The 57,671-nt window shown below is 35.8% G+C and carries 34 protein-coding genes (1 of these 34 running past the window's edge); all 34 read left to right on the forward strand.

Features of this window, described 5'->3' with window-relative positions; genetic code table 11:
* On the forward strand, window positions 1-249 hold a 249-nt coding region (locus AST99_RS18685), incomplete at its 5' end, for a hypothetical protein (protein ID WP_198151390.1).
* 49 nt (window positions 250-298) lie between these two features.
* On the forward strand, window positions 299-1,651 hold the full coding sequence (locus tag AST99_RS03340; protein WP_198151392.1) for a hypothetical protein: 1,353 nt from the start codon (window positions 299-301) through the stop codon (window positions 1,649-1,651).
* 39 nt (window positions 1,652-1,690) lie between these two features.
* Window positions 1,691-5,218: a FixG Ig-like domain-containing protein gene (locus AST99_RS03345; RefSeq protein WP_057779139.1), complete on the forward strand. Its 3,528-nt coding sequence runs from the start codon at window positions 1,691-1,693 to the stop codon at window positions 5,216-5,218.
* Window positions 5,219-5,399: 181 nt separating this feature from the next.
* Complete coding sequence (locus tag AST99_RS03350) at window positions 5,400-6,758, forward strand: family 43 glycosylhydrolase (protein WP_083495583.1); 1,359 nt, start codon at window positions 5,400-5,402, stop codon at window positions 6,756-6,758.
* 52 nt (window positions 6,759-6,810) lie between these two features.
* Entirely contained in the window at window positions 6,811-8,445 is a 1,635-nt protein-coding gene (locus AST99_RS03355) for a GH39 family glycosyl hydrolase (RefSeq protein ID WP_057779143.1), read from the forward strand.
* A 316-nt stretch (window positions 8,446-8,761) separates the two neighbouring features.
* Window positions 8,762-9,970 carry a glycoside hydrolase family 88 protein gene (locus AST99_RS03360; protein ID WP_057779144.1) on the forward strand — a complete coding sequence of 403 codons (1,209 nt, stop codon included), beginning with the start codon at window positions 8,762-8,764 and terminating at the stop codon, window positions 9,968-9,970.
* A 10-nt stretch (window positions 9,971-9,980) separates the two neighbouring features.
* Window positions 9,981-10,850, forward strand: a complete 870-nt coding sequence (locus tag AST99_RS03365) for a hypothetical protein (RefSeq protein WP_157486290.1) — start codon at window positions 9,981-9,983, stop codon at window positions 10,848-10,850.
* Between the two features lie 170 nt (window positions 10,851-11,020).
* The gene (locus AST99_RS03370) at window positions 11,021-12,586 is read left to right on the forward strand and encodes a sodium:solute symporter family transporter (RefSeq protein WP_083495584.1); all 1,566 of its coding nucleotides are present in this window, start codon (window positions 11,021-11,023) and stop codon (window positions 12,584-12,586) included.
* Between the two features lie 35 nt (window positions 12,587-12,621).
* Window positions 12,622-14,004, forward strand: a complete 1,383-nt coding sequence (locus AST99_RS03375) for an FAD-dependent oxidoreductase (RefSeq protein ID WP_057779150.1) — start codon at window positions 12,622-12,624, stop codon at window positions 14,002-14,004.
* Between the two features lie 56 nt (window positions 14,005-14,060).
* Complete coding sequence (locus tag AST99_RS03380) at window positions 14,061-16,553, forward strand: heparinase II/III family protein (RefSeq protein WP_057779152.1); 2,493 nt, start codon at window positions 14,061-14,063, stop codon at window positions 16,551-16,553.
* Between the two features lie 24 nt (window positions 16,554-16,577).
* Window positions 16,578-18,590: an SGNH/GDSL hydrolase family protein gene (locus tag AST99_RS03385; protein WP_198151396.1), complete on the forward strand. Its 2,013-nt coding sequence runs from the start codon at window positions 16,578-16,580 to the stop codon at window positions 18,588-18,590.
* Between the two features lie 231 nt (window positions 18,591-18,821).
* Complete coding sequence (locus AST99_RS03390; protein WP_057779157.1) at window positions 18,822-20,237, forward strand: right-handed parallel beta-helix repeat-containing protein; 1,416 nt, start codon at window positions 18,822-18,824, stop codon at window positions 20,235-20,237.
* Between the two features lie 305 nt (window positions 20,238-20,542).
* Complete coding sequence (locus AST99_RS03395) at window positions 20,543-22,390, forward strand: arylsulfatase (protein WP_057779159.1); 1,848 nt, start codon at window positions 20,543-20,545, stop codon at window positions 22,388-22,390.
* A gap of 2 nt (window positions 22,391-22,392) precedes the next feature.
* Window positions 22,393-23,955 (forward strand): sulfatase family protein, encoded by a 1,563-nt coding sequence (locus AST99_RS03400; RefSeq protein ID WP_057779161.1) that lies wholly within the window; start codon window positions 22,393-22,395, stop codon window positions 23,953-23,955.
* Between the two features lie 128 nt (window positions 23,956-24,083).
* Complete coding sequence (locus AST99_RS03405) at window positions 24,084-24,908, forward strand: 3-keto-disaccharide hydrolase (protein ID WP_057779163.1); 825 nt, start codon at window positions 24,084-24,086, stop codon at window positions 24,906-24,908.
* A 527-nt stretch (window positions 24,909-25,435) separates the two neighbouring features.
* Entirely contained in the window at window positions 25,436-26,671 is a 1,236-nt protein-coding gene (locus AST99_RS03410; protein ID WP_083495586.1) for a glycoside hydrolase family 88 protein, read from the forward strand.
* A gap of 1,095 nt (window positions 26,672-27,766) precedes the next feature.
* Entirely contained in the window at window positions 27,767-31,024 is a 3,258-nt protein-coding gene (locus AST99_RS03415; RefSeq protein WP_069727792.1) for a SusC/RagA family TonB-linked outer membrane protein, read from the forward strand.
* A 23-nt stretch (window positions 31,025-31,047) separates the two neighbouring features.
* Entirely contained in the window at window positions 31,048-32,931 is a 1,884-nt protein-coding gene (locus AST99_RS03420; protein WP_057779211.1) for a RagB/SusD family nutrient uptake outer membrane protein, read from the forward strand.
* A gap of 656 nt (window positions 32,932-33,587) precedes the next feature.
* Complete coding sequence (locus tag AST99_RS03425) at window positions 33,588-34,694, forward strand: glycoside hydrolase family protein (protein WP_057779165.1); 1,107 nt, start codon at window positions 33,588-33,590, stop codon at window positions 34,692-34,694.
* 50 nt (window positions 34,695-34,744) lie between these two features.
* Complete coding sequence (locus tag AST99_RS03430; protein ID WP_057779166.1) at window positions 34,745-36,070, forward strand: sugar porter family MFS transporter; 1,326 nt, start codon at window positions 34,745-34,747, stop codon at window positions 36,068-36,070.
* A gap of 22 nt (window positions 36,071-36,092) precedes the next feature.
* On the forward strand, window positions 36,093-36,914 hold the full coding sequence (locus AST99_RS03435; protein WP_057779168.1) for an alpha/beta hydrolase: 822 nt from the start codon (window positions 36,093-36,095) through the stop codon (window positions 36,912-36,914).
* Between the two features lie 5 nt (window positions 36,915-36,919).
* Window positions 36,920-38,401 (forward strand): sulfatase-like hydrolase/transferase, encoded by a 1,482-nt coding sequence (locus AST99_RS03440; RefSeq protein WP_198151398.1) that lies wholly within the window; start codon window positions 36,920-36,922, stop codon window positions 38,399-38,401.
* A 182-nt stretch (window positions 38,402-38,583) separates the two neighbouring features.
* Window positions 38,584-40,026 (forward strand): glycoside hydrolase family 30 protein, encoded by a 1,443-nt coding sequence (locus AST99_RS03445; protein ID WP_057779170.1) that lies wholly within the window; start codon window positions 38,584-38,586, stop codon window positions 40,024-40,026.
* A gap of 203 nt (window positions 40,027-40,229) precedes the next feature.
* A complete protein-coding gene (locus tag AST99_RS03450) occupies window positions 40,230-41,909 on the forward strand; it encodes a sulfatase family protein (RefSeq protein ID WP_083495587.1) in 1,680 nt (559 codons plus the stop codon).
* Window positions 41,910-41,941: 32 nt separating this feature from the next.
* Window positions 41,942-44,614 carry an endo-acting ulvan lysase-like protein gene (locus AST99_RS03455; protein ID WP_057779172.1) on the forward strand — a complete coding sequence of 891 codons (2,673 nt, stop codon included), beginning with the start codon at window positions 41,942-41,944 and terminating at the stop codon, window positions 44,612-44,614.
* Between the two features lie 60 nt (window positions 44,615-44,674).
* Window positions 44,675-47,035: a PDZ domain-containing protein gene (locus AST99_RS03460; protein ID WP_057779174.1), complete on the forward strand. Its 2,361-nt coding sequence runs from the start codon at window positions 44,675-44,677 to the stop codon at window positions 47,033-47,035.
* A gap of 21 nt (window positions 47,036-47,056) precedes the next feature.
* Entirely contained in the window at window positions 47,057-48,430 is a 1,374-nt protein-coding gene (locus AST99_RS03465; protein ID WP_198151400.1) for an alpha-L-fucosidase, read from the forward strand.
* Between the two features lie 202 nt (window positions 48,431-48,632).
* On the forward strand, window positions 48,633-48,833 hold the full coding sequence (locus AST99_RS03470; RefSeq protein WP_103191477.1) for a hypothetical protein: 201 nt from the start codon (window positions 48,633-48,635) through the stop codon (window positions 48,831-48,833).
* 39 nt (window positions 48,834-48,872) lie between these two features.
* Window positions 48,873-49,907: a GDSL-type esterase/lipase family protein gene (locus AST99_RS18830; protein ID WP_232301573.1), complete on the forward strand. Its 1,035-nt coding sequence runs from the start codon at window positions 48,873-48,875 to the stop codon at window positions 49,905-49,907.
* Window positions 49,908-50,166: 259 nt separating this feature from the next.
* Window positions 50,167-52,719 (forward strand): beta-glucosidase, encoded by a 2,553-nt coding sequence (locus AST99_RS03480; protein WP_057779178.1) that lies wholly within the window; start codon window positions 50,167-50,169, stop codon window positions 52,717-52,719.
* A 109-nt stretch (window positions 52,720-52,828) separates the two neighbouring features.
* Window positions 52,829-53,902, forward strand: coding sequence for an SGNH/GDSL hydrolase family protein (locus tag AST99_RS03485; protein ID WP_083495588.1), 1,074 nt, complete (start codon window positions 52,829-52,831; stop codon window positions 53,900-53,902).
* A gap of 105 nt (window positions 53,903-54,007) precedes the next feature.
* Window positions 54,008-54,808 carry an SGNH/GDSL hydrolase family protein gene (locus AST99_RS03490; RefSeq protein ID WP_057779182.1) on the forward strand — a complete coding sequence of 267 codons (801 nt, stop codon included), beginning with the start codon at window positions 54,008-54,010 and terminating at the stop codon, window positions 54,806-54,808.
* A 326-nt stretch (window positions 54,809-55,134) separates the two neighbouring features.
* Window positions 55,135-57,090: a hypothetical protein gene (locus AST99_RS03495; protein WP_057779184.1), complete on the forward strand. Its 1,956-nt coding sequence runs from the start codon at window positions 55,135-55,137 to the stop codon at window positions 57,088-57,090.
* A gap of 46 nt (window positions 57,091-57,136) precedes the next feature.
* Window positions 57,137-57,671: the 5' end (the start) of an endo-acting ulvan lysase-like protein gene (locus tag AST99_RS18690; RefSeq protein ID WP_069727793.1), read on the forward strand. Its footprint extends 2,237 nt past the window's final position; the window shows 535 of its 2,772 coding nt (coding positions 1-535); it begins with the start codon at window positions 57,137-57,139; its stop codon lies beyond the right edge, outside the window.

Genomic DNA, 57,671 nt, shown 5'->3' on the forward strand with positions numbered 1-57,671 from the left:
CTTCAAGGATCTAGCCAAGGAGTAGAACAAGGCTTGCAAATAAAAGTAGGTGGCGAGAAGAACAATATCCGACTGCTACATGGAAATCTTCCAAATCAAAATGATTTTAAAGGCTTCGATTTTGAACTTAATAATCAGACGGAATATCCAGTGTATTTATCCAATAAAAGTTCTGGAGTAACAGGAGAATCTCAAGGGCCAATTACCAATTTAGGCACAGACAATACCATAAAATTTATCAAAAAATAAAGTGTATATCACCTATAGTTAAAGGTGAATACTTCAAAATTTAAAATACATGACAATCATTTCTAGACTAATCGCGTTATTTATTTTTTTAGTTACGACAGCTAGTCAAGCTTCAGATATTCATATTAGTAGTCTCAGTGAATTAGCGAAATATGCTGGCGAATCTGGGCATGTTATTACTATGGAGCCGGGCGTATATAAACTAACTGATTATCTGATTTCAGATTCTATTAGTGCCCGTCGCAATCGTAAGGTGTTTCAATATATTACATTCAGCGGAAGCAATAATGTGTTCAATCTTAAAGGTGTGGAAATTGAGTTGGATACTAAAATTAGAACGTTATTAAATCCACCAATTCATTCTGATGAGTTTTTGGTTACGGGTTCAAATAATGAATTTGTTGGGTTAACCATACGATGTGTTGGAAATGGCACTTCGCCAGGAGGTACGGTACTTCAAGTGGCCGGAGAATCTAATGTGCTTAAAGATATTACGTTGCATGTTGCAGGCTCTTACCCTTATGGTTATGGCGATTTATTTGGAAAAGGTAAGCAAGCAGAAACTACAATAAAACACAGAAAGCATAGCGGCCTTTTAGTTACAGGAAATGAAACGAAATTGTATAGATGTAAAGTGTATAGTCGTTCTTTTGGACATTGTTTTTTTATTCAACAACATCCTAAAAATGTTTATTTCGAAGATTGTTATGCGGAAGGTGAAGTGCGCACAACCGATGCTGTGTTAGCCGAAACCTCAGGGCCTGCATTTGATGTGAATTTTAAAACCTGGACTCAAAACCGAGAAGGAGAATATGTTGTCACACCTGGCTATATGAAATCGCTTTGCGAAGATGGATTTAGAACATATGGTATATGCGAAAACATAACATTTAAAAATTGCACTGCCAAAAATACCCGTGGAGGATTTGAATTGCGTTTTAATAGTGCACGTTTAGAGGATTGTACAACTATAGGTACAGAACGTGCTTATTGGATTGGAGATAATACCACTATAATAAACTCTAAAGGCGATGCCAATTATGGCCCTTTATTGTTTGTTGAGGGGAGTCATGTTGATGTTGAATTACGTGTAGATTCTACAGAATCTGATCGATTAGTACATTCATTAATTACTGTTTTAGGAGCAGATAATAAAGTCGTGCTTAAAACTACAAATGATAAAAAGAAACAACACGAATTGCCAATTTTAATCGGGTATACACCACCGTTACATGGCGAATCTATGTCGCCGTATAGCGAAGCTGAAACTACAGGCCTAGAGCTTATAAATGAAACAGGAATGCCTCTAAAAATAGGCAAACAGGCCAAAGATGGCGTTATAAAAACCAACGGAAATATTATAGAAAATAATGGGGTTAACGTGAAAGTGAGCGAACTCTAATTTTGAGCTGTTTGGTATTAGAAAATAAAAGATAAAAGCATGAAAATAGAAATGTACAGGAGCTATATTATGAAGTGTGTGTTAGTGTTAACCATGATTATGTTCGCAGAATCTGGTTTTGCACAACACGTAAATCACATTGGAAGTTCCGATTTTTTAGATTGGAACGGCATCTCTAAAGTAAAGAAAGCGGTGGCTACAGTAAAGTCTAAAGATACTATATCTTATACGTATTCGAATCAAAATAGAGTGTATTTTCCTGGAATTAGTAGACCCTTTCAAGGTGATGCAGCCGATTGGACGCGCTATAGCGGACTCACTTTGGATGTGTTTTTTAAGGAAGAGACAACGGCACAAATCAGTGCGATTTTTAAAGTAGACTCTTTAGATTATGGCGATTTAAATCCTGTGAGTAAGGCTAAAGTTGAAGTGACGGGAAAAGGGTGGCATTCAGTATATATTCCTTGGAATCTGTTCGACGTAGATGCTGGTCAGCGAACCGCAACACTTTTTGCTGTAAAACATGTATTACTTTCTATAGATTCAGATACAAACCGAAACTATCAAATTAAAAATATTCAACTGACAAAAGGTAAAACTACTTTTTTAGAAGCTGAAATTCAAGGAAAATCTGCTAAGGCTGGGACAACAGTTTCTTATGAATTTAAAATAGGAAATACTACAAATCAACCCCAAGCCGTACAACTTGTTATTGAAACTGTGGGCTGGGAATCCATGAAAGCACATATTGAACAGAGTCAGTTGCAATTGGCTCCTGGAGAAGTAAAAACGGGTACATTAACGGTTGATATTCCTGAACATCTACCAGAAGGTATTCGTGAAAATCAAGTCATTAAAGCTATTGCGAACGGCGCAGGAGAATCTGTGGCTACACTTGAGTTTATAACAGCAGTGAGTATTCCGTTTCCAAATATTGTATTTACCGAATCGGGATGGGATAACGTAAGAGCAAAGACTGATAAATACGATTGGGCAAAGGAAGGGCTTCAAGATTATATTAAAAAAGCAGAACGTTGGACTGTGCCAGATGGTGCCGATTTTTCAGAAGACACGGAACGTCTGCTTGGGCAAGCTGTTTTTAGAACCGACGGCCGCGAGATTTATAGTTGTGCGATAGCCTATCAGTTAACCGGAAATGAAGCATACGCCGCAAAATGTATAACATTATTACGCCGATTAACCGATCCAAAAACAGGATACCCAGCCACTTTAGTGGGTGGTAGTAATTCATTTGTGGGGGAAGGTAAATTTTGGCAAGCCGTGGGTAGAATGTACGATTTAATAAGAACGAGTCCGCAGCTTACAGATCAAGATAGACAAAGAACAGAACACACCTTCAGACTTTTTGTAACACAAACGCTAAAAGGAAATACAAAAGGCGCGATTAGTAATTGGAATGTGGCAGAAATAACAGCTGCATTTTATTGTGCCATGAATTTACAAGATTGGCATCTTATTAATCAACTTTTAGAAGGGCCAACAGGAATTTATAAACATTTAGAGCATGGTATTATGAGCGATGGCTGGTGGTACGAATGTGCGGTGGGGTATAACAATTGGGTAGCAACAGAGTTTTCTGAAATCGCTCTAGCCTTACAACCTTGGGGTATTAATTTTAAAGATCGCACATTTCCTATTGGTACTACCAAACACTTTTCATTATTGTCTAGCAGACGACAAGGAGGTATCATGGGTATGGAATTCGAAAAATGGGGAAAGATAGAACGCAATAATGTAAGTATAAAAGACATGTGGGATGCTTCAATTCCGTTTATGGATTTCCGTGGTGTTCTTCTAGCTGTAAATGATGCTGTAGAAGATAAACTTTCTGGGAAATCTTACGAGTTAGCCTATTATTTATATAGAGACCCAGAATATGCTGCAATAATAAATCGGGATGAGAAGCGTGATTTATTATATGGTGTACCAGATCTTCCAGATGTGACTTCAGAAAAAATGAGCGTGTCGGCATATGCCGATAATATGGGAATCGTGCAATTGCGTTCTCAAACAGAAAATAGGCCGCAGAGTGAACAAATTCAAGCTGCCATGCATTACGGATCTCATGGTGGTTATCATGGGCATTTCGACAGAACGAATTTAGTACATATGAGCCGTTACGGGCGTAGTTTTTATGGGACTTTAATGTTTTGGTATGGCTACGGCAGTTATTTATATAAGTTTTGGAAACAAACCTCTGTAAATAAAAATATGGTGGTGGTCGATCAGAAAATGCAACAGCCGGTAGAGAATTCGAGACTGTTATTTCATTCAGGGGACATGATGCAAGCCACGGTATTAGAAACGGATTCTAAATGGAGTCATCCGCCGTATGGAGGCATTCCAAATTCGAAACAAACCTTTGCAGAGAAAATGTGGGAAGAGGGTCGTACTATTGAATTACCTGAAAATCAACCTGAATTTGGTGAAGTTTCCGAATTTACAGAACCTGTATTACAGCGTCGTGCAATGATTGTATTAGACGATTATATTGTGATGGCAGATTATTTAAAAGGAGATAAAGAACACGAATTCGATTGGATGTTCCAAGCAAAAGGATTTAAAGGCATCACAGCAGATCAGGTTGAATTTTCGCATCATACCAATCAGATGAATGCAAATCCTATTGGAAGTGCGCAATTTATTACCGATTGTAATTGGTACGATGTATCGGGAACGTCGCGTACTCAATTTGAAATGTGTTGGGGTGAGGGTTGCGATAATGAAGGTATACGTTTACCAAATAGCATCGATGGGCCGTTAAAAATAGACGTCTTTAATGCGTGGCCAAAACAAAGTGAAGTGATGATCGGGACGTCTACCGAAGGATTCTACGTGAATAAGCAATTGTGGTATACGGCTAGAGCTGATAATCAAGAAATTCTGAATGATAGCACAGGCGCTTGGATTTTAGGAAGCAAACCTATAAAATTAAATATCACAGGTAAAAAACAATTGGTGCTCACTACTAAAATACCAGGAAAAATTAGGAATAATACTATCTTTTGGGGAGATGCTAAGGTTATTCTTAAGGATGGGTCTGAAGTATATGTTTCTGATTTACCTGTTACATATGATAATATGTTAATGCCAGAACAAAAGGGTAAAGATTATTATGGTGGTCCAATTAAAATTGCTGGAGAATCAATGGAACATTCAGCACCTGGAATGCCAATACATTATAAGTCTGAAGCCAAAATTACTATTGATTTAAGCGGACTAAATGCAGTGCGATTTGAGGCTAAAATAGGTGGGGATTTTCCATTAGGCGACGAAACGTCACGTTTAAAATCTATGGCGGTAAGAACGAAAGGGAAATCGGCTAGATACCTCGCGGTAATCGAACCTTACGAAAATCAATCTGTAATAGAATCGGTAGAAGCTAAAAATGAAAATGAACTTATAGTAACTTTAATCGATGGACGTGTACAACATTTAACGCTTCAAGCTTTGGAACATGATACCAATAAAGTTCAGGTTACGGTCGAAGAATTTAAGAATGGCACTCTATTAAGAAGTGAGACCACTGTTCACGATAAAAAATAAATTGAGTTATAATAATTTGAAAGGCAAATTCATAGTAGACAATCTAATAGTTTTAAATGGGCTATAATTTAGGGCATATGGATTATAGTTTATATGAAAAAATCTCTCAAATTTTTATACTTGTATCTCCTAAGATCTTTTAGGATATGACATATGATACGGTTTAAAAAAAAAAATACTTATGAAAATAAAATGGACAATATTAGTATGCATCATTAATATGGGGTTTGGGTTTGCTCAAAATCCAATATTCACTAATGTATTTACCGCAGATCCATCACCACATGTTTGGCCAGACGATCCCAACACGCTTTGGGTTTACACCAGTCATGACGAGCCAGGTTCTAATAATCATTATGGAATGACGGGTTACCACGCCTTTTCTTCAACAGATTTGGTAAACTGGACAGATCACGGACGCATTTTACATTTAGAGAATGTAGATTGGGCAGAGAGTCATGCTTGGGCTATGGATGCCGCCTTTTATCGCGGACAATATTATTTAATTTATTGTATGAAAGAAGCCGGAATCGGACTCTTTAGAACAGGAATCGCACGAAGCGATTCACCTCAAGGACCGTTTACAGATTTAGGTTATGTAAAAGGCGTGGAATTTGGCCAAGACCCCGCGTTATTTATTGATGATGATGGAACGCCATATTTATATTGGGGACATGATCGTAAGTGTTTTGCGGCCGAATTGAACGAAGATTTAATGTCGATTAAACCAGAAACCTATGTCGATTTAACACCGCAATTAACACATGTGTTTGAAGGGCCTTGGGTACACAAACGCAAAGGAAAATATTATTTAACTTATCCAGGTTTAACACCAAGACGCTGGCCAGAAAAAATGTTCTATGCTGTAGCTGATAAACCTCTAGGGCCCTACGAGTTTAAAGATGTATTTATAGACGATTTTGAAGGTCAGAGTGGTACAAATCACGGCGGAACTGTAACTTTTAAAGGTAAAGATATTATGTTTTATCACAGTGCCTGGATGTCTGGTGGTTTAAGCGAAACCCGTTCCTCTATGGCCGATTATTTAAAGTATGATAAAAATGGAGATATCATTCCAATTGTACCCTCAAAAGAAGGTTTAGGGAATGCAAAACGGACGAGAACAACCTTGCTTTTAGAGGCTGAAAACGGATTTGCTGCAGGTGGCGAATTGTATAACGTCTTTGTCGACACTTATATAAAAGGGTATAGCGGTAAAGGCTACGTTACAAATTTTGATAATCCGTACGACCATGTCTCTATTTTAGCTCAAGTTGCTAAACCAGCCAAGTATCGATTTATCGTAAGTTATGCCTCTCCAGATGGCGATTCTAATCACGATATTTTAATCAATAGTCATATTTATCGCGAGTTTAAATTTCCGCAGACTAAAACATTTAAAGAAATAGATTTTGGTTTGGTCGATTTAAAAGCAGGAGATAATCTGGTGCGCATTTTCAAAAAAGATTGGAAACCATCAAAAGGAGATATCGCGATAGATTATATAAAATTAGTTCAAGTGTTTGAAGACGAGCAATAACGTTCTGTTTTCAAAAGAAATAAAATAAACTAAAAATTAAAACGAATAAAGCATGAAAAGGATATTAATACTCGTCTTACTCTTAGCGCAAGCGGGAGTAGGTTTTTCCCAAAATGTCTCGGTGAACGCAAATACACAAGGTGAAAAATTTGAACATCTTTGGAGCAAAAGTGTAGGTGCCGGTCGGGCAAATGAAGCATTACGGGCAGGGTGGTTAGAACAATTGGAAAAGGTGCAAGAAGAATGTGGTTTTGAAACCGTACGTTTTCACGGTTTGTTTCACGACGACATGTTTCCCATTGTGGAAGTGGATGGCAAAGAAGTGTATAACTGGCAATATATCGATGAGGTTTTCGATCGTTTATTAGATTTAAATGTGCGTCCGTTTGTAGAGTTGGCTTACTTTCCTAAAAGTATGGCAGCCGAAGATTCTAAAACCATCTTTTGGTGGAAAGCGAATATAACGCCTGGTCCAGAGTATCAAAAAAAATGGTATAATTTAGTTGAGGCTTTTACGCAACACGTGGTAGATCGCTACGGTATAGATGAAGTTCGTGGCTGGTATTTTGAAGTCTGGAACGAACCTAACTTGTATGGTTTGTTTTGGGATGCCACAAAAACTCAGTATTTCGAATTGTATAAAGCTTCTGTTCAAGCCGTGCGTTCTGTCGATAGTCAGTTAAAAGTAGGAGGACCTTCTACTAGTAATTTTGTGGCCGACGATCGTCATGAAGGAGAAATAACAGATACAAAAGGGTCTACCAAAACATTTACAGCAGAGAATATAAACGATTTACAGTGGAAAGGGGTTTGGATAGAAGATTTCTTAGCGTATTGCGCAAAGGAAAAATTGCCGGTAGATTTTATTTCTACACATCCGTATCCAACAGATTATCCTTTAGACCCTCGAACCGGAAAAGGGAAAGACTTTTCTAGAAATGTGCATTCAACGGTGGTCGATATTAAATGGTTAAACGAGGTGATTAAAACCAGTGCGTATCCAAATGCAGAAATTCATTTAACCGAGTGGAATACGAGTCCGAATAGTCGCGATGCGATGCACGATTTCTTACCACCAGCAGCTTATATTGTACGTACAAATTTAGAGAGTATTGGTTTAACCAACTCCTTAGCATTTTGGACGTTTACCGATGTTTTTGAAGAAAAAGGAGGCGGACACAGTATCTTCCACGGCGGATTTGGAATGATAAACTTTCAGGGTTTGGTTAAGCCTTCATATCATGCCTACCGTATGTTGCATCATTTAGGTGATGAAAAATTATTTAAAAATGATTACTTATTTGTCAGTAAAAAATCAAGTAATGGTAAAGTGGTGGCTTTAGCTTATAATTATCCAGAAGATCATTATAAAGCCGTGCCAGCAAGTATTAAAAAGATTGATAAATACGAGCGCGGAGAAACACGTCAGTTAACTATGGAATTAACCAATTTAAAACCAGGAACTCAATTTAAGTTGGAAACTTTAGATAAAGATCATGGTAATATTTACAATTCTTGGGAAAATATGGGGAAACCAGAACCTCCAACACGAGAGCAAATTAAAGTGTTGAAAAAAGCTGCCGAAGCTCTAAATACTGAAATTATTACAGTTGGTGACAATGGTAAATTCAATATCAATCGTGTTATGAGTCCGTGGAGTGTGGTTTTGATTGAACAAATAAATTAAAGGGAACTATTACGAATAAAAATATCTAAATTGTTGACTTTTAAACCCACTTAGCGGTAAGTGATTTATAATAAAATGATAGGGTGAATCAAAGTAGTAAAAGGCTATTTTGATTCACTTTTTTTTATTTTATTTCTAAATGGGTAGGCTTGCCAAATTTAAATTCTACATCTGTTACATTATAATAACACTATTAAAGTCCGTGAAAATGCGTTCGTAATGCTTGTAATGACTTATAAGTGCTATTATTTGAATGATAATTTATACACTTCTCATTTTAGTCTTTATAATTTTAAGGAAGCTAAAATGTTTCAATATGAAAGTTTATAATACGAGTTTATTAATTGTGCTAATTCTTTTTACATTAACGAGTTGCCGTGATCAAAAAAAAATAGCGACAACTTCAGAGGTCGATCAGGTGTTACAAGCCAACACTGAAAAGATAAGTAAAGTGGTTAATCACATAAAAGTTAGAGATAGTTTTCCAAGAACTATTCTTAAGGAAGATACCGAATGGGATTTGGTTGGTGTGCGTGATTGGTGTAGTGGGTTTTGGCCGGGTGTCTTGTGGTATGGTTATGAGTTTTCTGGAGATGAAAGTTTAAAACAAGCTGCTCAAGAATTTACAGAACCAATTAAAACCATTGCATATACACCTGCTACAGATCATGATATCGGATTTCAAGTGTATTGTAGTTTTGGCAATGGGTATCGCTTAACAGGAAATGAAGCCTATAAAAAAGTGATGCTAGCTGCTGCCGACACTTTAGCAACTTTATACAATCCTAAAGTAGGCAGTATTCAATCGTGGTTAGGAAAACCAGAGTATCCTCACAATACCATTATCGATAATATGATGAATTTAGAGTTGCTGTTTTGGGCAGCTAAAAACGGAGGTTCAAAATCATTGTATGATATAGCCGAAAGTCATGCCGAAGTGACCATGAAGAACTTGGTAAGACCCGATTATTCAACCTATCACTTAGGGTCTTTTGATGACGAAACAGGAGAATTCTTAAGAGGAGTGGCACACCAAGGCTATGCAGACGATTCCATGTGGGCACGCGGACAAACTTGGGGAATTTACGGTTTTGCTTTTTCGTATAGAGAAACAGGGCGTGAAGATTTTTTAGACACCTCGATAAAATTAGCAGATAAATATTTAGAACGCTTGCCTGAAGACGGTGTGCCGTTTTGGGATTTCGACGATCCTAAAATCCCCAACGCACCAAAAGATGCTTCGGCAGCAGCAGTTGCGGCTTGTGGGATGCTCGAATTGTCTACGCTAGTTAAGGACGAAAAATTAAAAGAAAAATATTTCAATCAGGCGAAACGCTTTATCAAAGCACTGTCTTCAGAGCATTATTTAAGTGGCGATACTAACCAGTCTTTGTTACTGCATTCTACTGGACATCATCCCAGAAATTCAGAAATAGATGCCTCTATTATTTATGCCGATTATTATTATATGGAGGCCTTATTGCGTTTAAAGAAAATAGAAAATACAACGGTTATAAATCCTTAAAATTTAAAATATGCGACACTTTAAAATTTGCTTAATGTTATGTCTAATGCTTTGTCTGCCGACTTACTTTTACGCACAAACAGTGCCTTACAGTATTGGCCGAATTGTGGTGAGTTCAGATGGTAATGAACACGATCATGACGATTGGGCAGCAACCCCGTTTACATTGGCTTTATTAGCGGCTCGTAATTTACAAGATCAATTAACGGTGTATACGTTTAGCGATCATATTTGGGGGAGTAATCATGATAAAAGTGATGGAAAAGACCAAATGCTTAAAAGTGCATTAGAAGGTAAAGACATCTACAATTTTAAGAATTCTAATTTTATTGAAGCGGTAGCAGATTCTACAAGTGCTATGCTTGCTATTACTAAAGAAATTAATAAATCGAGTAAAACCGATCCTTTAACCATCATTGCTGCAGGACCAATGCATGTAGTTGGAAGTGCTATCTCAAAAGCAAAAACTTCAAAATTAAAATATGTTCGCCTTATTTCTCATTCAAGTTGGAATGATAATCATTCAGATAGACCAAATGATTGGGAACAGCACTCGGGGTGGACATGGAAAGAGATTCAAAGCGAGTTTAAACCTAAAGGATTGACTTTGGACAGAATTGTGGATCAGAATGGCGGAAAAGATTATGAAGGTATGAAAGCGTCCAAGGCCTTATTCGATTGGATTAAAACATCTCCGATTCGCAATCATTCCGAAGCAACAAAAAAGCAATTAGACTGGTTGTATGAACGCCAACTTACTTGTGTTAAAAAAGGAGATTTTGATCCTTCTGATGCCGGAATGATAATCTATTTACTTACGGGAAAACAAAAAACTAGCCCTAATGATGCGAAGGCAATCATTGAAGCTGGTGTTAAATAGTAAAATCATAGACTCTGGTTATTATATTTAGTAATAGATGAAATTCTAATATTACAAGTAAGGTATAGTGCTTTGTAATTGGTTAAAAACAAGTGTTTTATGTTGTTTGTTTATAGATTATGTGTGGTTGAATATTATAAACAGTTAATACCTTTAAACTAAGGCGGATAATGAATAAAATTATAAAATACAGTATATATACTTTGCTAAGCATGGGATCGGTATTGATGTATTCTCAAAATGATAGTGCTATTGCGTCAAGTCATTTTTCAACCATGAATTGGATTGTTTTAATTGTGTTTTTATTGGGAACGACACTGATTGGTGAATTGGTTAAAAATAAAGACAAAGGTTTAGATGCCTTTTTTAAAGGCAGTAATAATCTACCATGGTGGGCGGTTTCCTTATCGTTAATTGCAACCAAAACTAGTGTAGCCACGTTTATTGCAGTCCCAGCATTTGTATTTTCATTAAATGGCAATTTAACCTATTTACAAATGACGATTGGCTTTGCTTTAGGAAACATATTGTTTGTCTTTGTTCTCCTGAAAGAATATTATGAAGACGGTGTTTTTAGTCCGTACGATTTTATTCAGAATCGCTTAGGTGTAAAAGTAAGCCAGTTATCGCGTACCTTTTTTATGATTGGTGCGACTATGAGTCAGGGTGTACGTTTGCTAGGAACGGCTTTGGTGTTAAGTGTAATTACGGGACAAAGTACGGTGGTTTGTATCGCTATTATTGCCTTATTTGCTGTGGTTTGGTCGTATATTGGCGGAATTACCACCGTGGTTTGGACAGATGCGATTCAATTTATGATTTTCATCTTTGGAGCCTGTTTTGCGTTATTTTATGCCATTGGCGATATTCCTGGTGGCTTTGGAGAAATGATGAGTATAGCTGATGAAAAAGCCAAGTTGGCCATTCTAGATTTGTCCTTAGATCCTCATAAAACCTATACGTTGTGGGTTGGGATTTTAGGATGTACTTTTTTCGAATTTGGGTCTAATGCCGTCGATCAAGTCGTGACCCAACGTGCTTTGTGTTGTAAGAATTTAAAGGAAGCGCGTAAAGCAGTAGCCTTTTCTGTCATTGGCGTGGCAACCACTTGGATTATGGCTTTTGTAGGTATTGCATTAGTTGCTTATTATCATATTAATCCCTTGTCAGAGATTATAAGTGCTTCAATCAGTTCGGAACCCGATAGAATTTTTCCGTATTATGTGGTAAATGAATTACCCAATGGTATTTCTGGCCTCATTATCGCTGCCATGTTTGCTGCAGGAATTTCAACATTAGATTCGGCCTTAACCGCATTATCGCAAACCAGTGTGATGGGGGTTGGTTCTTTAGTATTTCCAAATTTAAAAACAATGGACGAGACTAAAGTGGTTAAAATATCGAAAATAGCAATCGTGGTTTGGGGAGTAATCTTAGCTGTGCTAGCCTATGGTTTTAGCTTTTTCCAAGATGGTGGCTTACTGGCCTTAGGGTTTAAAGTCCCGGGTTATGCCTACGGAACTTTAATAGGAATTGCTTTTTTAGCTTTAATGCGAAAAGGAAGTGTTAACGGAATCATGTCTGGCGCTTTAATAGCTATTGTGGCCATTGCAGGTATGCATTACGAAGGCATCAGTTTCTTTTGGTGGTTCCCCGTAGGTGCTTTAATTGTAATTATTGTCGCTTTAATTCAATCAAAATTTAGTTCAAAAACAAATCAAAAATCTATGGTTTAAGCGTCGTCTTGAACAAGCATATAAAAACTTAAAAAATGAAAACATTCAATACAAAATTAATAGAAGGATATGATGTTATAGTCGTAGGGGGCGGAGTTTCCGGAAGTCATGCAGCTATAGCCTCAGCGAAAACGGGTGCAAAAACGCTTCTGATAGAACAATTTGGTTTTCTAGGAGGTTCGCTTACAGCCATGGGTGTTGGTCCGATGATGACCTTCCACAATCGTGCTGGTCGACAATTAGTATTTGGTACGCCAAATGAAATGGTGAGCAGATTGGTAGCCAAAGGTGCCAGTCCAGGACATATTTTAGATGGAACAGGATATTGTTCTACAGTAACACCATTCGATGCCGAAATGCTAAAAGTGACCTTAGAAGATATGGTTATTGAAGCCGGAGCAGAAATTTTATATCATACACGATTGATTGATATTTCTAAAGAAGGACGACAAATTACATCGGTTTTTATTCATAATCGCGGTGGCATTCAAGAAATTCCAGCCAAAGTATTTGTAGATGCTAGTGGTGATAGTGAGATTGTAAAATTATCAGGAGTGCCGTTTACCGAAGGTCGGGTGGAAGATAATAAATCGCAGCCTATGACCACCAATATCAAAGTCGGCAATGTCAATACCGCAAAGCTTCGTGAGTATATGATTAATAATTGGGATCAGTTTGATGCCGAAGAGCGTTCTGCCGATAAGGCCGAAATATTAAAGAAAACGAAACGGATTTCTACTTGGGGATTCTACGATTTATGGAATGCAGCCAAGGCAAAAGGGGAAGTGACGGTGCCAAGAGATAACGTTTTGTTTTTTGAAACCAATACAGAAGGAGAGTTTATTTTTAATACTTCAAGAGTGCTTGGATTCGACCCGTTAAATCCGTTCGAATTAAGTAAAGCTGAAACTTTAGGCCGTAAACAATGTGTGGAAATTTTTAATTTCCTGAGAAAATATGCACCTGGTTTTGAAGAAGCCACGTTTGTAAGCACGGCACCACATATTGGAATTCGTGAGTCGCGTCACCCGCATGCCAAATACGTTTTATCGGCAGAAGATTTAGTGAATGAAGTTCGTTTTAAAGAACCCATTGCAGTTGGTGGGTATCCATTAGACATTCATTCTCCAGATGGAGGAGATACAGATACAGTTCATTTAAAAGATGAAGGTGCGTATTATATTCCTAAAGATTCATTGCTAACTAATGAGATAGATAATTTAGTGCTTTCTGGTCGTGCCATCGGTGCAGATCACCATGCTAGTGCTGGATTACGAGTCACGCCGATTGCCATGGCTATTGGTCAAGGTGCTGGAACTATGGCAGGATTATCTGCTGTTAGTAAAGTATTTCCAAATGATTTAGACTATGCGAAACTTGAACAAGAACTAAAAGCCAATGGTGCGTATTTAGGATAAAAACCTCTTAGATTAAAAGCAACAAAATAAAATCGAAAATACTTGAAATTCTTATTATGAAACATATAAAGTTCGTTCTCCTTATTTGGTTAATTAGTCTCAGTGGCTATGCCCATAATAGCATAAAAAATACATGGTTAAATAGTGGTCAGCAGTCTAAAGCAGCAAAAGCAAGTGATAGTATTACTTATAATTTTACAATAACAAATACGACTTCAGAGTCTCAAGATTTTAAAATTAGAATTGAAGCCCCTCAAACCTTGGCTTGTCAAGTAAGCTTGAAAGATTCACTTATTACCATAAGAGGTAAAGCGCATTATAAAGGTGCATTTCAAATGATAGTTAGCGACCGGATTCCAGTTGGTGGACAAGAAACTAGTGTGTTAATAGTGGAAAATGTCAGTAATAATCAAACAGCACAGTTATCATTTATTACAGTACGTTATAGACCGCATCCCTTTCTATTTGTAACCGATGCCATTTTGGGAAAAGCCAAAAATAAGGTAAAAACTACAGTTTGGGCCAAGGAAAATTTAGATAAGCTTATTGCATTTGCAGATGCCTATGAGGTTCCAGAATTGAAGGTTGTAGATAAGGCAAGAAATACACTCCGATGGAAAAGTTTGGCTTACAATGCGGCAGATTCAGAAAAGGCATTTCAAGTGCTTTTAGCTTATAAATTTGCGGGGAATAAAACCTATTTAGAAAAAGTGGTTCAACTGGTTAAAGATGTTACAGATCCTGAAAAAGGTTATTTGTCTATTGGAGCAGCAACGACGGGTGTACAAGTGCATGAAGGTAATTTCTTTATGTATTTGGCCGCCGTTTGCGATATTCTTTACGGCGAGAATATTTTTTCCGAACAAGAGCGTCAAAATATAGAACAGACCATGCGCTATTATTTAGAACAAGACCGTTCTCATATGAGTCCGATTGGGATTATGAATCATCAGGCTAGTGCAAATATTGGATCTGTAGTGACTTCACTTTTTTTGCAAGATATGTCAACTTTAAATCACTTTGTTGAAAGTGATGGCGGTTTGTTCGATCAAATGGCTAAAGGGATTATGCCCGATGGCTGGTGGTTTGAAGGCACGCCAGGGTATTGCTATCTAGTAACCGAACGATTTAGTTTGGTGGCTCAAGCCTATGAGAATTATGGTTGGAATTTGTACGATAGACGTTTACCTGCACGCTATAAAAGTAAAGATTTCGAGAATGCTAAAGATGGATTTACAGGCATGAAGTTCGATATTTGGGGACCAACGGGATCGAGTACACGAGGTTTAGAGGACATGGTAATGGCGTATATCCCGATGATGGATGAAAATGCCAATTTAATTCCAAATAACGATGGCACTTTAGCCAAACCCGGTGATTTTTATGAATTGGCATACCGGCATTATCAAGAAGACGATTTGGCTTGGGTCTTGAACCATTCTGAACGTGACAGTTGGTTAGCTTTGTTATATGGCGTTGCCGAATTACCAGAGGTTGAAGACCCACGAACGGCATCAGATTATGTATCTAATGTTGGTTTAGTCGCCTTACGCTCGCAACCTGAAAGTAATCAGCCAGAAGATCAAATTCAAGCCTATTTTAAATTTGGAACACATGGTGGCTGGCACGGACATTTAGACCGCACGGGAATGGTTGCTTTAAACCGTTACGGTCATAAATATTTTGGAACTGAAATGGTCTGGTTCGGATATGGACATGCGGGGTATAAAGAATCTGTGCAAGCCTCAGCAACGCATAATATGGTGGTGGTCGATGGTTTACAACAAGAAGCCGTGCCTTCCGAGCAAACTTTATTTTATAAAGGTGATATCATGCAGGCTACGATAGTAGAAACGCAAGCAAGGTGGCGACGCATCCCAATTTTCAATAGAGAAGTATTTCCGCCTTGGAACGATTTTGATTATGCTCCCGATTTTGAACCCATTTTACAACGACGCCTCTCTGTAGTAACCGATGATTATGTAATTATAGCAGACTATATGAAATTGTCGCAAAAACACGATTACGATTGGCTATTGCATCCTGTTGGCTTTCAGTCTATATCAGGCGCAAAGTCAAAAGGAGCGGTTCAAGATCAGTTGAGTGACGATTCCAATTCTCAGTATAAATACTTTAAAGACGCCCAATGGTATACGTCTAAAAATACTAAAAAAGTGATGTTTCAAGAGGATGATATGAAACTAGATGTGCATACACTTTGGCCTAAAAAAGCGGAGGTTTTTGTGTCTAAATATCCAAATGCAGGAAAACAAAGGGATATCAGAAATAGTCCAGACCGTGCTACGTATGGGGTTCGGATTTCAGATACAGAAGCACAATTTCTACATGTATTAGAACCTTATAAAGATGCATCAGCCATTGCTAAAATAGAATCTAAAAATGAAAATGAGCTCACCGTGTATTTAACAGACGGCCGAAAGCAGATCATAACTATAAAAGACTTAAAAGGCGATAACGTTCAGATTACCATTCAGGAGTTTGTAGATGATATTTTTGTAGCCACAGAACACACAGCAGTGCAAGAATAGTATACTATAAAAATGATGAGAGATATGAAACATATAATAACACTTTTGCTGTTACTTTTAGTTTGCGTTTCAGTGCAAGCCAAAACACATCCGCGCGATACGATTATTATAAATTCAATTGAAAAATTAGCTAAATACGCAGGGAAAAGTGATGTGCTGGTGAAGATGAAACCAGGAAGCTACAGCATAAATTCTATTAAAATCGGGAAACTGAGTGTGTTTAAATATGGAGAGAATTATAAACAGCGCGGTGATTTTCGTATTGGTTCTTTAATTCATTTTTCGGGAAATAATAGTCAGTATTTTTTAAGTGGCGTGACGCTTAATATCGATACAAAACTACATAAAAACTATCCTAATTGTGAATTCAGTGAGTTTTTAGTCAGTGGTAATAACAATTATATCGAAGGATTAACCGGAAGAGATATTGGGGAAGAGGTGCCTGCGCATCGTGTACAAATGTTACGAGTTATGGGCGATGATAACACGATTAAAAACGCCGACTTATTTGTTCAAGGTTCTTCGCCTTATGGTTACGGCCATTTGTTAGGAAAAGGCGGTAATGCTTTGGTGCCTTTGCATAAACATTCTGTATTATTAGTAGAAGGTATGAATACCAAATTATTGGGTTGTAAAGTGGTAACCCACGCTTATGGTCACGGTATTTTCATGCAAGGCGCTGTGAATACTTATTTGGAAAATTGTTATGTAGAAGGGAAGATGCGTGAGACAAACGAGATGTTAGCCGAAACTTCTGGACCGGCTTTCGATGTGGGCTTTAAAAGTGATTATCCGCCTGGAAAAATTTTACCAAATGAAATGAAATCATTGTCGGAAGACGGGATTCGTACTTATCCGGATGGCGGACTCAATGGACGTCGCACTAAAGGTGTAATTGTTATTAATTGCACGGTGAAAAACATGCGTTCAGGCTTCGATTTAAGCGCCAATTTACCACCAACAAAAATTGTTGGTTCAATCGCTATTGGTTGTCAAGAAAAGGGGTTTTCTATTGGAGATAACGGAATTATAGAAAATAGCAAGGGTGATGCTTTATACGGTCCACTCATCACATTTGTTGGAAATAATATTAAAAATGCTGTGGTAGATTTGGAGCTAATGGATACCGTTAGTGATTATAAAGTCTCAAGATTGGCAGAAATCAATGGTTCAGGACATCAGATTAGCATTCGAAAATATCAAAATAAAACCAGAACTGTGGAGGCACCAATCGTTTTTGGTGAATCCTTTTGGGACGATGTCCACCGCTACCGAAATCCGGATAAACCGAGCGGTACCTATGCTGGGGCTAGAAATATTAAGCTGATTAACGATACAGGGATGCCTGTACATTTAAATGATTTAGCGGTGAATTGCACGGTAAGTAATTCCGAAGAAAAGAATAAAGTGGTTAATGCCGGTATTGGAGGAAACTCTACTAGAGATTTATTAAAACGAGTAGATAAAGATGTTTTAGAGGAGAAACCAGATGTAGTGATAATGATGGTAGGAACCAACGATATGTTGAACTCAAATAAAATGACAGATTATAAAACTTATACATCTAATCTAGAAACCTTGATAGAAAAGATTATAGCTAGTGGAAGTCAGTTGGTTGTAATGACTCCCATTCCAGCAGATAGTACGTACTTATTTATGCGTCATGATAAAAAACAATTTACAGAAACACCAAACCAAAAACTAGACCACGTTGGAACGATTGTAAAAGCGTTATCCAAGAAACATAGTATTTATGCTTTCGATTTAAATGCTGAGTTTAAAGCCCTAAATCTACCGCAACACAATCAGGATATATTTATTAAAAATGAAAAAAATAGTGGGAAACAGGATGGTGTGCACCCAACAGCTTTGGGCTATCGTTTTATTGCGGAACAGGTGTTTAAGTTTTTAAAATCAAATGAGCTTCTAAAACCAAACCAACGTATAATTTGTTTTGGAGATTCCATTACTAGAGGTGGAGGTCAAGGTGTAAATTACCCGAGTTATTTAAATGAATTGCTAAGGGAATTGTATTGAATCCAAATTTGAAATTGTATTAGTCTAGAGAACTTCTATCGTGAAGATTTAGGGCGCTTTAATAAACTTTTATGCTGGTTGGGTACTCATTTTTTAATTATGGGTAATAATTTATAGCGTTTGGATAATAGTTCATATCCTATGCGCTAGTTCTATTATACTTTTATGTATCCATTGGTTAGTCATTTTAAAAGTGATTTTTCGATGCTTGGGATTAATAAAAAAATATATATGAAACGTATCAAATTGCTTATTTCGATGTGCTTAGTTATTTTAATAACTACAGTTTCTCAGGCAAATATTCAGAATACAGAAACCCTAAACGTTCAAGACGATTTTATAACGGTGAGCACATTATCTGATTTTAAAAAATACATCGATAAAGATAATGTTAACGTCAGACTTAAAGCTGGGAATTATCAAATTGATGATGCTGAAAAAATAAGATTTATTGAGGTTACCGGAAATAATTCTCATTACGATTTAACAGGAGTTAGATTGATGGTCGACACCAAGCTGTTTAGTCGTACAGATTTAACAAAAAGTGACGATGGAAATAGTATGTATTGTGCCATCGAAATTTCTGGAAATCATACCACTTTCGAGGGTTTGTATATTGAAACTTATGGCGACCATCCTGGTATGCAGAGCAAAAACAAAATATTTAATATCGTAGGTGAGCATATTACGCTTAAAAATGTAGAGGTGCGAACTGCCGGCTCTAATCCGTATGGCTACGGGAGCTTATTTGGTTTAGGTGGCGGAGATGTTAGAAAAATGAACGGTATTCGTGTAGGATATCCCGCTAAAAACGTTACCCTTATCGGTTGTAAAGTACATATGCGTGCGATGGGGCATGCTATCTTTTTACAAGGGGCAGAAAACACACTGATTGAAGATTGTCATGTTGATGGATTACTGAGAACGACTGATGCTATTCTAGCCGAAACTTCAGGTTATATGTTCGAAAAAGATTTCTATGCCATCAAACCAAAGCATGCACATAAACCAGGGTATGTTGAAGGCACAATAATTAGGGAAGACGGAAAAATTCTTCCAGGTGAAATTATTTCCTTGAGTGAGGACGGCATTCGCATGTATCCAGAATATAACGGACATAAAACTAAAAACACAACCATAAAAAGCTGTACCGTATTCCAGATGCGACGCGGTATTTGTACAGGATTAAGTACGTCGGGAGATACAGTAATTGATTGTGTGGTACGCGATTGTGTGGCTACTGGATTTAATGTCGGTAACGAAGATACCTTGATAAATTGCAGTGCGAATGCCAAGTATGCCGAAGCTTTTGGTGTGCCTTATACCAATGCTAAAAATGCTTCAGTAGAGATGAATATTCTTGATAGCCATAATGGAATGGCAAACGCTATGTTAGCGAAAATTAACGGTACCGGTCATCATATTGTAATTAAAACGAGTGATGATAATTTTATTCCCGAAACCCTATCGATTAAGTTATCGGTTTCGGAAAGCTATGGGAATTTCAGTGCAAAAGATATCATGCATGCAACTAATATTAAATTAGACAATCAAACCATGGCAAAGATATTAGTTTACCCAGGTACAGAAAATTTAGACGTCGATAGTAAAGGTGAGGTGAAAAACTTGTCTTCTAGAAAGAAATGATTTAAAACGGCTAAACAAAAAATAGCTGTCCTAAATTATTTTGAAATGCACAAGAATAGTTTAGTCTGTATAAAAAAAGATGCTATACATTCATTTAATATTTCAACAATAGGATGAAGCTGTTACGATAGCGATAATCAATCCGTAGTTAATAGGCATTCATACCATAAAATGCAATATATGTCTACAAAAGGAGTATAACTTATATAGAATGCATCATAAGTTATATCTGTTGTCTACATTTAATAATACTTTAGTTCTACTTATAAAAGTTAATATTCAGTATTAAAAATAGTAGTATTACAATGAAACATTCTTTCAAGCATACAGCGTATTTATTTATAATGGCGTGTTCTTTAATTACATTTTCTTCTTGTACATCTAAGGAGAAAAAAGTTGAAGGTGTTGAAGACGACAAACCAAACGTCGTTTTAATTTTAGTCGACGATCAAGGCTACGGCGATATTGCCGCTTTGGGGAATCCGTATATTAAAACGCCAAATATAGACCAGCTACATGCCACAAGTGCACGATTTACAGATTACCATGTAAATCCAACCTGTGCACCAACTCGAGCTGCTTTAATGACAGGACGTAACGCAAACAGAACAGGAGTTTGGCATACCGTTAATGGACGCTCTATTCTTTTAGAAGGTGAAATAACGGCGGCACAAATCATGAAAGATAATGGGTATGCTACCGGAATTTTTGGAAAATGGCATTTAGGAGATAATTATCCATCTCGACCTCAAGATAGAGGTTTTGAAGAGGTTTTAATCCACGGAGGTGGTGGTATTGAACAAACTATGGACCAATGGGATAACGATTATTTTAATGATACCTATCACCACAACGGAAAATTAGAAAAATTTGAAGGGTTCTGTACCGATATTTGGTTTGATGAAGCCATGAAGTTTATGGCTAAAAATAAGGCTGAAAATAAACCGTTTTTTTGCTATTTGCCTACCAATGCTGCGCATACACCATATTTCGTAGCCGACAAATATTCTGATCCTTATAAAGATAACGAGAACATTCCAAATGCTGCTTTTTATGGTTTAATTGCAAATGTCGATGAAAATATAGGAAAGCTTACCGAATATTTAAATTCAAGCGGATTGATGGATAATACCATTTTAATATTTATGACTGATAACGGAACCTCGGCAGGAGCAAAAATCCCTAAAACAGACGATCGCTTAGATGGATTTGTAACGACAGGGTTTAATGCAGGTATGCGAGGTATAAAAGCGAGTAAGTATGAAGGCGGACACCGTGTGCCTTTATTTATTCATTGGAAAAACGGTGGTATTACAGTGGGTAAAGATATTGATGCCTTAACTGCTCATTACGACGTACTTCCTACGTTAATCGATTTGTGTGATTTAGAAGTAAAAGACGATATTAAATTCGACGGACAAAGTTTAAAACCGTTAATACAAGGTGATGATTCAGAGTTTAAAGACCGAATCGTAATTACAAATTCGCAACGTATTGCTGTGCCGGAAGCGTGGAGAAGAACCTCGCTGATGCAGGGTAAATGGAGATTGGTAGATGGTACAGAACTTTACGATTTAAAAACAGATCCTGAGCAACGTAATAATATTGCAGATCAGCATCCTGAAAAAGTGGAAGAATATAAAACCGTTTACGATGCTTGGTGGGCAGAATTATTACCAGGTTATAGCGATTTACCACGTATTTATGTGGGACATGCAGCCGAAAATCCTACAACATTATATTGTCACGATTGGCATACCGAAACGATAAGTCCGTGGCACCAAAGACATATACGCGAAGGATATATCGATAATGGATATTGGTTACTTAAAGTGGCCGAAGCAGGAACATATAATATAAAATTACGTCGTTGGCCTTCAGAAACCAAATTAGCTTTAGGCGCTGAAGCTGAAATTCGTCCTGAAATTCCTGGTACTAGTGTGAGTACATCAAAAAAAGGAAAAGCCTTACAAACAAAAAATGCACGCATTAAAATTCAAGATGAAGAAGCGTGGCAAGTTGTAGATGCTACGCAGGAATATGTGGAGTTTACAGTCGATTTAGAAGCTGGAGATACGCAACTTCAAACTTGGTTTACGTTAGCTGATAAAACTGAATTAGGCGCGTATTATGTAACTGTAGAAAAAATTTAACAATGATAAAAAGTAAAATAGCAAGTGTATTTGTTTTAGGACTTTTGGTTTCTAATGTAATGTTTGGGCAGTCTAAGCAGGCGATTCAAAAACCGAATATCGTTATCATTTATACAGACGATCAAGGGTATGGAGATGTAGGTGCTTTAAATCCAGAAGCGAAATTTAAAACGCCAAATATGGATAAAATCGCAAACGAAGGCATCATTTTTACAGATGGACATAGTAGTGATGCGGTTTGTACACCTTCACGTTATAGTTTGCTTACTGGTCGTTATAGTTGGAGAACGAGTTTGAAAGAGAATGTGTTGCATGCAGATGGACCCTGCTTAATCGAAAAAGATAGAATGACCATTGGGTCCTTGCTTCAAGCTAATGGCTACCAAACAGCCATGGTTGGGAAATGGCATTTGCAAATGGAATTTGTGGGGGAACGTGGAAAAGATCGGGATTGGTCTAAACCTTTTAAAGAAGGTCCAATAGAGCATGGTTTCGATTATTTCTTCGGCATTGCTGCCTCTATGAATTATGGAATTTTAACCTATTTAGAAAATGACCGTGTGTTAGAAGCGCCAAATTTATGGACAAAAAAGAAAATGGATGTCACGCCTAGAACGTATCGTATGACGCCACCGTATCAGGACCATAGAGATAGGGGATTTGTTGAGGTTGCTCCGTCTTTTAACGACGAATTGGTATTAGAAACTTTAGCAAATAAAGCTGTAGAGTATATTGATGAAGCATCAAAACAAGGTAAACCATTCTTTTTGTATTTACCATTAACGAGTCCGCATTTGCCACATGCTACGCATCCCGATTTTCAGGGTAAAAGTGACTGTGGAAATTATGGTGACTTTATGCAAGAAACCGATTATCGCGTAGGTCAAGTATTAGATGCTTTACAAGCAAATGGCATTAAAGATAATACGTTAGTAATTTTCTCATCAGATAACGGAGCAGAATCTAATTATATCTATCAAAGAGATACCTATAATCATTATAGTAATTTAATTTTCAAAGGCGGAAAACGGGATATTTATGAAGGCGGACATCGTGTACCATTTTTAATGCGTTGGCCAAAGACTATAAAAGCAGGAGGTGTTGTAAATACGCCTGTAAGTCAGACCGATTATTTAGCAACGATAGCAGATATTGTAGGCGCAAAACTTCCAGATACTGCTGCAGAAGATAGTTATAGTTTGTATAATTATATGAAGAATCCAACTTCAGAATTAGATAAAGACCGTCCGGTAATTCATCATTCATTTACAGGGCATTTTGCCATTAGACAAGGCCAATGGAAATTAAATATGCTTCGGGGATCTGGAGGGTCTTTAGAACCTGTAATTTTTGAACCAAAAGCAGGAGAAGCCATTTACGAATTATACGATATGGTAAATGATCCAGGAGAAACAAAAAATCTGTATTTCGAACATCCAGACATTGTAAAAGCAATGACTAAAAGGATTAGTGAGATTATTAATACCGGAAGGTCGACTGAAGGGAAATCGCAACCTTTTGTAACACACAATTGGGAACAAGTGACTTGGATGAATCTAAACTAAAAGAAGCGCATTAACCACCAATGTCATTCAGAACGTTACCTAAGCAGAATGAAGAATCTTATTTTAGATGAAGACAAATTCAATGTATTTTAGGATAATAACTTATTCGGATAATAAAACAAAATAATATGAAAAAAGTAAGTATTTGGGTATGTTCATTTCTATGTTTAATAGGGAGTCTAGAAACAAAAGCGCAATCCGAGGATGGATTTGTAGATATTTTTAATGGCAAGAATTTAGACGGTTGGTATCTAAAAATTCGAAGCGGAGATGAAGATATGGCTAAAAAAGTATTCGCTATAGAAAATGGAATGATTCATGTTTTTAATGCCGATTTCCCAAAAGAATATAAACTAAATACAGGTGAGAACGATACACATGGCTTAATCTATTCTAAAAAGAAATACAGCAAGTATATTTTAAAATTCGAATATAAATGGGGCGACCGTATAGCAAATAATTTTAAACAATGGCAGTATGATGCTGGTGTGTATTACCATGTGGTAGACGATGCGGTTTGGCCTTTAGGCATCGAATATCAGATTAGATACGATCATACTACAAAACGCAATCATACCGGAGATTTAATTCGACCAAAAGGAGCAGGTTACGATTGGTACAGTACATCGAGCAAAAAAGGAGGAACATATTTGCATCCGGAGCATGGTGGGATTTTAGAAGATAAATCAGATTGGATGCATTTGGCAAGTCCGACCACAAATTTTAATGGCGTAAATAATGAATGGAATCAATGCGAGATTATTGTAATGGGAAGCGAGTATGCCATTCATAAGTTAAATGGTAACGTGGTGAACATGGCTGTTAATTTAAAACCTTCAGAAGGAATTTTTGGATTTCAGTCTGAAACTGCAGAGATATACTATAGACATATAAGAATTAAAGAATTTGATGAAGTTGTTCCTGCAGAAACCTTTTTAAATTCAAAAAAATAAGCTTTCAGTCATAAATTGTTTTAATGTATTAAAAGGTTTCAAATATCAAATGCATGTATTACAAATAGAACATAACGTATAGTGTTTTTTTCGCTATACGTTTTTTTGGACCCTATGTTTAATAAAACAAAACTTTATTATAATGTATCTATATATTATTTATAGGTGTATTTCTTCAAGGGGTTTATTGAGTTTCAGTCACGTTTTGCTTAGGTGTTTATAGTCAATTTTAGAGTAATCATAAAAAATTAAAATAGGACTGTTCAAAATATGTATAGGGTTTTAATCATGTCAAATTCAACTACCTATTGAGTTGTATTCAAAATTAAATTCAAAATTAGGACCATTTGTTATAGAGCCCAGTAAAATGGGCGTTTTTAGGCATAAATGGGTTTAAATTTATTAAGATTGGCTCATATTTTATATCAAAAAAAAGCTGAGCGTTCTATTATTGTAAAGTGATTTAAGCAGAAATGATTTTAAAACACAGTTAAGATATAATTATAAAATTAATACGATTTAAATATATGAATTTACTAAAAGGAACATTCGTAGCTTGTCTTTGTGCTGCCACGTTAATTGGATGCGATTCAAAAAAGAAAGATGTAACCGTATCTTCAGTTAATGAAACTGCAGAGATCGTTCATACAGATCGCATTGCCGATTTGAGTGTAGAAAAAGTTAAAACAACATTAGCCTATTTAACGGTGGCCGACAGTTTTCCAAGAAATATAAGTCAAGGCCAAAAAGATTGGAATCTTGTAGGAGTTACAGATTGGTGTTCTGGTTTTTGGCCAGGCGTACTTTGGTATGCTTACGAACTGTCTGACGATCCTGAAATAAAAGCAGGAGCAGAGAAATTTACTGCACCTTTAAAAGAGATTGCCTATTCGCCAGCAGATAATCATGATATTGGTTTTATGGTATATTGTAGCTATGGAAACGGATACAGATTAACGGGGAATGAAGAGTATAAAACGGTTATGTTAGCCGCTGCAGATACTTTAGCAACGTTATACAACCCTAAAGTAGGAACCATTTTGTCTTGGCCAGTAATGGTACCAAAAATTGGATACAATACTATTATTGATAATATGATGAATTTAGAACTTTTATTTTGGGCTGCTAAAAATGGTGGCGATAAAAGTTTATATGATCTAGCCGATAGTCATGCTGAAAAGTCTATGCAATATTTAGTACGTCCAGATTATTCAATTTATCACGTAGCCCTTTTTGATGAAAAGACGGGTAAATTTAAAAAAGGAATCACTCATCAAGGTTATGCAGACGATTCGATGTGGGCCAGAGGTCAAGGTTGGGGAATTTATGGTTTTGCTATGTCTTATAGAGAAACAGGTAAAGAAGCGTATTTAGATACGTCTATAAAATTAGCCGATCACTTTTTAGAACGTTTACCAGAAGATGGTATTCCGTATTGGGATTTTGACGATCCAAAAATACCTGATGCCCCTAAAGATGCATCAGCTGCTTCATTAATAGCCTGTGGAATGCTAGAACTAGCAGACCAAGTAAAAGATAAAGATTTAAAAGAGAAGTATACAAATGCAGCCAAATCTTTAATGGAAAAACTAGAATCTGATACTTATTTTAGCGGAGATACTAACGAAGCCTTATTATTACATTCTACAGGACATCTTCCTAATAATTCAGAAATAGATGTACCTATAATATATGCAGATTATTATTTTATGGAAGCTTTATTAAGATTAGAAAAGCTTGAACAAAATATTGCACAGAACTAATTTAGTTTGTTTTTTTGTAAATCAAGATGTGATTTTACACCATATCTCATTTGGTTTTAACCCTTTTAGAATGACTTCTAAAAGGGTTTTTTTATACGTATTACATAAGCGAATTGTTGCTTTAGTTGCCTTTTAATCTGGTTTTAATCTCTACTTACAGCCTTTCAATTGAAATTAAAATGTAGCTAGCACATCTTTCCTGTAAAACACCTTTTTAAGTTACTAAATTGTTAAAAAAGCAATGCATTTACCAGGTTAAAAACAGTAGTGTACAAGCTTAAATTAGAAGTGTAATTATTAGAATAAATAAGATGTAAATCGGCTCAATGTTAAGGATTCTTGTTTTCTATCCCTCACATAAACTGATATAGGAGTGATTTGTGTGGAATTATTAAAATAAATGAGTTTTGTTGAAAAAACGTAATTTTTTAAGATTTATTTATGAGAATTTGTTAAAATAATGCCAATTTTAAGTCTGTTTTATTTATTTTTAACCTTAAAAAATTGGTTAACCAGTTTGTATTGATAATCAATATGTTATGCTGTATGTTTTGTTTTTTTTGAGTCGTAATGACCAAAATAATGTGACATTTTTATCTAAAAATTTAGATTAAAAGTGTTTCCGAGTCGTTTTTAGAAATTTGTTTTAATTATTGATGTATTGTTAAAAAGAGCTATTACAAAAAGTGATTAAAATATTAATTATGTGTTAAATATGTGAATTTGGTAATCCTATAGGTGAAAAAAACAGGTCTAAGAGGTCTAATTCTGTTAAATCCAATGTTTATAAGGATTGTTAGGCAAAAATGGGTGATAAGTTAGATAGATAGAATCATGATTTAGACTATAAATAAGACATTATTTATAAAATTGTTAACAGAAACACCAAATAAAATGTTAACGTTTTAAATCTGGTATTCAACAAACATTATTAACGTAAAACAATCTATTATGACCAAAAAAAAATTACTTAAGCACCATCCTAAACCAAATGGTGTTTATCTGAAAACAACAAACTATAATACAGACCTATATCCTGAAATAGGTTTTTAAATTTCAACAACTAAGTAAAATAGTATAACTAAAAAATAATTTATGTATAAGAATTATAATTTTAAAAAGTCTTCGATAACGCCAGCACTGTTTTTGGCCTTATTGCTAAGCTTATCTTATAGCGGTACATATGCTGCAAACGATACGTATAAATTAGTTAATGAAGCAAGTATAAGCGAACAGAATTTAACAATTACAGGAACTGTAACTTCAGCAGAAGATGGGATTCCAGCAGCTGGAGTAAACGTAATTTTAAAAGGTGTACAGGGTGTTGGTACGGTAACAGATTTTGATGGTAACTATTCTATAGATGTACCATCTGCATCTTCAGTACTTATGTTTAGCTCTATTGGATATGTATCTCAAGAAATATCTGTAGCAGGAAAAACAAACTTAAATGTAATGTTACAAACCGACATTAGTGAATTAGATGAAGTTATTGTAGTAGGATTTGGTACTCAGAAAAAAGCAACACTTACTGGATCTGTAACACAAGTAAAAGGAGACGATGTTGTAAGAGGTAAAGGTACTTCTAGTGCAGCTTTAGCCTTACAAGGTGAGGTTCCTGGTTTAGTAGTAACTCGTACGTCTTCTCGTCCAGGTAATGAAGGTACAGATTTACAAATTCGTGGTGCTGCTTCTGTAAATAACATTAGTCCACTTATTTTATTAGACGGACTTGAAATTCCAGAATGGCAATTAGCCACAATTAACCCTAACGACATCGAATCGTATTCAGTACTTAAAGATGGTTCTGCAGCTATTTTCGGTACAAAAGCTGCCGGTGGTGTAATTTTAGTTACAACTAAAAAAGGTAAGCAAGGGAAAATGATTGTGACTTATAAAGGTGAAACGCAAGCGAATATCCCTCACGATTTCCCGCTAGCTGGTATGCAAGAATGGGCTCAGATGTGGATCGAAGCAGGAGATAATGATGGTATTGATTTCTTAGATTCTGACGGGAACACGCAAACAGCAGCATCAAACTACCGTTTCTTTTCGAGAGATGAATTGGTATCTATTGTTAATGGAACTTTTCCTATGCAACCTGAATCTTACTATTGGTTAGGGAAAGATCATTATTTTGAAGATGTCAATCAATTTGATGCACAATACGGAACAACATTCTCACAAAGACACGATTTTTCTTTGTCTGGTGGTAATGAAAATGCAACCTATAGAACATCTTTTGGTTATGCAGATGAACGTTCTCCAATCGATGTAACTTACGATGGACAAAGACGTTATAACTTCCGTACAAACTTAACTTATAAAGTAAACGACTTAATTACTACAGATTTTACAGTGTCATATGATAACAGAACAACAGATACACCTACACAAGGTGTTGGACAAGGAGTTCAAGATATGAGTATATTCCCATTGTATAACCCATTAGGTCAGTATTACGATAATTTTGGAGGGAATAACCCAATAGCAAAATTAAAAGAAGGTGGTCGTACAACTAACAATGATGAAATTTTCCGTTTAGGAGGTAAAATTACTTTAGACTTAGACCAATATGTAGAAGGATTATCTTTTAGTTATTTCGGAAACATCAGTTCAAAAAACAATCGTAAAGTTGTGCGTAATACCTCAATTACTATGTATGATTGGTTTGGTAATGTAACATTTACACCAACAACGTTGTTAGGATCTAATGCTACGGAAACTGGAGGAAAACAATTTTTTCAAAACCATGTGTTCCAAGGAAATTACGGGCGTAGTTTTGGAAACCACAACATTAACTTTTTATTAGGTTATACGGCAGAACAAACAAACAATACAGGTTATAGTATGTATCGTTCTAATTTTGCATCAGATGATTTAGATGCTATAAATACGGGTGATGCTACAACCCAAACTAATGGAGGAACAGCTAGTGAATTTGGATTAGTATCTTATATCAGTAAATTTAATTACGATTATAACGGAATCTATTTATTAGAAGCTATGGCAAGACGTGATGGTTCATCTCGTTTACATCCAGATTACCGTTGGAAAAATTTCTATGGTGCTTCTGCAGGTATCGTATTTTCTGAAATGAGCTTTTTAGAAGACAGTGTCTTCGACCTATTAAAATTCCGTTTCTCTTATGGTGAAACAGGATCTGTTACAGGTATTGGAACTTACGATTACTTTTCTAATATGGGGTTAGGGACTACTGTATTTGGTGAAACACCAGCATTACAAAATACGGCATGGATTAATGGTATGACATCTATAGATCGTAGTTGGGAGCGCGTAGGAATAACTAACTATGCAATAGATATGGCTTTTTTAAATAATAGATTAACAGCAACTGCAGAATACTTTATTCGTGAGAATGACGATATGTTAATTAATATCACATATCCAGAAATATTAGGTGCAACGGCTCCTAAAACAAACAGTGGAGATTTTAGAACAACAGGTTATGAATTATCTGCAAACTGGAGAGACCAAATAGGTGATTTTAGTTATAATATTGGTTTGAGCTTCTGGGATAATAAGAGTGAAGTTACAAAAATGGAAGGTGCAAACAATATTGCTTTAGGTGTCAATTCAACGATAGAAGGAAAACCATTAAATGCTATTTATGCTTATAAAACAGATGGAATTTTCCAAACCGAAGATCAAGTCCTAAATTATTATAACCAAGTTGGTTTTGATGATCCTTCAGATCAAAACACAATGAAAGCGGGTACAATATTACCACGCTATAGAAGTGCAGACCGTTTAGTACCAGGAACTGTAAATCGTGTAGATACAAACAATGATGGTATTATTAATACAGACGATTTAGTGTATGTTGGAGATACTGCTCCTCATGAGAGTTTTGGTATTAATCTTGGTTTTGCTTACAAAGGATTTGATTTCAGTGCATTCTTTCAAGGTGTAGCCAATGTAAATATTGTAAGAGGAGGAGCTTTAGCATATCCGTTTAATTCATGGTGGACAAACCAAAACTCAACTTATTTAGGTAAAACTTGGAATGAAGATAATACAGGAACAAAATACCCTGCAATGTACTATAATGGTAATAGAGTAAACTGGAACTATAAGCAATTAAATGATATAGGTGTTATTAAAGCCGCTTATATGCGTGCTAAAGTAATCTCTTTTGGATATACGCTTCCACAAGAAACTTTACAAAAAATGAAAATGGATCGTGTACGTTTTTCTGTAACAGGAAACGATTTATTCGTAATTTCTAATATACAAGATGGTTTAGATCCAGAAGCACCATCTTCTGCAGGTCAAGGACAAACTGTACCTTTCGTTTCATCTTTAATTTTAGGTGTAGAATTAACATTTTAATGATTAATTATAATTTTAAGAATATGAAAACTATAAATATTAATATAAAGAGAATAGGTATCGTAGCGGCCCTTTCAGCTTTTACACTTACAGGCTGCTCAGAGTACCTTGATCAGGAACCGCAAGATACAGTAACTGAAGCTGTATATTTTGAAACTGCCGAACAGTTTGAGTTTGCTGCAAATAACTGTTATACTGCTATGGGATTTGACTATGGTGATGACTCTTCAGATTTATCTGGAAATATAGGTGATACCTATGGTGCAGGAGAAACCGTTACACCAACATCAGATGATATCTGGGACGATAATTATACAAGATTACGTTACCCTAATCAATTAATTGAAAAAGCAGTAGATTATCCTGGAGAGCAATCAGAGATTGCAGCTTCTGTAGCTACCGCATATTTCTTCAGAGCATGGCATCATACTATTTTGCTTAAACGTTTTGGAGGTGTGCCTATAGTAACACGTTCTTTAGATGTTGTGTCAGAAGAACTGTACGCGCCAAGAAATAGCCGTTACGAAGTTCTAGCTCAAATTTTTAGCGATTTAGATGTCGCTATTGCAGATTTACCTTCGCAAAACGGATTATCGGCTTCAGATAAAGGTAAAATTACTTTAGAAGCAGCTAAGTCTTTTAAAGCTAAAATGTTACTATATGCTGCAACTTGGGACAAATATGTAGGTACCGCTACAGATGGTGATGGTACAAGTGTTGGTGCAGGTTCTACAAAGCCAGCAGATTATCCAAGTGTAGATGCCATGTTGCAAGAAGCTAAAGCACTAGCTTTAGAAGTCATGAATAGTGGTGCTTACCAATTATGGGATCACCGTGAAGAATTAGGAAATAGAAATTTATACTATTTATTTAATTTAGAAGATGGTGGATCTAACCCAGCTGGTTTATCTAAAGCAGATAATAATGAGTATATTATTCAAACGACTTACGATTTTACATTAAGACAAATTCGTCAAAATTTAACACATGCTAAAGGGTTAACACCTAACCGTAAGTTAATGGATATGTTCTTGTGTGAAGATGGACTACCTGTACAACACTCTGCAGTATTCGAAGGATACCAAGAAATGACTTCGGAGTACCAAAACAGAGATTACCGTTTAACGAGTTTAACACGTACACCTTTGGTACAATACTGGGGATGGGGATCTAACGTTGATGGCGGTGGAGCTCAATACGAAGCAGGTTTTGAAAATAGTGGTATAGATTACGATTACCGTTATGTCCCAAATTTAATAGATCCAGGTGCAGGACGTAATATTGGATATTCTGGTGTGAAATTTACTACAGAATATAAGTTACGTGAAACTCGAGAAGAATCTTATAACTACCCATATTTACGTTATGCAGAAGTATTGTTAACCTATGCAGAAGCTACTGTAGAATTAGGTGGAGGTACAATTTCTGATGCAGATTTAGATATGTCTATTAATAAATTGAGAGAGCGTGCGAATGTAGCGCCTTTATCAAATGCTTTAATTGCACCATATTCAGATTTAAATATGCTGGGTGAAATTCGTCGTGAGCGCGCTATTGAATTGTTTGGTGAAAATCATCGTTTTGACGACTTAAAACGTTGGGGTATTGCTGAAGAAGAATTAGGACATGCTATTACTTTAAATTATGTTGATGGTACTGAGTATGAAACAGCAGAAGATCCTAAAAACCCAGGAAGCTTAATTTATAAGCCTTCAGGATTCTCTTATGGAACAACATCTTCTGAATATGCTGTATCTACGTATTCTGGTATTGCAACGACAAAACCAGGGTCTTTAATTTTAGATATTGCAGGAAATAGAAACTTTTCTCTAAATAACTATGTGGATCCAATTCCATCAGATCAAATCAGATTAAACCCTGAATTATTACAAAACCCAGGATGGTAAGATTTATGTTGTAAGTCTTAAATCTATTTATATTTAACTTTAAAAGCAGTTGCGATTCTTTCGCAGCTGCTTTTTTTTTGCATCAATATCATGGTCATTTTTTTGGTTTTCAAGAAATTTTAGGTGTCTTATCTTTCATAATAACAAGCTAAAAGTTGAGTATTTTTAATTTCAATTGTGATTATTTAGACTAGCTAAGTGTATTTTTATTGTCTTAAAATCATATTCTAGATCATGTTTTATGACTACAGATAATAGGCTTAAAAAAAACTAAAAATCAAACATGCAGTCGTACAAAAGCCTTTTTTCAATCCTCTTATTCATAAACAAAATGTATACATATTAGATGTGTAAAGAATTTAGTTTGAAAAGCATGTAATTCTTTAAAACCCCCTTTAAACACCAGTAAATATGTCAAAAATGGATTATGTGTTATAGTAATTGAACTATAATTTATTCAAAATTTAAGGAACAAGATTTAGATTGCAGTAGTTATTGTTTATTAAGTCTTAAAGAAAGTAGTTAAGTCTTTAAGGCATGTTAGAATTGGTTTAAAATTCATCCAAGGCGACACATATTTCAAATTGGGTGAATTTTTTATAAGATGTTAATCAGAATTTTTTCATAAAACATAAACAAGCATATATACTAAACATATGAAAATAATTAGAATGTATATCACACTTATGTTTTTGTTGTGTTGTGCTAGTTTTACAAATGCACAACATAGTATAAGCACAAACCTTGGAGAGGCCCCAATTCATGGCGGATTTGAAATGGATGGGTATTGGGTGTGGGGAAGTTCTGTAATAAAGGGCGACAATGGTATGTACCATATGTATGCTTCGCGCTGGCCAAAATATTTACCGTTCCATCCAGGTTGGATGATAGCTTCAGAAATTGTACATGCCACTTCTACAACACCAGAAGGGCCGTATCAATTTCAAGATGTAGCACTTGGAGCTCGTGGCGCTCAGTTTTGGGATGGTCGTTCTACTCATAATCCTAAAGTTGTAAAATATCAGGATACTTACATTTTATACTATATGGGATCTACGCATCCGTTTGAAGAGGTAACTACACAAAATGTAAATCAATTCGATTTAAAAAGCAAATGGTGTATTGCAGGACGTTGGGGAAAACGAATTGGAATGGCAACATCTAAAAATCCGAACGGACCATGGACACGCTTAGATAAACCTATTTTAGATGTAAAACCAAACTCATTTTATAGTTTTTTGACCTCAAATCCATCTCCTTTAATTAAAGAGGATGGTTCTGTGGTTTTATTATTTAAAGGCAGAAACTATAAGGCAGATGGTATTTCGAATAGTGATATGAGTATTGGCGTAGCGACGGCTCCAACTTACGATGGTCCGTATACTGTTATGGGAGACCAGCCATTGTTTTCAGTCGATCATTTGGGAGAAATTGAAGATCCGCATATTTGGAGTGATGCTGAAGGTTATCATTTGGTTGCTAAAGATCAACGAGGTACAATAACCGGATACGCAGGCGATGGACTTCTAGCACATTCTAACGATGGTTTGCATTGGGAAGTCGATAAAAATCCAAAAGCGTATACAAAAACAGTGCAATGGGATAATGGGAAAACCATAACACAAGGACAGTTAGAACGTCCGTTTGTGTTTGTAGAAAACGGGAAACCAACGCATATATTTTTCGCAACTATGGATGGTCCTGGTGGATTTGGAAACGGAACAAAAACATGGAATATGGTAATTCCTTTACAAAATAACTAATTATAAAAACTAAACAATAAGGCATATTGCCTGAGCTAATAACTAAAAACATGAACAAAAAAATAATATTATGGTCTATTACCGCAGCACTTGCCGGATTCTTATTCGGTTTTGATGTGGTTGTGATTTCTGGGGCCGATAAAAAATTACAAGCCTTATGGGGGTCTTCAGAAGCATTTCATGGCGCTGTTGTCATGGGCATGGCGCTTTGGGGAACTGTAGTTGGTGCTATTTTTGGAGGTCTTCCAACCAATAAATATGGGCGTAAAAACACATTAATTGTTATTGGGATTTTGTTTGCAGTTTCTGCCATAGGTTCGGCATTTTCTAACGACCCTTATGTGTTTGCATTTGCACGTTTTATTGGTGGATTAGGAGTTGGCGCCTCTACAATTGCGGCACCTGCTTATATTTCAGAAATTGCTCCGGCAAAAGATAGAGGGCGATTGGTTGCCATGTATCAGTTTAACATTGTTTTTGGTATTATGATTGCGTATTTATCAAATTATCTATTGAGTAATATCGGTGAAAATTCATGGCGATGGATGCTCGGTGTAGAAGCTATCCCTGCAGTTTTATATATTTTATTCGCCTTAAAATTACCAAAAAGTCCGCGTTGGTTATTATCACAATCAAGAGAAGCAGAGGCAAGAGAGGTCTTAAAAATTATTGATCCGAATGCAGATATTGATGCTCAGGTACAAGAGTTTAATTCGCATTCAGAAAAGAGTGATAAGTCTGAAACTATATTCATTAAAAAATACAGATTTCCGTTAATGCTTGCATTTTTAATCGCATTTTTCAATCAGTTTTCAGGAATCAATGCCGTGTTATATTATGCGCCTCGTATTTTCGAAGCAGCAGGATTAGGAGAAAATTCAGCATTATTAAATAGTATTGGTTTAGGTGTAACTAATCTTGTATTTACATTGTTAGGAGTGTTCTTAATTGATAAACTGGGAAGAAAAACGTTAATGTATATTGGTTCTTTAGGCTATATTGTATCCTTAGGACTTTTAGCAGCGGCCTTTTTATTAGAATGGTCAGGTATGGCAGTACCATTTTTCTTATTTTTATTTATCGGAGCTCATGCCGTAGGTCAGGGAGCTGTAATTTGGGTGTTTATTTCAGAAATTTTCCCAAATCATTTACGTGCTTCTGGTCAAGCTTTTGGTAGTTCAACACACTGGATTTTGGCAGCTCTTATTCCTTCATTATTTCCATTCTTATTAAAATTAGTTGGAGGAGGCGTTGTTTTCCTTGTGTTTGCTGTAATGATGGTTTTCCAATTATTATTTGTAGCGTTTATGATGCCAGAAACGAAAGGAAAAACCTTAGAAGAGATAGAAGATGTGATGCTTAGAAAGAAAATATAAAAACATCAAGCTAAATTAAAAAATGACTAAAAAAATTATCTGCATACTAATTTTATTTCTGTCTTGTAAGGGCTTTGCATCTCGGGTAGATACATTGCTAGTGCATAGTCATGCCATGAACAAAGAAGTGAAGAACGTGGTGATAATACCAGATAATTATTCAAAGACAAACACGGCTTATAATGTGGTGTATTTACTACATGGTGCGGGAGGAGATTACAAAGCGTGGTTAGGAAAAGCACCAGCCATAAAGAAATATGCAGATGATTATAACATTATTATTGTGTGTCCAGACGGCGATAAAACCAGTTGGTATTTTGATAGTCCAATAGACGCCTCAATGAAATATGAAACCTACGTTTCTGATGAATTGATTACCAAAATAGATCAAACGTATAATACGACTGCAAGCAAATCGGGAAGAGCCATCTCAGGATATAGTATGGGCGGCCACGGCGCATTGTATTTAGCATTCAAGCATCAAGATATTTGGGGAGCCGTTGCTAGTATGAGTGGTGGAGTCGATATTCGCCCGTTTCCATTACGATGGGATATAGCCAAAAGACTAGGGACTTATGCTGAAAATAAAGCGCATTGGGAGCAAAACACCGTTATTAATTTGGTCTATTTATTAGATGGTAAACAGTTAAATATTCTATTTGATTGTGGCGTAGATGATTTTTTTTATGATGCAAATCTTAGACTTCATAACAAACTTAAAGCACGTAATATACCACACGACTTTATTTCTCGACCAGGCGGACATACCAACACATATTGGAGTAACTCTATACAATATCATATGCTATTCTTTAATGATTTTTTTAAGAATTCTAAAAACTAAAAATTATGAATTTTAAACTATTTACTGTTGTAATGTTTGCTGTTTTTTGTCTGTCTTGTAAAGAAACACCTAAAGCAAAAGATGTCGCAGTTATTGAAGAAAAATTAGAGCAACCTAACATTGTTGTCTTACTGTGCGACGATTTAGGTTATGAGGATTTATCTGCTTTTGGGCATCCCGTAATTGAAACTAAAAACTTAGATAAGTTAGCCAATACAGGAATAAAATTAACCGATTTTTATTCTACTGCACCAGTATGTTCCTCTTCAAGAGCGGGTTTGCTAACAGGAAGAAGTCCAAATCGTGCAGGTATTTACGATTTTATTCCAAGCTATAAAAAGAGTGAAGATAACAGAGATTTAGTGCATCTTCAAGCAGATGAAGTTACGATTCCAGCCGTGCTAAAATCTGTAGGTTATGAAACCTGTTTGGTTGGGAAATGGCACTGTTCGTCTCAATTTAATTCTACAGCACAACCACAGCCTAACGATTTTGGTTTCGACTATTGGTTTGCTACACATAACAATGCATCTCCAAGTCATGAAAATCCGAAAAACTTTGTTAGAAACGGAGAAAAGGTTGGTAAAATTCAAGGATATAGTAGTCAGATTGTTGTCGATGAAGCGATTACATGGCTAGATAAAAAATCTAGTAATGCACCATTCTTTTTGGAAGTTGCCTTTCATGAACCACATGAACCTATTGCATCTCCAGAAGATTTGGTTCAAAAATATTTACCATTAGCAAGGAATCGTGAAGAAGCAGAATTTTTTGCTAATGTAGAGAATGTAGACCTTGCCGTAGGCCGATTATTAGACTATTTCAAGACGCATAATATAACAAACACAATCATAGTTTTTAGCTCAGATAATGGTCCAGAAACCTTAAATAGATATCCAAAGGCTAAACATTCTTACGGTAGTCCAGGTCCATTACAAGGCATGAAATTATGGACTAATGAGGCTGGTTTTAGAGTGCCTGGTATTGTAAACTGGATAGGTAAAAAAACGTTTACAGGATCTACACAAGCAGTCGTGTCTGCCTTAGATTTATTGCCAACGTTTGCAGAGTTAGCAGGTGCAGAATTACCAGATAGAATTTTAGATGGAGAATCATTTACATCGCTATTAGAGACTGGACATTTTGAAAGAAAAAAATCTTTAACATGGGCCTTTTATGACGCCATTAACGCACGTCGTGTAGCAATGCGTAAAGGCGATTGGAAAATAATGGGGCGTTTAGAATTAGATAATAAAGAATTACCACATATACATAATTTATACGATGGCAATATTGAAGCTGTAAAACAAGCAAAACTTACAGATTTTGTGTTGTTTAATTTAAAGTCTGATATCGCAGAATCTAACAATGTGGCATCAACATATCCAGAGGTTTTTGAAGCGATGAAAACTGAATTTGAATCAGAGTACAACGCATTATTAACCGGGAGTCATATTTGGATTCGTGAAAACCAAGATGTAGAATAGTATATGTAGAAAATATTCATTTGTTTTTGTTTTTTTAATCGAGGTCGCTCATGCACAGTCTGCAATCCCTACCAGAATTGAACGTGAGCATCCGAGATTAATTAAAAAAGACCAAAAGGACTTTACAGAAACACTAAGAAAGCTTAAAAATAAAATTGCAATCATATTTAAAAGGATGAAAAATGAATAAACGTATTAAAAATTTAGACTTTAGTTTAGGAAATAGTAGGACATGTGTTATGGTCTTACTTTTAGCATGTAATGCCATGATTTTAAGTGCACAGCAATCTGCAGAAGTGTACTATTTAAAATTATCTGGCGCTATTAAAGAAGGTGAAATTGTTGTAAATAAATCAGAAGGAAAAGATGTAGAAGCATCTATTCATCGGAAAAATAAAATAAAATTATATCCAAACGTAGAGTTTCAAACGCTTGAAGGTTTTGGTGGTGCTTTTAACGAAATTGGAGGAGAGGCATTGATGTCCCTACCAACGGAATTACAAGATCAAGTTATAACAAACCTCTTTAGTTTAAATCAAGGGGCGAAACTAGTTTTTAATAGAACCGCTGTTGGTGCTAGTGATTTTGGACTTGATGCCTATAGTTATTCTGAAGTTCCTGAAGATTATAAAATGAAGCATTTTTCTATAGAAAGAGAAGACACTACAGTTATACCTTATCTTCAAAAAGCATTTAAAGCGAATCCTGATTTAAAATTATTTGCTTCACCATGGAGTCCACCAGCATGGATGAAATACTCCGGACTTATGGATCAAGGAGAAGATTTTCCTGAGAAGAATCAATTAAAAGATGAACCTAAAATTTATGAAGCTTATGCACTGTATTTTTCAAAATATATTCAAGCCTATGCCAAAAAAGGAATCGAGGTTGATCGGTTAGTTATTCAAAACGAAAATGATGCCAATACCAAATATCCTTCTAATGATATGTCTGTGGCTCAAATGAACAAATTAGTAAAATCATATTTACGTCCGCAGTTTAAAAAAGATAATATTGATACCGAAATTTGGGCAGGAACCTTTAGATCTTACGGCCGTTTAGATGCGCTTGAAATTGCCGCTAGCGAAGATTATAGAAATTTGTATGATGGTATTGGAATTCAATACACAAGTGGAATTTACATTCAACAAACTAAAGATCTTTACCCTGAAGTTCATTTAATGCATACTGAAGGGAATTGCGATGATGGAAAAAATAATTGGGGGCAAGCTTCAAAACGATTAGGAGAAATTGCAAACTATATTAACAGAGGTGTACCAAATTACTGTTATTGGAACATGATTTTAAATGAAACTACTGAAAGTGGTTGGGATTGGAAACAAAACTCGTTGATAAATATTGATAGAACCACAAAACGAGTAACATATAATCCAGATTATGCGGTTATTGGTTTTATGAGTCAATATTTGGTGCCAGGTGCTAAACGCATTGGTAACTTTTCTAGAGCCGATTTAATTTCAATAAAACATGAAGGAAAAGTTTATGTGCTTATTCAAAACACAAAGGATGAAGCTCAGGCATACGAATGTCAAATAGAAAATGAAGCGGGGGTTAAAGTTGAAATTCCAAGTAATTCATTAGCGGTTATTGTTTTAGATATTTAAAATTTCAGAATACTATAGAGAGTCATCATGCGTAAAATCGTAAATAAAAATATACAGATTTCCCTATTATGCGTCCTAATAGGGATGCTGTGTTATGTATGAAGAACCTTGTTTAAAAGATGGAGTGAAGTACTCTAAATAGATATAAAAATTATTCCAGAACTATCAGATTAGCAATTCATATTGCATAAAACAAACTAACTATGCTAATTAACCAAAACATCTTAAAATGTCTTTCATTTTGCCTTTTGTTTGGCGTGTTGTCTTGTAAAACAGAGAACAAAAAAGAGGAAGTAATAGCTGAAAAAAAAGAGCTGCCAAAACAACGTCCAAACATTATTTTTATGATGTCCGACGATCATGCGTATCAAGCCATAAGTGCTTATAGCGATCGTCTAATTCAAACGCCAAATATAGATCGTATTGCAGACGAAGGTATTTTATTCACCAATGCCAGTGTAACAAATTCTATTTGTGCACCGTCTAGAGCGACCATTTTAACGGGTAAACACACACATATTCATGGGAAAGTGGATAATGTTTTTCCGTTTGATGAATCTCAAATGACGTTTCCGCAATTACTTCAAGGAGCTGGGTACCAAACAGCCATGTTCGGAAAACTGCACTTTGGAAATAATCCGAAAGGGATAGACGAGTTTAAAATTCTTCCTGGTCAAGGACAATATTATAATCCAGATTTTAATACCAATGATGGGAAGATTACAGTAGAGGGTTATGTAACCGATATTATTATGGACATGACTCTAGATTGGTTAGAAAACAGACGCGATGAAAACAAACCATTTATGTTGTTTTCCATGCAAAAAGCGCCACATAGAGAATGGTTGCCTGCACCGCGTCATTTTAAAGAATATACCAAAAAATCATTTAAAGAACCAGAAACCTTATTTGATGATTACGAAGGACGTGGTACGGCGGCAAAAACTGCGGAAATGAATTTGTTAACCCATATGAACTGGGCAGGAGATTCTAAACTATACCCAGAAATGATGGCAGAATTAGGTATTAAAGATGTGTCGGGTTGGGATTTAGAAGCTTTTGAACGCGAAGTAGGACGTATGAATCCGGAGCAACGTGCCGTATGGGATTCTGTGTATAAACCATTGATGGAAGATTTCAAAGCAGAATATGCAAACATGAATGAAACCGAGTTAATGAAATGGCGTTACCAACGCTATATGCAAGATTATTTAGGCTGCATTGCGTCTGTAGATGAAAATGTAGGTCGTCTATTAGATTATTTAGACGATACCGGTTTAGATGAAAATACCATTATTGTATACACATCAGATCAAGGGTTTTATTTAGGAGAACACGGCTGGTTCGACAAGCGTTTTGTGTACGACGAATCGTTTAAAACGCCATTACTTATTAAATGGCCAAACGTGATTAAACCAGGAACAACGAATACAGAAATGGTTCAGAATTTAGATTTTGCTCAAACCATTTTAGAAGCCGCTCACGTAGAGGCTCCTTCAGATATGCAAGGGGAAAGTTTAATTCCGCTACTGTTAGGTAACAATGAAGAATGGACTCGAGATGCGGTGTATTATCATTATTACGAATATCCAGGTATCCACATGGTAAAACGTCACTACGCTATTATTACTCAAGAGTATAAATTGATTCATTTTTATTACGATGTAGACGAATGGGAACTTTACGACCGTAAAAAAGACCCACAAGAAATGACTAATGTTATAGACGATCCTGCATATAAAGACGTCGTTGTAAAACTAAAAGCACAACTTGTCGAGATGCGAAAGGAATACGGAGATAGCTCGCAATTAGATCAAGAAATCCTTAGAAAATATCTTGAAGCTAGAGACAATCCAGATATAGAAACGGTACCATTACATTAAAGATAAAGATCAAAAATTAGAATAGAATTCCTATGAAACTATATAAAATAGCACTTGTTTTACTAAGCTTGGTTTTAGTCCCATTACAAGGAATTGCTCAAAAAACAGAAGCACATCCACGTGTATTTGCAGACGGTAAGGATAGAACAGAAATGATTTCTAAACTAAAGAATGAAGATTGGGCAAAAGCGTCTTACGACCAAATAACAACAGAAATAGACCCTTATGTTAATCGACATGTTACAGATCCAGAATGGATAGTGTCGCGATTGGCTATGTATTGGAAAGACGGAGAACATTATACCCAATGTTATATTAAAAAACAAAATTGGGATTATGGTGAAGGTAATGCGCCAATACCAACGGTACGATTACCGGGCATGCGAACTTGGAACGATTATGTAAATGTGCCTTTAGAAGATCGAATTCCGTATAACACTTCCGGGGATTTATTAGGTATTAGTCGCTCTAGTGCCGACAAAACACCAGTGTTAATTCCGTATAAAGAAACCGGACATATGATTCGTGCTAATAATATGGAAATTTTAAAATTAGCAGAGAAATCGGCATTTGTCTATTACATCACTCAAGATGAAAAGTATGCTAAATTTTCAGCAGATATTTATTGGACTTGGATGTTGGGAACCTATTATATGAAACCACCTTTAGATCCAGAAGAATCTACAGGCGGACCAGGTGGGTATGAGCCAGGTGGAATTATGGGCTATTACGATTATGAAGTTATTCATGACGACCGTCAGATTCCGATGGCAACCACTTACGATTTTCTTTACGATTATTTAAATGCTCATCCGCACGAGCACTTAAAAACCATAAACAAAACAACTACAGAAGTGTCGAGTGAAGTCTTTAAACGCTTTATTGAAATTGGTTTAGTTCGTGGCGGTAAAAAAGGGAATTGGAATGTAAACCGCTATAAAAATATTATAGGAAGTATGTTGGTATTAGAAGCTAACGACTTTTATAAAGATGGAAAAGGACGAGAGTATTATATTCCGTTTTACACAGAAAAATCGGGCGAGCATTATGCAGGGTTGCCAGAAATTATGGCGAATTATAATACAGAAACAGGATTATGGCCAGAATCGCCGGGTTATGCTTCGGGTATGATTCCAACGGTTTTAGATATGGGATTACAGTTGTATAAATCTGGAGTAAACACGATAGAGGGTAATCCAATTATTGAAAAAGCAGCGCTAGCAAATTTAGGTTGGTTAGATGCTCGTGGTAATTTAGTGGTGTTTGGAGATATGCGTGGAGGCGCGTTTAATATGTCGGCATTTGAAGCCTTATTAACTTATGCAACATGGAAAGGCGATACTAAAACGGCAGAAACCATGGCAACGGTTATCAATAAAAATATAGAAAACGGACAATACGATAGACATAAATCGAATTGGCAAGACATTATATTTAATCAGCCGTTACCAAAAGCAGGAAGTGAATTACCATATCATAGATCTGCTTATTCAGAATTTCATAGACATATGATTCTAAGAAATGGTAATGATGAAGAAAACGGAATGATGTTTACTCTATATGGCGGGCGCTATCAGTCACATTTAACAGAAAATGGACTAGCCATGCAATTTTATGGTAAAGGTTGGGCGTTAGCTCCAGATGCTGCAGCTTATGAATCGTATTGGTCTGAAGATGCTGGATATCACCGTGGTATTATGGGATCGAATACTATTGTTCCAGGGTATAAAAAAGGAGAGATTACAGTTAATGCAATGGATCCTAAAATAGACTCTGGATCGTTTTATAATAGTGTAGAAACCTCTCCAAAATGTTCGTTTGCCGATGTGTCTGCAGATGAAAAACGACGCCTAGTCGCGATGATTCGTACGTCTGAAACCACAGGATATTATGTCGATATTTTTAGATCAGATCAAGACGATAACGATTATATTCATCATAATTTAGGGAATGTTGTTAGCCTTTCTAACGCATTTCTTAGTCCTTTAAAATTGGAGCATACTGATGATTTGGGAGCGCGATATGATAAAAATTATAGCTTCTTTAAAAATCAAAGAAAAGTAAATTATGAATCTGATTTCAATGCCACTTGGGATATTAAATCGGTGTCACCAGCTTTACATGTAAACATGTGGATGATGGGACAAAACAATCGCGAATTATATGTGGTCGATGCTCCTCCAACAACCTTAAGAGATGATGTAACGCCTGGACAGGTTAATAAAAGTCCAGAAACAACGCCAACCTTAATTGTGAGACAAGATGGAATTAACGGCAAAGTACATCCGTTTGTGTCGGTATTCGAATCTTACGAAACAGGTAAAAAAACAATAAAACATATCACGAAATTGGGTGAATTTACCGATATGGTTAGCCTAAAAGTCGAATCAAAAAACAGTACGCAATTCATCTGTAATGCTATAGATGCTAATAAGGTATATCAGCCCGCAAAAGATTTAAAATTTAAGGGAACTTTTGGGATTGCATCCGAACAAGAAGGACAATTTGAATATTTATACTTAGGAAAAGGAAAATTACTACAGAAAGGAAAACTTAAAATTGAAGCTATTGGAGATGTTGTGTTTGCAGAATTAAGACTAATAGATGGCAAATATTTTTATTCCTCAGATCAGCCTCTAAGTATTCAATTACATAAAGGAAAAGCAAAGGAATATCCAGCTGGATATAATATTGAAATTAAATAAAAGATCCTGTATAAGGTATTAAATTTATTGAATCATTAACAATCAGAACATATAACATACATGAAGACATTTAGTTTTGTAATATTAATTTTAGTAACGTTTTTGTCATGTACATCGCCATCGCCTACCAAAGAGATTTACGTGTCTGTAGATGGCGACGCTAATGCCGATGGAAGTGAGTCGAAACCTTACGCAAGTCTTAATGAAGCGATTGCCAAAGCGACAGAATTAAGAACCAATGCAGATGCTTCAGAATTAATTATTCATATGTTACCTGGTGACTATTATTTAACTGAAGCCATTCAAATTCCAGCGACATTAAGTAATCTTACCATTAAAGGTGCAGGAGCTAACGAAGTACGTATCAAAGGGTCAGAAATTATTCAACCCAAATGGGAGTATTATAACGATCATATTTTGGTAAGTACAGTGCCAGAACATTTAGATTTCGATCAGTTAGTGATCAATAATGAACCTCAAATTTTAGCACGTTATCCTAATTTTGATGCAGATGCTCATTATTGGAACGGTTCTGCTGCCGATGCGATTTCAAAAGCTCGTTTGGCTACTTGGAAAAATCCAAAGGGTGCTTTTTTTCATGCTTTACATGGCGGGAAATGGGGCGGATTTCATTTCGTTATCTCTGGAATAGATGAAAATGGGGAAGCCATTCTAGAAGGAGGTCATCAAAATAATAGAGGTTCTAAACCACATGAAGAGTTTAGAATGGTAGAAAATGTTTTTGAAGAATTAGATAGTCCAGGTGAATGGTTTTTAGACAAATCAGCTCATAAATTATATTATTGGCCAAAAGAAAACCTAGATGTTAACCAAGCAAAAATTGAAGTTGCTGTACTTAAAGATTTAATTCAGGTGGTTGGGACTTTAGAAAAGCCAGTTAGAAATGTAACTATTAGCGGTCTGTCATTTCAAAATACAACACGTACTTTTATGGAAGACTACGAACCACTTTTAAGAAGCGATTGGTCTATTTACCGAGGAAGTGTTGTGTATTTTGAAGGTACAGAAAATTGTATTGTGGAACATAATGAATTTGTAAATCTAGGCGGTAACGTCATTATGGCGAGTAAGTATAATAAAGGACTTCAAGTTATAGGAAATCACATGCACGATAATGGTGCTAGTGCGGTGTCTTTTATTGGCGATCCGTCGGCTGTGCGTTCTCCATCTTTTAATTACGGACAATTCGTAGAATTAAAGGATATGGATACTGTAGCTGGACCAAAAAACGAATTGTTTCCACGGGAGTGTATAGTGCAGGATAATCTTATTCATCGCATTGGTCGCATAGAAAAGCAATCGGCAGGTGTGGAAATCGCTATGGCTATGGATATTACTGTGAGTCATAATAGTATTTACGATGTGCCAAGAGCGGGGATAAATATTGGTGATGGAACTTGGGGCGGACACGTTTTAGAACATAACGATGTATTTAATACCGTTTTAGAAACTAGTGACCATGGATCGTTTAACTCTTGGGGACGAGATCGTTTTTGGTTACCAAAGCGTCAATTAATGGATAGTATAACTATGGAAATTCCGGATATGTATACATGGGATGCTGTAAAAACGACTATCATTAGAAATAACCGTTTCCGTTGTGACCATGGTTGGGATGTCGATTTAGACGATGGGTCTTCAAATTATCATATTTATAATAATTTAATGTTGAATAGCGGACTAAAACTACGCGAAGGATTTAATCGTGTGGCAGAAAATAATATCATGGTAAATAATTCTTTACATCCGCATGTGTGGTTTGCGAATAGTGAGGATGTATTTAAACACAATATTGTAGGCGATGCGTATCAGGATGTCGGTTTATTAGGTTGGGGAAAAGAGTTAGATTATAATTTATTCCCGAATGAAGCAGCTATGATGAAATCTCAAATTTACGATCGCGATTTAAATAGCGCTTATGGAGATCCGAAATTTAAAGATCCTGAGCATTTAGATTTTACTGTTTCAGAAGATTCTCCGGCTTTAAAAATAGGCTTTAAAAATTTCCCAATGGATCAATTTGGTGTTCAGAAAGCAGAATTAAAAGCTATAGCTAAAACACCAGAAGTTCCAGAACTGAAAGATCCTTCAGAAAGTACAAGTAGTCCTGTTGTTGCTTGGTTAAGAAACCAGTTAAAAACTGTAGATTCACCTCAAGAACAATCAGCATACGGATTAAATACAGCAGAAGGCGTAATTGTCTTGCGTATTTGGAAACCAAGTCCAGCTGTACAAAACGGAGGGATTAGAAAAGGAGATGTGATCTTAAAAGCTGCAGGAAAACCCGTAAAAACAGTACAAGATTTTTTCAAAATAAATGTTGAACATCCAACAGATGAAATGGATCTTGTCGTAATGAGAAATCAAACCGAAACAAATATTACAATAAGAACAAATTAATTGAAAGTAAAATAACAAACTATGAAAATGAAAACGTTAAGAAACATGTGTTTGCTGCTGCTAGCGGTCATGTTAAATTCTGGGCCGATAATGGCACAAGCAAGTTCAAAGAAAAAATTATCGGATGACGAGCGTATGGAATGGTGGAGAGATTCTAAATTTGGAATGTTTATTCACTGGGGGGCATATTCTATAATTGGAGGAGAACGTGGTACAAAAATCGCCGGAGGAGGTGCAGAATGGGCCATGGATAAATTAGATTATACTATTGAAGAGTATGAGAAATATCCAGAAATGTTTAATCCGCAACTGTTCGATGCAGATGCTTGGGTAACCATGGCTAAAAATGCAGGAATGAAATATATTGTACTTACAACAAAACACCATGAAGGGTTTGCGTTATGGGATTCTAAGGTATCAAAATACGATGTGATGGATACCGCTCCATTTAAGCGTGATGTTGTAAAAGAATTATCTGAAGCGTGTAAGAAACAAGGCATCAAATTTTGTGTATACTATTCTATTGTAGATTGGCATCATCCACAAGCACAAGGGAATTTATATCCAAATTATAACATTTCTCAACATGATGATCCATCTGTTGTAAATCCAGAATTTCCTGAGTATTACGAAAAATTCATGAAGCCTCAAGTTGGTGAATTATTAAAAAACTATGGCGATATAGGTGTGGTTTGGTTTGATGGCGACTGGATTTCAGATTATACTACAGAGATGGGTAAAGATTTGTATAAATACATTCGTGATATTCAGCCAAATACTATTGTAAATAATAGAGTGGATAAAGGACGTACAGGAATGGACGGTATGAATAATCATCCAGGAGAATTTGCAGGAGATTTTGGAACACCAGAACAAGAAATTCCAGATACAGGAATCGATTCAGATTGGGAAGCTTGTATGACTATGAATGGAACTTGGGGATACAAACCAGACGATAACAACTGGAAAAGTAGTACAGATTTAATTGAGAAATTAGTCGATATTGTATCTAAAGGAGGTAACTTCTTATTAAATATTGGCCCTGATGGTTACGGACGATTTCCTGCACAAAGTATCCGCAGATTAGATGCAATGGGACAATGGACAAAGAAAAATGGCGAAGCAATATACGGCGCATCTGCAAGTCCGTATGAAAAACCAAAATGGGGGCGTTATACTCAAAAAGATGGTGTGCTTTACGCTCATATTTTTGATTGGCCAAAAGATGGTACTTTAAAATTAAATAAAGATATTAAAGTTAAAAAAGCGACATTATTAATCGATCCTACAAAAGAATTAAAAACACTAGGAACATCTCGTGAATTACTTATAGATGTACCTATGATCGCTCCAGATGCTCCGGTGTCTGTTGTTAAAATTGAGTTAGCAAAATAAGTCAATTTTATTGCAAGAAGCGTGTTTTAGATCTTGGTTTATAGAATTAGAACTATAATTTAAAATAAATGTCAATGAAAAATAATAACATTGTAGTGGCTGTATAAGTCTGCTGCAATGTTATTTTTTTTGTTTAAGCGGGACTTGGTATGTATTGCAGACTTTACTATGAATAGGAATGGAAAATTTTAAAAATATAAATATGGATACAATTCAAAAAAGATCAATAAAAACAGGTTTGTATTGTGGGATTTTATATACTATTCTCATGGGGGTTGATGAATATTGGGGGACAAAAGAAATTGTAATATGGAAGTCCATATTCCGTTTTTTATTCTTTGCAATATTTATGGGATTAGTAAATTTATATAATCTCAGAACATTAAAAAAAGATGAAAAATAAAATAGTTAAACAGAGGATAATCAACTAAAATTATATAAAATGAATTTTTTAAAAAAAACTATAATTCTTTTTGTTTTTGCAATAGCGTATACGAGTACAGGGTACGCTCAAGAAAATGCGAATCAGAAACCAAATTCAGATTTCGACCAGTTTAGTGAAGCATGGCAATTGGCAAATCAAGAAGCTATTTATAATGTTTCTGAAAGTCCGTTTGAAAAACCAAGTTGGGGGAGCTATACCAAAAAAGATGATGTGGTTTATGCTATTGTTTCCGATTGGCCAAAAGATGGAAAATTGATTATCGATCGAAATCTTAAACTAAGAACAGCTTTCTTAGATTATGGAGCTAAAAAATTAAAAACAAAATTAATAGATGGGAACTTAACTGTTTTTGTACCAGAAATAGCTCCAAATGATAGTGCTACAGTTCTAAAAATAGTATTAATGCCTACAGAAGATTGGGCTAATTTAGGACGTTATCGTAAAGCAAATTCAGAACTAAAAGCTCCTGCTAAAAATGAAAACAGAGTGGTGTTTATTGGAAATTCTATAACCGATAATTGGGATAGAGATCACGGTGTGTTTTTTGAGGATAATCCAAATTATGTGAATAGAGGAATCAGCGGACAAACAAGTGCGCAAATGTTGTTACGCTTTAAACCAGATGTTATAGAGTTACAACCAAAAGTGGTTGTGATTTCAGCAGGGACTAACGATATCGCTGGGAATAGAGGAGTCATAAGTATAGACCGAATTGCTGGAAATATATTTTCTATGGCAGAGTTGGCGAAAGCCAATAACATAAAAGTTATTTTGGCATCTGTACTACCTGCGAGTAGTTATTCTTGGAGTCCATCTATAGAGCCTGCAGATAAAATTATAGAATTAAATACACTAATTAAAGCCTATGCCAAAGCACATAATATTACATATTTAGATTATTATACACCAATGGTAAATGCAGAAAAAGGATTGAAAAAGGATTTAGGTAGAGATACCGTGCATCCAAATACTGATGGTTACCTAATTATGGAGCCTATGGTGAATGATGCTATATCCAAAGTGCTTAAATAGATCATTAAATCCATTTAATATATGGCCTCTTAACTACTTTTTGTAAGTAATTATGAGGCTTTTTCTTTTTAAGACATTTTTTACGGATTTATATGTATTTAAAATATGACGAATCTCAAAATAGACCATAATTTATAGTTCTTGATTGATGAGTTATAAGCTAATTAATATAGAATTTATAGTATTGTGTATATAATTAATTTAAACTTGTTTCGATGTGTTTTTGCTCGATTTTGAAGTTGAAAAGAAATTAAATGTTATGAAAAAATATATTCTAATAGCGCTCTATAGTATGTGTATGCTCTTGGTAAAGGTTAGCCTGGCACAAGACCGAACAGCACTTCATAAAAAAGCTACAAAGCAAGCAACGGATTTGGTGAGTCAGATGACTTTAGATGAAAAAGTTGGACTCATAGAAATGACGAGTTTGCCTATAGATCGTTTAGATATTCCAGGACACCATTGGTGGAACGAAGCCTTGCATGGTGTAGCACGTCGCGGTGAGGCCACGCAGTTTCCCGTGCCATTGTCTATGGCTTCTGGTTGGAATCCGTCATTAATTAAAGACATGACAACCGCTATTAGTGATGAAGCTCGTGCATTAAATAATGCCGATTCTGCCGAGGATAAATCTAAACGCTATCACGGTTTAACCTTATGGAGTCCCGTAATAAATATGGCACGTGATCCGCGTTGGGGCCGTACAGAAGAAACCTATGGAGAGGATCCGTTTTTAACAACAGAGTTAGCGTCTGCTTTTGTAAATGGATTGCAAGGAGACGATCCAAATTACTTGAAAACTGTAGCAACTATTAAGCATTTTGTGGTCAATAATACTGAACATAACCGGTTATATGTCCGTCCCGATGTTTCAGAACGTGCCTTACGTGAGTATTATTTTCCAGCGTATCGCGATGTGATTGCAAGAACAGATGTAGAATCTATAATGACGGCCTATAATGGGTTGAATGGTATTCCTTGTTCTGCGAATAAATGGTTAGTAACCGATATTTTACGAGACGAATGGGGCTTTAATGGTACAGTCGTAACCGATGTTGGTGTGCCAGGACATATGGTCGAAAAACATAAATATGCAAAGAATGGACCTGAAGCAGCAATGCTGATGATTACAGCTGGTGTAGATATGTACTCAGGGTCGGATAGAGCTAGAGAAGTAAACGAAAGAACATGGTCTAAGCAAGCAGTAGAACAAGGTTTAATGAAAGAATCAGATTTAGATCAAGCCATTATTCGTAATCTGGCGACGCGTATTAAATTGGGACTTTTACGTTCAGATGAAGATAATCCGTATACTAAAATATCTACAATTGTGGTGGGGGCAGAGCATCATTTAGAAATTGCTAGACAAATAGCTCGTGAAGGCGCTGTGTTATTGCAAAATAAAAATGAGGTGCTTCCTGCGACTCCAGAAAAATACAAATCTATTCTATTCGCCGGTCCTTATGTAAACGATGCGCCTTTTGGAGCTTATAGTGGAAATGCTGCAGGTATAGCTGCAACACCTATGTTGGGTATGAAAGCAATTGCAGGAGATCAATTCGAAATTAAGAGTCAGTTGGGTGGTAAGTGGTTATTTATTCCTGAAGGAAACCTAAATGTTCCAGGAAGGCCCAATACTAAAGGTGTAACCGGTGAATATTTTGCAGGAACTAAACTTGAAGGAGAGCCTGTTTCGGTAAGAACAGATCGTGGTTTCGATTTAGATTTACCAAAACCTCTAGCGCATATAGATCCTGAAATTCCTCAGCCTACCTTTTCGGCGCGTTGGACAGCAGAATTAACGCCTAATCGTACCGGACTTCATTATTTTTCAATCACAGCATTAAGCGGTGCACGGGTTTGGATAAACGATGAAAAAGTTCTTGATAATTGGCATAGTAAAGCATCAGACAATGAAGAGTCTCAAGGCATTTTTCTTGAAGCAGGAAAAACTGTAGACTTAAAAGTAGAGTATTATAATGAAGAAGCAGAACCTGCTCGTGCCTTATTAAAATGGGTAGAACCACAAGAAGACGTTACTATTGAAAATCCAGAAGATAAATTATTAATTTATGTCGGTGGACTTACTTGGAGAATGTCTAAAGAATCTCATGATCGCATGAATTCTATTTTACCAGAAGACCAGATGAAGGAAATAAAAGCATTGGCAGCAATTTATCCGAACATGTTAGTGGTGCTAAATGGCGGAACAGTCATGCAATTATCCGAACTAAATGATGTTGTGCCATCTATACTTTTACAATGGTTTCCTGGTCAAGAAGGTGGTTATGCTTTAGCAGAATTAATTACGGGTAAGGTAAATCCTTCTGGACATCTTCCGCTTACCTTTTATACCGATCCTGATAAATTACCAGATTTTGAAGATTACGAAATCAGTAAAGGACGAACGTATATGTATATGAAAGATAATGTAACCTATCCGTTTGGATATGGATTAAGTTATACAGCGTTTAATTATTCAGGATTAAAAGTCACACAGAATAAAAAAGAAGTATCAGCTGTTTTGGATGTAACAAATACTGGAGTTATGGATGGTGATGATGTCATTCAATTATATGTATCCAATTTAGATTCTGAAGTTTATCAACCCATTCGTCAGTTAAAGGCTTTTAAAAGAATTTCCCTAGCTAAAGGAGAAACGAAGCAGGTAACATTACATTTTTCTATGGATGATATGCAGTGGTGGGACGTAAATAAACAAAAATATGTTGTTAATCCTGGACGATATGAGATACAAATCGGGAAGTCTTCAGCAGAAATTGTAGAGAAACAGATTATAACAGTTAAATAGAGATATTGATTTACTTCAACTAAAAAGAAGTTAAACCAATTATGGTATGTTATACCTCTAGGAGTAATATAAGTAACCGGTAGACTAAAATATGTAATAATTAAGCTTTATGGATAGAATTAAAATCAGCTTGCTTTTAGTGTTTTGTAGTGCTATATTTATGGTATCGGCACAAGAGCAATCTAATTTTAGGGAAAGTAATTTTATAAAACCCAACGATAGGGCTTTGCGGTTTAATGGTGTGCTGTTTTCGAAGGTCACAGAATCCGAAGCTGAGCTACATCGCTATACAGAAGATTTTTTTAATTCAGGTTTTGATGGGACGTTAGAAATAACGCGAGCAAGAACACAACCGGGAATTAGTATTAGTTTTAAAACAAACAGTCCGCTTATAACATTAAAATTTGATAAATTAGAAAATAGCCAAGGGAGAAAGCGACGGTTTACGATTTTTAAAGACGATGTTAAGGCTTATGATTTTATTAAAGATTTAGAGTTTACAATTGCTAATCCATCTAAAGAAACTAGCGAATGGGCCGTGTATCTACCTCATTTTTCAGGAGTGAAGTTCTTAGGTTTAGAGTTGTCCGAAGGTTACACATTATCCGATTTACCTAAAGTTGAAAAGCGTCTATACGTTGCCATTGGAAACTCTATAACACATGGAGTTGGGCAATCTGGAACTATAGATACATACCCTTACCGTGTGGCTGATGATTTAGGGTTTGATTACGTAAATTTAGCTACTGGCGGATCTGAAATATCGATAGAAACTTTACGAAATTTTGATGGGCTATCTCCACGGTTAATTACTGTTTTATGGGGATATAATGATGTAACGTATGAAGCAGATCCTATTAATGGGGTGCTACCAATTTATGAAACTCTTATTGGTAGTTTATGTAGTAGGTTTCCGCAAGCCGATATTATTTGTGTATCACAAACATTTACGACTACAGTTGTGGGTAAAGTAAATCCCGAAAATCGGATAGATGTTTGGCGTCATGGCAGCACAGCGGTAATTGAAAAGCTTCAGAAAGAATATGATAATTTACATCTTGTTCGTGGTTTAGGTGTTGTAACCTCAGAAGCCGATTTAAAAGATAGTGTGCATTTAAATAAACAAGGTGCTAAAAAACTAGCCGCAGCGATAGTCGCTAAATATCAAGCTGAAAATAAATAATATCTGTTTGAAGTCAGTATAAATCGGGAATAGGCACTATAAATAAAAGAATGAGATAAAGGTATTCCAATTGAGACCTTCTTGGATTAAAAAATTATAATAAAAATGAAACGTAAAACCTTTGTAAGCCTTTTAGGAACTGCTGTATTGGGATTCGGAGTGCGATTGTCATGTTTTGGATTTAAGCAGACTAACGGTGCGAATCCTATTATTTGTAAAAAAGCGTGGGAAGCGTTATGCGGAAATGTAGGATCTGTGTATAAAACTGATGCTTTTAATTATAAAGGACCTAGAGCGGGAAAACCGAATGTACTAATTTATGGTGACTCTATTTCCATTATGTATTCATCTACGGTTATTAAAAGTTTACAAGAAAAAGCAACAGTCATTCGGTTGTTTAAAAATGGAGGATCTAGCAAAGATTTTATTCCAAATATGAATAAAATGCATGATACTATGTTTCAGCCAAACTTAGAAGAAGGTTGGAATTTTAAATGGGATGTCATTCATTTTAATGTAGGATTGCACGATTTAAAATATTTAAAAGGGAAGCATTTAAACTTAAAAGGAAAACAAGTATCAAGCATAAGTGATTATAAATTACAATTAGATGCTATTTGTACCTATTTAAGAACAAATTATCCTGAAGCAAAATTAATTTTTGCAACAACAACGTCAGTTCCAGAAGGAGCCAAAGGAAGAAAGTCCGGAGATAGTAATTTATATAATAAGGCTGCTTTAGACGTCTTGAATAAGTATCCAGATATCCAAATAAACGACTTATATGCCTTTACAAAACCCCATCAAGCATCTTGGGCTCAGGAGCCAGGAAATGTACATTACAATAGTTTAGGAAGTCAAGAACAAGGTAAAGAAGTAGCTCGTGTGATTTTAGAAAATCTATAATTTTTATGTTGAAAACGCATCACTTTTTCTGTTGAATTTATTTCTGTTAAGTGCCTTTTTTTGTGCTTTTTTCATCATGTAAAAATTTATAGAATTCGGCTTTTTTAAGGATATTGTATTTTATGAATCTTTCTGTAATATATAATCGTTTGTCGAACAAATCTCGGGTATATCAACAGAAAACATCATAAAGGAACATAGTTTATATGCTTTGAACTATGATTTAGATGAAATGTGGAATAAATAAAATAACATTGTTATATGGAATAAAAAACCTGTGAACAATGTTATTCTTTTACAAACAACTTATCTAGATTATCAAAGTTATGGCTCTAAAACAAAAATTAAAACATCTACTAATAATTGCATTGGTAGCCCTACCATTTTTAATAGGTTCTTGCGTACAAAACAAGGTAGCGAAACAAAAAAGTAATCTAGATATTTCAGCATTTCTTGCCGCTGCAAGTCCAGATACCATTTATCCTTCGGCAGCACAAATAGACATGCTAAAGAAAGTTATGCCAGAGGAGCGATTTCAACCAGCGCCAAACATATCTAATCGTAACTATTGGAACGCCATTGCGAAGTCTACATCAGGACAAGAGTATTTGGCTAAAGCCAATTCATTATTAGATAGAGCTCCAGAAGTTCCTATTTCAGATAGTATATATCGTCGCGCAAATAAGGAAGGAAATCGTGGCATTTATAAGCCGAGATATTATAGAACTATGGATCGTTTAGAACATTATGTTTTGGGCGAATGTTTAGAAAACAAAGGACGCTTTTTACCACAAATCCAGACTTATGTAGATTCGATTATAGCCATGAAATCTTGGGTACATCCTAATCATGACGATGGTAATAATGGTATTTTAGAAGGTCGTCGTGTTTCAATAGATTTAGGCGCTAGAAAATTTGGGTCGGTTTTAGCCATAGCATCATCTCTTTTAGACGATAAATTACCTGAAGATTTACATGCAGAAATAGCTTCAGAAATTCAGAGACGTATTACCGACACTTATTTAACGAGTACCAAACATGCAGATGAAAATAATACTTGGATAGATGGAACGAGTAACTGGAATTCAGTGTGTACTAGCGGAACTGTTTTAGCTACGATTACAAATTCTAACGATTATGATAAACGTTTGGCAACTATTGGTTCTGCCATTAATAGCATGTCTCATTACCTAACCGGCTTTGGAGACGACGGGTATTGTTCTGAAGGTTTAGGATATTGGGGCTACGGATTTAGTCATTATTTATATTTAGCTCAGATTGTATTCGATTATTCAGATGGACATATCGACATGTTTAAATTTGATAATCCAGAAAAACTTAAAAACGTTGGAAACTTCCCAGAAAATTTCGTGATACAAGACGGACGTTGTGCTCCTTTTGCAGATGGCGTGTCTAAAACATCAAGTAGCGGAAGTAATTTCGCGAATATGTTATCGGCTTATCATTACGATGCTATTCTACCTACAGAAATCCGTATGGAAGAAGCTGCCGAGCAACTTATCGCTTGGAATCATCCAGCTTTATTTGAAGTGAGTAGCCAAGCTACAGTTCCTGAATTACCAAGTCATACCTATTTTGAAGATTTTGGAATGGTTATTTCTAGAGGTAAACAGCAAAATCCATTTTCAATTGCCTTAAAAGCGGGACATAACGACGAAAATCATAATCATAGCGATGTGGGAACTTATACCTTAGTTTTAGGCGGAGATGTGATGTCGGGAGATATTGGTGCACCATCTTATACGGCTGGCGCTTTTTCTCCAAAAAATCCAGCACGGAGCTCTTGGGGACACCCAATTCCTAGACTAAATGAGACTCTACAGTCCAATGGTAAAGCATTTAAAGGTGTATTTTTGGATACAGATTTTACTGCTAATACAGACAAAGTTGTGGTCGATATTAAGCCTGCTTACGAATTTCCAGCTTTAGAAATTTTAGAGCGTACCATGAGTAATGATAAATCGGGTTCAGGAACTATAACTATTGAAGATTATTTTGTGGCCTCAGAACCTATAACCTTCGAAACGGCAATTATGACCTTAAATAGTTATGAAGTGGTAGATAACCAAACAGTGATTTTAACATCTAAACATCAAAAAGTAAAGGCTGAAATTAAAAGTGAAGGATTTAAAGTTACCATAAAAGACGAACAGGTGCCAGTAAAACATTTAAGAGAAGGTGGCCCAGCATTCCGTATAGGAATTAAAGCAAATAAAGCGGTAAATACAGGTAAGATTATTATTGTGTATACTCCACTTTAGTTCATTTTTATTCAAACAAGCAACAAACAAACTAACTTAAATAAACATGTTTACTACCTATAAACAAATACCTTTAAAAACGCTAAAAAGAGGAATTATTACCTTCGGATTATGTGTGTGTACAATGGTTTTACAAGCACAAAATCAAGAGAAGATTCCATTGCCAAGTGAATTAGAACAAGGCTATCCACGAATTTATATTACCCAATCTGAGAAAAAAGATTTACTAAAAACCATTAAAAAGGAAACTTGGGCGCAAGAGGTGTCTAATGGTATTCATAACCGCATCGATCACTATGTAGAACAACATAAAACCGATCCAGAATGGATGGTTTCTCGTCTGCAAATGTACTGGAAAACCAAGTCGACTAATGTGTATGTGAATGGTATAAATTATTCGCATGCCGATGGTGAAGCGCCAGTGCCAACCGTACGTTTTGTGGGATCCCGTGATTATACAACACCTTATGGCACACCAAAATTAGAAGATGTTAAGCCATATATGGACGACCCAAGAGGATTGTGGTTACCGAATAGAAGTAAAGAAGGACATCCGTTTGAATGGGCAGAAATTTCTAAAA

It is taken from the genome of Formosa algae (assembly GCF_001439665.1).
Lineage (GTDB): Bacteria > Bacteroidota > Bacteroidia > Flavobacteriales > Flavobacteriaceae > Formosa > Formosa algae.

Excerpts from the sequence above, each read along its gene's own strand:
- AST99_RS03340 (WP_198151392.1), top strand. The coding sequence starts at position 299 with ATGACAATCATTTCTAGACTAATCGCGTTATTTATTTTTTTAGTTACG.
- AST99_RS03345 (WP_057779139.1), top strand. The coding sequence starts at position 1,691 with ATGAAAATAGAAATGTACAGGAGCTATATTATGAAGTGTGTGTTAGTG.
- AST99_RS03350 (WP_083495583.1), top strand. The coding sequence starts at position 5,400 with ATGAAAATAAAATGGACAATATTAGTATGCATCATTAATATGGGGTTT.
- AST99_RS03355 (WP_057779143.1), top strand. The coding sequence starts at position 6,811 with ATGAAAAGGATATTAATACTCGTCTTACTCTTAGCGCAAGCGGGAGTA.
- AST99_RS03360 (WP_057779144.1), top strand. The coding sequence starts at position 8,762 with ATGAAAGTTTATAATACGAGTTTATTAATTGTGCTAATTCTTTTTACA.
- AST99_RS03365 (WP_157486290.1), top strand. The coding sequence starts at position 9,981 with ATGCGACACTTTAAAATTTGCTTAATGTTATGTCTAATGCTTTGTCTG.
- AST99_RS03370 (WP_083495584.1), top strand. The coding sequence starts at position 11,021 with ATGAATAAAATTATAAAATACAGTATATATACTTTGCTAAGCATGGGA.
- AST99_RS03375 (WP_057779150.1), top strand. The coding sequence starts at position 12,622 with ATGAAAACATTCAATACAAAATTAATAGAAGGATATGATGTTATAGTC.
- AST99_RS03380 (WP_057779152.1), top strand. The coding sequence starts at position 14,061 with ATGAAACATATAAAGTTCGTTCTCCTTATTTGGTTAATTAGTCTCAGT.
- AST99_RS03385 (WP_198151396.1), top strand. The coding sequence starts at position 16,578 with ATGAAACATATAATAACACTTTTGCTGTTACTTTTAGTTTGCGTTTCA.
- AST99_RS03390 (WP_057779157.1), top strand. The coding sequence starts at position 18,822 with ATGAAACGTATCAAATTGCTTATTTCGATGTGCTTAGTTATTTTAATA.
- AST99_RS03395 (WP_057779159.1), top strand. The coding sequence starts at position 20,543 with ATGAAACATTCTTTCAAGCATACAGCGTATTTATTTATAATGGCGTGT.
- AST99_RS03400 (WP_057779161.1), top strand. The coding sequence starts at position 22,393 with ATGATAAAAAGTAAAATAGCAAGTGTATTTGTTTTAGGACTTTTGGTT.
- AST99_RS03405 (WP_057779163.1), top strand. The coding sequence starts at position 24,084 with ATGAAAAAAGTAAGTATTTGGGTATGTTCATTTCTATGTTTAATAGGG.
- AST99_RS03410 (WP_083495586.1), top strand. The coding sequence starts at position 25,436 with ATGAATTTACTAAAAGGAACATTCGTAGCTTGTCTTTGTGCTGCCACG.
- AST99_RS03415 (WP_069727792.1), top strand. The coding sequence starts at position 27,767 with ATGTATAAGAATTATAATTTTAAAAAGTCTTCGATAACGCCAGCACTG.
- AST99_RS03420 (WP_057779211.1), top strand. The coding sequence starts at position 31,048 with ATGAAAACTATAAATATTAATATAAAGAGAATAGGTATCGTAGCGGCC.
- AST99_RS03425 (WP_057779165.1), top strand. The coding sequence starts at position 33,588 with ATGAAAATAATTAGAATGTATATCACACTTATGTTTTTGTTGTGTTGT.
- AST99_RS03430 (WP_057779166.1), top strand. The coding sequence starts at position 34,745 with ATGAACAAAAAAATAATATTATGGTCTATTACCGCAGCACTTGCCGGA.
- AST99_RS03435 (WP_057779168.1), top strand. The coding sequence starts at position 36,093 with ATGACTAAAAAAATTATCTGCATACTAATTTTATTTCTGTCTTGTAAG.
- AST99_RS03440 (WP_198151398.1), top strand. The coding sequence starts at position 36,920 with ATGAATTTTAAACTATTTACTGTTGTAATGTTTGCTGTTTTTTGTCTG.
- AST99_RS03445 (WP_057779170.1), top strand. The coding sequence starts at position 38,584 with ATGAATAAACGTATTAAAAATTTAGACTTTAGTTTAGGAAATAGTAGG.
- AST99_RS03450 (WP_083495587.1), top strand. The coding sequence starts at position 40,230 with ATGCTAATTAACCAAAACATCTTAAAATGTCTTTCATTTTGCCTTTTG.
- AST99_RS03455 (WP_057779172.1), top strand. The coding sequence starts at position 41,942 with ATGAAACTATATAAAATAGCACTTGTTTTACTAAGCTTGGTTTTAGTC.
- AST99_RS03460 (WP_057779174.1), top strand. The coding sequence starts at position 44,675 with ATGAAGACATTTAGTTTTGTAATATTAATTTTAGTAACGTTTTTGTCA.
- AST99_RS03465 (WP_198151400.1), top strand. The coding sequence starts at position 47,057 with ATGAAAATGAAAACGTTAAGAAACATGTGTTTGCTGCTGCTAGCGGTC.
- AST99_RS03470 (WP_103191477.1), top strand. The coding sequence starts at position 48,633 with ATGGATACAATTCAAAAAAGATCAATAAAAACAGGTTTGTATTGTGGG.
- AST99_RS18830 (WP_232301573.1), top strand. The coding sequence starts at position 48,873 with ATGAATTTTTTAAAAAAAACTATAATTCTTTTTGTTTTTGCAATAGCG.
- AST99_RS03480 (WP_057779178.1), top strand. The coding sequence starts at position 50,167 with ATGAAAAAATATATTCTAATAGCGCTCTATAGTATGTGTATGCTCTTG.
- AST99_RS03485 (WP_083495588.1), top strand. The coding sequence starts at position 52,829 with ATGGATAGAATTAAAATCAGCTTGCTTTTAGTGTTTTGTAGTGCTATA.
- AST99_RS03490 (WP_057779182.1), top strand. The coding sequence starts at position 54,008 with ATGAAACGTAAAACCTTTGTAAGCCTTTTAGGAACTGCTGTATTGGGA.
- AST99_RS03495 (WP_057779184.1), top strand. The coding sequence starts at position 55,135 with ATGGCTCTAAAACAAAAATTAAAACATCTACTAATAATTGCATTGGTA.